The 56868-nt window shown below is 34.1% G+C and carries 63 protein-coding genes, 1 tRNA gene and 2 pseudogenes (2 of these 66 running past the window's edge); 28 read left to right on the forward strand and 38 right to left on the reverse strand.

All coding sequences use genetic code 11. The features are described from left to right. Both IPH52_04410 and IPH52_04415 read right to left on the reverse strand, forming a co-directional pair. Positions 1–934 carry the 5' portion of a glycoside hydrolase family 15 protein gene (locus tag IPH52_04410; protein MBK7054286.1) on the reverse strand. It extends 845 nt beyond the left edge of the window, so 934 of the gene's 1779 nt are visible here — the first part of the coding sequence; the start codon lies at positions 932–934; the stop codon falls past the left edge of the window. Between the two features lie 444 nt (positions 935–1378). Further along, positions 1379–3049 carry a cation:proton antiporter gene (locus IPH52_04415; GenBank protein ID MBK7054287.1) on the reverse strand — a complete coding sequence of 557 codons (1671 nt, stop codon included), beginning with the start codon at positions 3047–3049 and terminating at the stop codon, positions 1379–1381. A 224-nt stretch (positions 3050–3273) separates the two neighbouring features. Between IPH52_04415 and IPH52_04420 the strand changes: the two genes are divergently transcribed. Next, a complete protein-coding gene (locus IPH52_04420; protein MBK7054288.1) occupies positions 3274–3426 on the forward strand; it encodes a hypothetical protein in 153 nt (50 codons plus the stop codon). A gap of 21 nt (positions 3427–3447) precedes the next feature. Here the strand turns inward: IPH52_04420 and IPH52_04425 are convergent, their stop codons facing one another. The 4 genes from IPH52_04425 to IPH52_04440 all read right to left on the reverse strand — a co-directional run bounded on the left by IPH52_04425 (position 3448) and on the right by IPH52_04440 (position 5827). After that, positions 3448–3594 (reverse strand): hypothetical protein, encoded by a 147-nt coding sequence (locus tag IPH52_04425; protein ID MBK7054289.1) that lies wholly within the window; start codon positions 3592–3594, stop codon positions 3448–3450. Between the two features lie 213 nt (positions 3595–3807). Further along, complete coding sequence (locus IPH52_04430) at positions 3808–3957, reverse strand: hypothetical protein (protein MBK7054290.1); 150 nt, start codon at positions 3955–3957, stop codon at positions 3808–3810. Continuing rightward, positions 3957–5093, reverse strand: coding sequence for a Na+/H+ antiporter NhaA (gene nhaA, locus IPH52_04435; protein MBK7054291.1), 1137 nt, complete (start codon positions 5091–5093; stop codon positions 3957–3959). Before nhaA ends, IPH52_04430 begins: the two co-directional genes overlap by 1 nt. A gap of 113 nt (positions 5094–5206) precedes the next feature. Continuing rightward, positions 5207–5827: a Crp/Fnr family transcriptional regulator gene (locus tag IPH52_04440; GenBank protein MBK7054292.1), complete on the reverse strand. Its 621-nt coding sequence runs from the start codon at positions 5825–5827 to the stop codon at positions 5207–5209. Positions 5828–6057: 230 nt separating this feature from the next. Between IPH52_04440 and IPH52_04445 the strand changes: the two genes are divergently transcribed. Beyond that, positions 6058–6714, forward strand: a complete 657-nt coding sequence (locus tag IPH52_04445) for an outer membrane beta-barrel protein (GenBank protein ID MBK7054293.1) — start codon at positions 6058–6060, stop codon at positions 6712–6714. Beyond that, positions 6683–7147 (forward strand): annotated as a pseudogene (locus tag IPH52_04450) (outer membrane beta-barrel protein). Before IPH52_04445 ends, IPH52_04450 begins: the two are co-directional and overlap by 32 nt. 22 nt (positions 7148–7169) lie before the next feature. Here IPH52_04450 and IPH52_04455 read toward each other — a convergent pair. Further along, positions 7170–8567: a DUF389 domain-containing protein gene (locus tag IPH52_04455; GenBank protein ID MBK7054294.1), complete on the reverse strand. Its 1398-nt coding sequence runs from the start codon at positions 8565–8567 to the stop codon at positions 7170–7172. A gap of 254 nt (positions 8568–8821) precedes the next feature. Between IPH52_04455 and IPH52_04460 the strand changes: the two genes are divergently transcribed. From IPH52_04460 to IPH52_04475, 4 genes are all read left to right on the forward strand, one after another. Beyond that, entirely contained in the window at positions 8822–9586 is a 765-nt protein-coding gene (locus IPH52_04460) for a prohibitin family protein (GenBank protein ID MBK7054295.1), read from the forward strand. A 379-nt stretch (positions 9587–9965) separates the two neighbouring features. Next, complete coding sequence (locus tag IPH52_04465; protein MBK7054296.1) at positions 9966–10265, forward strand: Cys-rich protein; 300 nt, start codon at positions 9966–9968, stop codon at positions 10263–10265. Positions 10266–10278: 13 nt separating this feature from the next. After that, on the forward strand, positions 10279–11973 hold the full coding sequence (locus tag IPH52_04470; GenBank protein ID MBK7054297.1) for a glycosyltransferase family 39 protein: 1695 nt from the start codon (positions 10279–10281) through the stop codon (positions 11971–11973). Next, on the forward strand, positions 11940–12707 hold the full coding sequence (locus tag IPH52_04475; protein MBK7054298.1) for a nitroreductase family protein: 768 nt from the start codon (positions 11940–11942) through the stop codon (positions 12705–12707). The genes IPH52_04470 and IPH52_04475 overlap by 34 nt, the downstream gene beginning before the upstream one ends. A 3-nt stretch (positions 12708–12710) precedes the next feature. On the opposite strand, the gene IPH52_04480 is transcribed toward IPH52_04475, so the two are convergent. Together IPH52_04480 and IPH52_04485 are read right to left on the reverse strand one after the other, a co-directional pair. Then, positions 12711–14309 carry a DUF1957 domain-containing protein gene (locus IPH52_04480; GenBank protein ID MBK7054299.1) on the reverse strand — a complete coding sequence of 533 codons (1599 nt, stop codon included), beginning with the start codon at positions 14307–14309 and terminating at the stop codon, positions 12711–12713. A 1-nt stretch (position 14310) separates the two neighbouring features. Continuing rightward, positions 14311–14961, reverse strand: coding sequence for a DUF4912 domain-containing protein (locus IPH52_04485; protein ID MBK7054300.1), 651 nt, complete (start codon positions 14959–14961; stop codon positions 14311–14313). A 543-nt stretch (positions 14962–15504) separates the two neighbouring features. Between IPH52_04485 and raiA the strand changes: the two genes are divergently transcribed. Both raiA and IPH52_04495 read left to right on the forward strand, forming a co-directional pair. Next, positions 15505–15807, forward strand: coding sequence for a ribosome-associated translation inhibitor RaiA (raiA, locus tag IPH52_04490; protein MBK7054301.1), 303 nt, complete (start codon positions 15505–15507; stop codon positions 15805–15807). After that, positions 15808–16752, forward strand: coding sequence for a hypothetical protein (locus IPH52_04495; GenBank protein ID MBK7054302.1), 945 nt, complete (start codon positions 15808–15810; stop codon positions 16750–16752). It begins immediately after the preceding gene. Positions 16753–16793: 41 nt separating this feature from the next. On the opposite strand, the gene IPH52_04500 is transcribed toward IPH52_04495, so the two are convergent. Continuing rightward, positions 16794–18347 carry an AAA family ATPase gene (locus IPH52_04500; GenBank protein ID MBK7054303.1) on the reverse strand — a complete coding sequence of 518 codons (1554 nt, stop codon included), beginning with the start codon at positions 18345–18347 and terminating at the stop codon, positions 16794–16796. 610 nt (positions 18348–18957) lie between these two features. Between IPH52_04500 and IPH52_04505 the strand changes: the two genes are divergently transcribed. Next, the gene (locus IPH52_04505; protein ID MBK7054304.1) at positions 18958–19473 is read left to right on the forward strand and encodes a hypothetical protein; all 516 of its coding nucleotides are present in this window, start codon (positions 18958–18960) and stop codon (positions 19471–19473) included. Here IPH52_04505 and IPH52_04510 read toward each other — a convergent pair. Continuing rightward, positions 19470–20360 (reverse strand): DUF2779 domain-containing protein, encoded by an 891-nt coding sequence (locus tag IPH52_04510; protein ID MBK7054305.1) that lies wholly within the window; start codon positions 20358–20360, stop codon positions 19470–19472. The genes IPH52_04505 and IPH52_04510 overlap by 4 nt on opposite strands. Next, a complete protein-coding gene (locus tag IPH52_04515; GenBank protein MBK7054306.1) occupies positions 20357–21022 on the reverse strand; it encodes a hypothetical protein in 666 nt (221 codons plus the stop codon). Before IPH52_04515 ends, IPH52_04510 begins: the two co-directional genes overlap by 4 nt. Before the next feature lie 72 nt (positions 21023–21094). Between IPH52_04515 and IPH52_04520 the strand changes: the two genes are divergently transcribed. Together IPH52_04520 and IPH52_04525 are read left to right on the forward strand one after the other, a co-directional pair. Beyond that, positions 21095–23329 carry a hypothetical protein gene (locus IPH52_04520; protein MBK7054307.1) on the forward strand — a complete coding sequence of 745 codons (2235 nt, stop codon included), beginning with the start codon at positions 21095–21097 and terminating at the stop codon, positions 23327–23329. A 39-nt stretch (positions 23330–23368) separates the two neighbouring features. After that, entirely contained in the window at positions 23369–24586 is a 1218-nt protein-coding gene (locus IPH52_04525; protein ID MBK7054308.1) for a hypothetical protein, read from the forward strand. A 9-nt stretch (positions 24587–24595) separates the two neighbouring features. Here IPH52_04525 and IPH52_04530 read toward each other — a convergent pair whose 3' ends face one another. Continuing rightward, the gene (locus IPH52_04530; GenBank protein MBK7054309.1) at positions 24596–25036 is read right to left on the reverse strand and encodes a hypothetical protein; all 441 of its coding nucleotides are present in this window, start codon (positions 25034–25036) and stop codon (positions 24596–24598) included. A 169-nt stretch (positions 25037–25205) separates the two neighbouring features. Between IPH52_04530 and IPH52_04535 the strand changes: the two genes are divergently transcribed. Both IPH52_04535 and IPH52_04540 read left to right on the forward strand, forming a co-directional pair. Then, the gene (locus IPH52_04535; protein MBK7054310.1) at positions 25206–27335 is read left to right on the forward strand and encodes an ABC transporter substrate-binding protein; all 2130 of its coding nucleotides are present in this window, start codon (positions 25206–25208) and stop codon (positions 27333–27335) included. Positions 27336–27347: 12 nt separating this feature from the next. Next, on the forward strand, positions 27348–27755 hold the full coding sequence (locus tag IPH52_04540) for a response regulator (protein ID MBK7054311.1): 408 nt from the start codon (positions 27348–27350) through the stop codon (positions 27753–27755). Positions 27756–27885: 130 nt separating this feature from the next. Here the strand turns inward: IPH52_04540 and IPH52_04545 are convergent, their stop codons facing one another. The 8 genes and pseudogenes from IPH52_04545 to IPH52_04580 all read right to left on the reverse strand — a co-directional run bounded on the left by IPH52_04545 (position 27886) and on the right by IPH52_04580 (position 31328). After that, the gene (locus IPH52_04545; protein MBK7054312.1) at positions 27886–28308 is read right to left on the reverse strand and encodes a DUF4281 domain-containing protein; all 423 of its coding nucleotides are present in this window, start codon (positions 28306–28308) and stop codon (positions 27886–27888) included. A gap of 358 nt (positions 28309–28666) precedes the next feature. Beyond that, complete coding sequence (locus IPH52_04550) at positions 28667–28948, reverse strand: toxin-antitoxin system HicB family antitoxin (GenBank protein ID MBK7054313.1); 282 nt, start codon at positions 28946–28948, stop codon at positions 28667–28669. Further along, positions 28941–29378, reverse strand: coding sequence for a putative toxin-antitoxin system toxin component, PIN family (locus tag IPH52_04555; protein ID MBK7054314.1), 438 nt, complete (start codon positions 29376–29378; stop codon positions 28941–28943). Before IPH52_04555 ends, IPH52_04550 begins: the two co-directional genes overlap by 8 nt. Before the next feature lie 106 nt (positions 29379–29484). Continuing rightward, entirely contained in the window at positions 29485–29784 is a 300-nt protein-coding gene (locus tag IPH52_04560; GenBank protein MBK7054315.1) for a HigA family addiction module antidote protein, read from the reverse strand. Positions 29785–29801: 17 nt separating this feature from the next. Beyond that, on the reverse strand, positions 29802–30092 hold the full coding sequence (locus tag IPH52_04565) for a type II toxin-antitoxin system RelE/ParE family toxin (protein ID MBK7054316.1): 291 nt from the start codon (positions 30090–30092) through the stop codon (positions 29802–29804). Positions 30093–30164: 72 nt separating this feature from the next. Then, positions 30165–30461, reverse strand: a complete 297-nt coding sequence (locus tag IPH52_04570; protein ID MBK7054317.1) for a hypothetical protein — start codon at positions 30459–30461, stop codon at positions 30165–30167. 42 nt (positions 30462–30503) lie between these two features. After that, a pseudogene (locus IPH52_04575) lies at positions 30504–30623 on the reverse strand (WG repeat-containing protein). Positions 30624–31112: 489 nt separating this feature from the next. Continuing rightward, the gene (locus IPH52_04580; GenBank protein MBK7054318.1) at positions 31113–31328 is read right to left on the reverse strand and encodes a hypothetical protein; all 216 of its coding nucleotides are present in this window, start codon (positions 31326–31328) and stop codon (positions 31113–31115) included. 469 nt (positions 31329–31797) lie between these two features. On the opposite strand from IPH52_04580, the gene IPH52_04585 reads away from it, so the two are divergent. After that, positions 31798–32841, forward strand: a complete 1044-nt coding sequence (locus IPH52_04585; protein ID MBK7054319.1) for an IPT/TIG domain-containing protein — start codon at positions 31798–31800, stop codon at positions 32839–32841. Positions 32842–32877: 36 nt separating this feature from the next. Here IPH52_04585 and IPH52_04590 read toward each other — a convergent pair whose 3' ends face one another. Next, a complete protein-coding gene (locus IPH52_04590) occupies positions 32878–33204 on the reverse strand; it encodes a transposase zinc-binding domain-containing protein (protein ID MBK7054320.1) in 327 nt (108 codons plus the stop codon). Positions 33205–33612: 408 nt separating this feature from the next. Between IPH52_04590 and IPH52_04595 the strand changes: the two genes are divergently transcribed. Next, complete coding sequence (locus tag IPH52_04595) at positions 33613–34866, forward strand: amidohydrolase family protein (GenBank protein MBK7054321.1); 1254 nt, start codon at positions 33613–33615, stop codon at positions 34864–34866. Positions 34867–35017: 151 nt separating this feature from the next. Here IPH52_04595 and IPH52_04600 read toward each other — a convergent pair whose 3' ends face one another. The 4 genes from IPH52_04600 to mazG are packed head-to-tail and all read right to left on the reverse strand — an operon-like array spanning position 35018 to position 36645. Next, on the reverse strand, positions 35018–35320 hold the full coding sequence (locus tag IPH52_04600; protein MBK7054322.1) for a DUF971 domain-containing protein: 303 nt from the start codon (positions 35318–35320) through the stop codon (positions 35018–35020). Between the two features lie 5 nt (positions 35321–35325). Then, a complete protein-coding gene (locus tag IPH52_04605) occupies positions 35326–35475 on the reverse strand; it encodes a hypothetical protein (protein MBK7054323.1) in 150 nt (49 codons plus the stop codon). Between the two features lie 43 nt (positions 35476–35518). Continuing rightward, positions 35519–35923, reverse strand: a complete 405-nt coding sequence (locus IPH52_04610; GenBank protein ID MBK7054324.1) for a hypothetical protein — start codon at positions 35921–35923, stop codon at positions 35519–35521. Further along, positions 35890–36645, reverse strand: a complete 756-nt coding sequence (mazG, locus tag IPH52_04615; protein MBK7054325.1) for a nucleoside triphosphate pyrophosphohydrolase — start codon at positions 36643–36645, stop codon at positions 35890–35892. The genes IPH52_04610 and mazG overlap by 34 nt, the downstream gene beginning before the upstream one ends. Positions 36646–36814: 169 nt before the next feature. Here mazG and IPH52_04620 point away from each other — a divergent pair, with 169 nt between their 5' ends. From IPH52_04620 to IPH52_04630, 3 genes are all read left to right on the forward strand, one after another. After that, on the forward strand, positions 36815–37345 hold the full coding sequence (locus tag IPH52_04620; GenBank protein MBK7054326.1) for a hypothetical protein: 531 nt from the start codon (positions 36815–36817) through the stop codon (positions 37343–37345). Positions 37346–37397: 52 nt separating this feature from the next. Beyond that, positions 37398–38159, forward strand: a complete 762-nt coding sequence (locus IPH52_04625) for a DJ-1/PfpI family protein (protein ID MBK7054327.1) — start codon at positions 37398–37400, stop codon at positions 38157–38159. Positions 38160–38233: 74 nt separating this feature from the next. Beyond that, positions 38234–38596, forward strand: a complete 363-nt coding sequence (locus tag IPH52_04630; protein MBK7054328.1) for a hypothetical protein — start codon at positions 38234–38236, stop codon at positions 38594–38596. A gap of 60 nt (positions 38597–38656) precedes the next feature. Here IPH52_04630 and IPH52_04635 read toward each other — a convergent pair whose 3' ends face one another. Further along, the gene (locus IPH52_04635) at positions 38657–39970 is read right to left on the reverse strand and encodes an adenylate/guanylate cyclase domain-containing protein (protein MBK7054329.1); all 1314 of its coding nucleotides are present in this window, start codon (positions 39968–39970) and stop codon (positions 38657–38659) included. A 141-nt stretch (positions 39971–40111) separates the two neighbouring features. Between IPH52_04635 and pyrB the strand changes: the two genes are divergently transcribed. From pyrB to IPH52_04650, 3 genes are read left to right on the forward strand one after another with little or no spacing between them, the layout of a single operon-like run. Then, positions 40112–41050, forward strand: a complete 939-nt coding sequence (gene pyrB / locus IPH52_04640) for an aspartate carbamoyltransferase (protein ID MBK7054330.1) — start codon at positions 40112–40114, stop codon at positions 41048–41050. A gap of 2 nt (positions 41051–41052) precedes the next feature. Next, on the forward strand, positions 41053–41421 hold the full coding sequence (locus tag IPH52_04645; protein MBK7054331.1) for a DUF2203 family protein: 369 nt from the start codon (positions 41053–41055) through the stop codon (positions 41419–41421). Next, positions 41408–42634 (forward strand): LL-diaminopimelate aminotransferase, encoded by a 1227-nt coding sequence (locus IPH52_04650; GenBank protein ID MBK7054332.1) that lies wholly within the window; start codon positions 41408–41410, stop codon positions 42632–42634. The genes IPH52_04645 and IPH52_04650 overlap by 14 nt, the downstream gene beginning before the upstream one ends. Here the strand turns inward: IPH52_04650 and IPH52_04655 are convergent. The 5 genes from IPH52_04655 to IPH52_04675 all read right to left on the reverse strand — a co-directional run bounded on the left by IPH52_04655 (position 42631) and on the right by IPH52_04675 (position 46687). Next, a complete protein-coding gene (locus IPH52_04655; protein ID MBK7054333.1) occupies positions 42631–43185 on the reverse strand; it encodes a Uma2 family endonuclease in 555 nt (184 codons plus the stop codon). The genes IPH52_04650 and IPH52_04655 overlap by 4 nt on opposite strands. 48 nt (positions 43186–43233) lie before the next feature. Next, on the reverse strand, positions 43234–44325 hold the full coding sequence (locus IPH52_04660) for a glycosyltransferase family 4 protein (protein ID MBK7054334.1): 1092 nt from the start codon (positions 44323–44325) through the stop codon (positions 43234–43236). After that, a complete protein-coding gene (sthA, locus tag IPH52_04665; GenBank protein MBK7054335.1) occupies positions 44322–45713 on the reverse strand; it encodes a Si-specific NAD(P)(+) transhydrogenase in 1392 nt (463 codons plus the stop codon). Before sthA ends, IPH52_04660 begins: the two co-directional genes overlap by 4 nt. A gap of 136 nt (positions 45714–45849) precedes the next feature. Continuing rightward, entirely contained in the window at positions 45850–46191 is a 342-nt protein-coding gene (locus IPH52_04670; GenBank protein ID MBK7054336.1) for a hypothetical protein, read from the reverse strand. Between the two features lie 73 nt (positions 46192–46264). Next, positions 46265–46687 carry an FHA domain-containing protein gene (locus IPH52_04675; protein ID MBK7054337.1) on the reverse strand — a complete coding sequence of 141 codons (423 nt, stop codon included), beginning with the start codon at positions 46685–46687 and terminating at the stop codon, positions 46265–46267. A 136-nt stretch (positions 46688–46823) separates the two neighbouring features. Between IPH52_04675 and IPH52_04680 the strand changes: the two genes are divergently transcribed. From IPH52_04680 to IPH52_04690, 3 genes are all read left to right on the forward strand, one after another. Next, a tRNA-Leu gene (locus IPH52_04680) sits at positions 46824–46905 on the forward strand. Positions 46906–47047: 142 nt separating this feature from the next. Then, on the forward strand, positions 47048–48205 hold the full coding sequence (locus IPH52_04685) for a hypothetical protein (protein MBK7054338.1): 1158 nt from the start codon (positions 47048–47050) through the stop codon (positions 48203–48205). Between the two features lie 107 nt (positions 48206–48312). Further along, positions 48313–49062, forward strand: coding sequence for a hypothetical protein (locus tag IPH52_04690; GenBank protein ID MBK7054339.1), 750 nt, complete (start codon positions 48313–48315; stop codon positions 49060–49062). Here IPH52_04690 and IPH52_04695 read toward each other — a convergent pair. The 3 genes from IPH52_04695 to IPH52_04705 form a co-directional block, all read right to left on the reverse strand. Beyond that, positions 49059–50618 carry a Ppx/GppA family phosphatase gene (locus IPH52_04695; GenBank protein ID MBK7054340.1) on the reverse strand — a complete coding sequence of 520 codons (1560 nt, stop codon included), beginning with the start codon at positions 50616–50618 and terminating at the stop codon, positions 49059–49061. The genes IPH52_04690 and IPH52_04695 overlap by 4 nt on opposite strands. 3 nt (positions 50619–50621) lie before the next feature. Further along, the gene (locus tag IPH52_04700; protein MBK7054341.1) at positions 50622–51845 is read right to left on the reverse strand and encodes a Crp/Fnr family transcriptional regulator; all 1224 of its coding nucleotides are present in this window, start codon (positions 51843–51845) and stop codon (positions 50622–50624) included. Positions 51846–51966: 121 nt separating this feature from the next. After that, positions 51967–52377: a hypothetical protein gene (locus IPH52_04705; GenBank protein MBK7054342.1), complete on the reverse strand. Its 411-nt coding sequence runs from the start codon at positions 52375–52377 to the stop codon at positions 51967–51969. 191 nt (positions 52378–52568) lie between these two features. Between IPH52_04705 and IPH52_04710 the strand changes: the two genes are divergently transcribed. Then, complete coding sequence (locus IPH52_04710; protein MBK7054343.1) at positions 52569–52880, forward strand: hypothetical protein; 312 nt, start codon at positions 52569–52571, stop codon at positions 52878–52880. Positions 52881–53072: 192 nt separating this feature from the next. Here the strand turns inward: IPH52_04710 and IPH52_04715 are convergent, their stop codons facing one another. Next, positions 53073–53684 carry a hypothetical protein gene (locus IPH52_04715; GenBank protein MBK7054344.1) on the reverse strand — a complete coding sequence of 204 codons (612 nt, stop codon included), beginning with the start codon at positions 53682–53684 and terminating at the stop codon, positions 53073–53075. Next, positions 53681–54529, reverse strand: a complete 849-nt coding sequence (locus IPH52_04720; GenBank protein ID MBK7054345.1) for a hypothetical protein — start codon at positions 54527–54529, stop codon at positions 53681–53683. The genes IPH52_04715 and IPH52_04720 overlap by 4 nt, the downstream gene beginning before the upstream one ends. A 200-nt stretch (positions 54530–54729) precedes the next feature. Between IPH52_04720 and IPH52_04725 the strand changes: the two genes are divergently transcribed. After that, positions 54730–56271 carry a hypothetical protein gene (locus tag IPH52_04725; protein ID MBK7054346.1) on the forward strand — a complete coding sequence of 514 codons (1542 nt, stop codon included), beginning with the start codon at positions 54730–54732 and terminating at the stop codon, positions 56269–56271. Here IPH52_04725 and IPH52_04730 read toward each other — a convergent pair. Further along, positions 56239–56469 carry a hypothetical protein gene (locus IPH52_04730; protein ID MBK7054347.1) on the reverse strand — a complete coding sequence of 77 codons (231 nt, stop codon included), beginning with the start codon at positions 56467–56469 and terminating at the stop codon, positions 56239–56241. The genes IPH52_04725 and IPH52_04730 overlap by 33 nt on opposite strands. A gap of 158 nt (positions 56470–56627) precedes the next feature. Between IPH52_04730 and IPH52_04735 the strand changes: the two genes are divergently transcribed. Next, positions 56628–56868, forward strand: partial view of an HDOD domain-containing protein gene (locus IPH52_04735; protein ID MBK7054348.1) — the 5' portion only. It continues 1229 nt past the right edge of the window; 241 of the gene's 1470 nt are visible here — the first part of the coding sequence; its start codon is at positions 56628–56630; its stop codon lies beyond the right edge, outside the window.

Raw genomic sequence — 56868 nt, forward strand, 5'->3', positions numbered from 1 at the left:
TTTTCTTTTCTCCTATTATAGAGTAGAGTGGTTGTACACGGTCTGTTTCTTTGTAGAGGATATTCTCTATATACCGAAAGTATTTTTCTAGCTCCTCAAAATGTCCCATGCTATTAAAAGCTCTTAACGTATAATAGGAGTCTCTCATCCAACAATATCTATAATCCCAATTTCGAGAACTTTCATTGTATTCGGGTAAACTCGTTGTTCCTGAAGCTATAATTCCTCCTGTATCTTCGAATTGATGTAATTTTAACGTAAGGGCTGAACGAATAATAACATCTTGATAAAGACTAGGAACGTAAGTTGTTTTTACCCATTTTGTCCAATAAATACGGGTCTTTTCTAAAAATTCTTCGCAGGTTCTTTCAATTGCAGCCTCGAGAGGAACGCCATAGGAGAATATTAAATACTTCGGTTCCGTTAGTATAAAAGAGCTTTCCGATAAAATATATCCTAATGGGATATTTGTTGTTAGCCTCATTGGACTTCCCAGGTTATTGTATTGGATATGGTTACTGCCCTGTAATAAAGTAGGTTTCGCATTTCCATACTCGTAAACTGGATTGCAGATAACTTTGATCTCTGGATTTCCGTCCAGAACTTCAATTTTTCGAATCAGCATTTGAGGTCTAAAATATCTATCATATTGACTAAAGCGCGGAGCAAAATCGGTGACTTTGAATTTACTTTTTGTTGAATGAACTTCTGTTGTTAAAATATTTGTATTTTCTATATAAGATTGTTGGTAAGTAATATCGACATTATCCGCAGGCAAAACTTTAAAACTACCTCCTTTCTTTGAATCGAGTAAGCTTCCGAAAACAAAACTACTGTCGAATCTAGGCATACACATCCATTGAACATTGGTTTCTATGTCAATGTAGGCAAGAAAAGAACAGTTACCGACTATCCCAAGATTGTATTTATGCATTTTTACTCCTGTGTATATCTCTTTAATTTTTCTTAAAATTGAATTGTATTTCTATTTCTCCAAATTATATTACTGTAATTGAATAATATTGATTATCCGCAATAATTGTCAATTCCTCGTTTATATTCTAATTTTTTCTACAACTTAATAATGAGTCAAGCTGAATATTATCAATTTATTTTTATTGAAACTGGCAATACAGTTGTAGTATTAACGGAAAACATTTGTTATCCACTAGATAACATTCAAAGATTACCACCGGTTACAGCGAAAAAATTATCCCTTTTTATGATCAAAGAGTCATCAATTTTTTTTTAAACTTTCAATTTGTGAGATTAGAATGGGGTTGATTTATGAGAAGAGTTTGAAATTCAATCAAAGTAATTGAGTGTATCTCTTGTTGGCAAAACAAATCTACAAAAACACCTGCAACTAAGAATGTCTTCATGCTTGGTGCTTGCTTCTTTCTGCATCAAAATAATTTCGAATTGTATTTGCTGAGAAACCTAAATGCAAAGAAGATAGTCTCAGTATTTCGAGACTTGCCTCAAATTCTGGTTGAACCACATCAAATACTTCTAATTTATTAATTTCCTCGACTTCCTCCAAAGTATTACTTCTAGCTATAATTTTTAATTTAAGAGATATGTTTTTTATACTTTGTATCATTTCTTTCGTTACAGAAAGTGATGGAACTGTTATAATTAAAAGCTTTGCCATTGTAATGTTAGCCGCATGCATAGCCGACTCTTGGCTTGAATCTCCAAATATGGCCGGAAATCCTTTTGTTTTTAATTTTTCAAATCGCTTATAATTATTTTCTATAAATACAAATTTATATTCAAGTTGTTGCAGAAAGTATCCAATATTTATTCCGATTCGACCTCCTCCTGCAATTATAATATGATCGGTTAGTCTTTCCTCCTGAATATTTACAAGTTGAATGCTCTTAGATTTTACGAATTTTAGTTTAATTTTGTAGAATGGTGTAGTCAAAATTAAGAGAAAGGGAGAAACAAACATAGTTAAAACAGAGGTAGAAAGAATTACTGAAAAAATTTCCTTTGAAAGTATACCTTCATTTAAACCGAGCTTTGCTAATACAAATGAAAATTCTCCTATTTGCGCAAGACCCAGACCAACGGCAAGTGGAACTATATTAAAGTATCCAAAGGCTCTTGATATGACCGCAAAGATTAAGAACTTTCCTAAAAGAACAAGTGAAACTATTATAAAAATAATTTTCCAATTCGCTAATAAAAAGTTAGGATCAAAAAGCATTCCGATAGAGGTAAAAAAAATAAGCCCAAATATATCCCTAAGTGGAACAAGATCATTCATAGCCTTATGACTATATTCCGATTCGCTAAGCACAATCCCAGTAATGAATGCACCTAATGCAAAAGAGAGACCGAGTGCATACGTTAAAAAACCTATGCCTAATCCGAGTGCCATGACGGATAATATAAATAATTCTCTTGAATGAAGTCTTGCCACTTTTCCTAGAATTGCTGGTATGATTTTAATTCCAAATACAAGAATCCCCACGAGTAACAGAATCACTTTAACGATAATCATTCCCAAAAGAGAAAAGCTTTCCGTTAGATGTTCCAATTGCGGAACCATGATCATCATGGGCACGGCAGCTAAGTCTTGCACAATTAATATTCCAAGCATTACTCTTGCGGATAACGTCCCCATTAAATTCCTGCTCATAAGAGTTTTCATTACTACCATTGTACTTGATAAAGATATAATACCTCCTAATACAATTGAACTAGTCCAATTGTATCCTAATATCTTACCAATCCAATAACCGTAAAAAATGCAAAGGGCGATCTGTATAGGAGTTCCAACCAAGGCGATCATTCTAACTTCGACGATTTCTTGAAAGGAAATATCCAAACCAATCGAAAACAAAAGTAAAGCCACTCCGATTTCGGCAAGCAATTCGATTTCTACTAGATTAGAAACTGTAATGCCATTTGTATTTGGTCCAATTATAATTCCGGCTACAATATAACCTAAAATTAATGGAAGATTTAATTTATGCGCAATAAAGCCAGTTATAAGTCCGGCTAATATTATTATTACGATGTCTCCTGCTAATCCCATACTAAATACAAATATATTTCTCTTTTAAAACGCAAGCAGAAAGCTTTTTTAGAGAAAATTGATTCTCCATTTACTTTTATTTTCTAGATAAGCTTTAAATTATTCATTAAAATATTGAATAGAGAACAAATCTTTGCCTGTTTCCTTCTTGAAACTATTTGTTATGCATGTAATTGCATAAATTGAGGCTTCGGACGAAAAAATAATTTAAAGCAGCTAGAAAATTGGGTATAACGAAATCTTGGAAAAAAGATGGGGCTTATTACTGGACTAAAGAAGAGTTGCCTAATTCAAATATCTATGTCTTTGGGATTTTTACCGGTCGTGCTATTCCAGCGAGAGCGGATAAGGGCAAACATACGCGCTGTATTCGATAAATATTAATATTCATAATCATCCTATTTTGTATAGCTTAATAATAAATTCAAATCTAAAATGGCTATTTTTTCTCCGTCGATAGTTAATAGATTTTTTTCTTGGATTCGCTCTAAGACTAAAATAATTTTTTCTTCCGAAATGGAAAAATAACCAGAGAGAAAATCCAATAGCTCAACTAGACTTAATTCGATGTATTTTTCAATTGTAAAATTAATCTGAACAAAGTGAATAATAGAGAAATTCCTTTAGATTCTAATTCAGTCAAAGTTAAATTTTAGAAAAATGTTTGATAAATCCAAAATTATCAAAGCCATTGATTTGATAATACGGACAATGAAATCTTATAATTCAATCCTGACACAATTTGGATTTCAGTTTAATTAAAAGTAAATCTTCCAGAAATTTAATAAAGTGTTTTTATTAAATTCCGGCAAATTAGTAATAACCGCTACTATAATTCCACTGATGTTATAATATCGAAGCAATTTTAAAATAAGTGCGGATCGGATGATAAGTGCTTGGTAATTCATTATTCTCTCCGAAGTGAAAGCTTTAAAGATATAAAACCGATTGATCCAGCTAAGAGGGATGAAATCAAAATGATGAATTTAGCGTTGTTTATGATTTTTAAATCTTCAAAGGCTAGTAGGGTAATAAAAATAGACATGGTAAATCCAATTCCACCTAAAAATCCGACTCCAAGAATATATTTCCAGTTTAAATCTTCTGGAAGTTTACATAATCCAATGCTTACGGCTAAAAATGTAAAAAGAAAAATTCCAATTGGTTTCCCTAAAATTAAACCAAGAAATATTCCTAAACTATAATTTTGAGTGAATAATTGTCCGATATCAGAACTTAAAACAATTGCGGTATTCGCTAAAGCAAAGATTGGTAGAATAATAAAAGCAACTGGTTTATGTAAGAAATGTTGCAGATAATAGGAAGTAGACTCTTCATCTCCCTTACCAAATGGAATTGCAAATGCAAGTAATACGCCAGTGATTGTAGCATGAACTCCTGAATGCAGCATAAAATACCACATAGCCACTCCACCAATTAAATAAGGAATCAAACTTTTTACTTTGAGTCTATTTAATACAATTAGAATGATAAATATTCCAAGGGCTAAGAGTAAGTAAGTCCAATACAGTGTTTTAGTATAGAAAATTGCTATAATGATAATAGCACCCAGATCATCTATGACTGCGAGTGCTGTTAAAAATATTTTTAAAGAGACTGGAACACGGTTTCCCAAAAGAGAAAGAATTCCAAGTGCAAATGCTATATCAGTAGCCATTGGAATTCCGGCACCAGATTGCGTTGGAGTTTGGAAGTTAAAATATAAGTAAATACTTGCGGGCAGTATGATTCCTCCAATTGCTCCAAAAATCGGAAGAAGTGCATCCTTTATGTTTGACAGTTCTCCCTGGTAGACTTCTCTTTCTAACTCTAAGCCTATAAGTAAGAAGAATATAGCCATTAGCCCATCATTAATCCAATGTTCTAAACTTAATCCAATAACTTTAAAATGCCAGATATGGGTATAGATTTCTCCAAGTCCGGAATTTGCAAAAATTAGTGATAGAATTGTGCAGATAATTAGTATTAACCCTCCTGCTTTTTCGCTCTCAAAAAAATCATTAAATAATTTAGTTATTTTCATTTTTTACTCCATATTTACTTTCAATTTATTTAAGAAATAGTTCATTTTTATCACACCGGGTCCATAAGTTGATAAAGGGAATGTAATCTATCTTTCCGATCGTTTTTTCCAAATTAATTGGAATATCCCAGTAAAAGTTTTAAATCTAAAATAGTCACATTTTCATTATCAATACTGAGGAGATTTTTTTGGCTTAACCTATTTAGAAGAAGTGAGACCTTTTCTTCGGGAATAGAAAATTGCCCACTAAGAAATTCTATAAGTTCAATCATATTTATAACAATATATTTTTCTATTGTAAATTTAATTTGAACATATTGCACTATACGTGAAATAACTTTAAACTCTAAGTCGCCTAACTCCAAATTATCCATTAGAAAATCGGAAAGACTTACAAGTCTTTTTGCCAAGCCTTTAAATATGTTCATCATAAATTCAGAATTATGAGAACTAAGTTCTATTACAATTTTCGGGTCGAGCTTAATTATATCAGAATCTTCTAATGCTTTAGCAGTAGAAATGCGGATAGAATTATCTAAGAGTGCAAGTTCCCCGAAAATTTCTCCTGAATTTATAATTCCTACAATCCTTTCCGTACCGTTAATGCGTTTAAGTAATAATACTCTACCTGTCTTTACAAAATATATATGCGTGGCTAATTCGCCTTCTCTAAATATAATAGAGTCCTTTGAAAAAGTTGATACAAATTTATTTAATAGTTCATTTGCTTCCATTTTTAATTCCTTTTAAAAAAATTTCTGAGAGCTAAGTTCTTGTATTTAATACATTTTTTAAAACTGACATTGCGTAAAAAGGCAAAATTTTGGAAAATAAAACTTCAATAAGAATATTAGAAAAGGATAATGAGTTAATATTTTAGAATTCAAATATATTTCAATGTTTACCTAATACGAATAGTATTTGCAAATTTTATTATCATGTTTAAGTTAGACTAAATTTCATAATGAAAAAAATATTATTTCTGTTAATTTTATACTTTCTAAATTTTACAAGGTCAACATTTTCTCAGAGCATAGTAGAACAAATAAAATTTGGGAGTTTTATTGATACTTATTATGCCTACGATTTAGAAAAACCGCCATCTCAAGATAGAGCATACACTACATCAGCCGCACGAAACAATGCATTCAACATTAATCTTCTATATTTAGATGTTAATTTAAATTCAGAGAAAATTAGAGGAAGAGGTGCAGTTCACTATGGAACATCTGTTACGGCAAATTATCTGGGGGAATCCACTGAAAGTAAGATAGCCAACCAATTTTCAGTTCGTAATATGCAAGAAGGATTCATTGGTTTTAAATTAGCCCCTAAATTATGGTTGGATGCAGGAATATATTTTTCCCATATAGGTTTTGGTAATTTTATCTCCAGAGAAAATTGGAGTTACACCCGATCTATGGTAGCTGATTTTAGTCCATACCAACAAGCAGGAATAAAACTAAGCTACGAATTAAATGCGAAGATTAGTATTCATTTCCATATTATGAATGGATGGGGAAACCTAGTTGAGACTAATACTGATAAGGCGGTGGGAGGATTTCTAGAATATAGGATTTTAAAAAAACTTTCGACTTACGTATTCAAACTTCGCTGGTAATGAGCAACCAAATGACAATCCATATTTGATAAGATATTTTAATAATTTGATAGCATACTATGATTTGAATGAAAAAATACAATTTGCGCAATCGGTGGATGTTGGTCATCAGAAAAAACCAGAGTCAAAAAGAGCATTTCAGCAATGGTATGGCTATGCATTCTTATTTAGATGGAAAGTAGTAAACCAAATTTATGCGACCTTTCGAATAGAAAGATTTTTAGATTCGAAGCAAATTGCTGTTTCAACCTCAACACCAAATGGATTTCAAGTTTCCGGGGCTTCGGTGAATCTTGATTACCATTATGATCCAGTCCTAATGATTAGAAGTGAGATAAAATTATTGAAATCATTGGATCCAATCTTTGAAACGGTTGGTGGAAAAACAAGAATAGATAGACTAGTGGTAGTATCATTAAGTTTAAGAATCTAATTCTTTTGAATATATATCAGATTCACTCATGAATTACTTTTAACTCTCCATCTATGCTCAACCTGGAATTTAGAAAAGCAACTAGTTTTTTTTTCTTAATTGGATTGGGCTTTTGCTTCCATTTTATAATTAGAGATGGTTTTGGTTTTGTCTCACTTTCATCTATCTCGGTAATTGCCAAGTCACCAAAAGAAAATGATTTTACTTCTGGGAATAATATGGCTACTTCTTTCGATGCTTTAATCATCAATAAATCCCGATTTTTATAGTTCATTAATTCTTTTTCCAAAGAAAATATTTTCTCGTCTTTTACTTTACTAACTTCATTTTTTATACCTTGGGATCCAATCATTTCTAAGACATGATTTACATCTTGTGTTCCTGATTGATTTATTTTTAGAGTGACGTTGTCTAGTTCATATTTTTTTAGCTTTGATTCTAAATTTTTTATAGTAGAATTATTTAAAGTTTCTCCTACTAACGATATATCAATAAAAGCAGGCTCTGTTTTAGAAAAATCTACGCTCAATACTTTGCTATTCTTAAATATGAAATTTTCGGCCACGTATTTATTCACTTTACGTTTAAAAATTTCTTTCTGAATTACGTTATACGCCATATATATACTGGGAAGAATTAAAATAATAGAAAAGTAGATTATATAGGATTTTACTCTTCTATGTAATGCATCATCTACAGAATTTGCAGATTTGAAGTTTAAAAATCGAACAACGATTAATGTCGATAAGCCAATAAAAAAACTATTTATAAAAAATAAATAAAAAGCTCCAATTATAAATTTTAAATTACTCATTGCGATTCCATAACCAACTGTGCAAAGTGGAGGCATTAGAGCAGTAGCAATTGCTACTCCGGGAATTGCATTTGACTTTTCTTTTCTAGTTAAAGCGATGATTCCAATTCCTCCACCGAAAACTGCGATTAATACATCGTAAACCGTTGGATTTGTGCGAGCGAGTAATTCTGATTGTGCTTCACTCAGTGGAGTGATACTGAAATAAATCGCAGAGGTTAGAATACTAATAAAAGTAGCAACGGATAAATTGCGAAGAGATTTTTTCAATAAATCAAAATCATAAATCCCGAATGCAAGTCCTGCTCCGATAATCGGTCCCATCAAAGGTGAAATTAACATTGCTCCAATAATGACAGCGGTAGAATTTACATTTAGTCCTATCGAAGCGATAAAAATAGCAAATACCAATGCCCAAAGATTTCCTCCTTTGAATTCCACTGAGCGTTTAATACTTTCTAGACTTCCTGCTTCATCCGTATCTTCTTGAAGGTTGAATAGGTTTTTAAAATATTCTATCGTATTAAATTCAGTCTCTCGGATCACAGGTTTAGCTGCGACCGGTTCGATATCTGTCTGTTTTGGAAAATTATTTTTTTTAGGCATTGCATTCCACTCCATTTTTAAAGTTAGAATTCTGAACCTACTTCTTCACGCGTATTAAAAATAGTAAATGACTTTTTACTTTCTTAAGACACTCCGTATAATCAATTAATCAAAGATTGTTTTTATGCCTCTCCATAAAAAAACTATTTACATTCTATTTCCTAAATAAAGAATCTACTCATTGAAATTCATTGTAGGAGAATTGTATGGCAGTAGAAAAAGTAATTAACATTAACAATTTTGGAGGCACTAGCATGCTTACTAAAGTTGGATTAGGAGTTGCGGCACTTGTATTAATTTTTATCATTAATCCTTGCGTAATCGTTAGCCCCGGTCACAGAGGAGTCATTGTAAATCTAGGAGCTGTATCGGATAGAGTTTTAGATGCAGGGGTTCATTTCCGTATGCCGCTAGTGCAATCAGTCATTGAAATAGACACACGCGTATTAAAAGAAGAAACAAAAGCAGAGGCAGCGTCTAAAGACTTACAAAATATTTCTACTGTTATCGCTGTGAACTATCATTTAAAACCTGATATGGTAAATGATCTTTATAAAACAATCGGTCTCAATTATGAAAGCGTAATCATTGATCCGGCAATTCAAGAAGTATTAAAAGGGGTTACTGCTAAGTATACCGCTGCGGAACTAATTACTCTTAGAGAACAAGTCAGTCATAGTATCAAAGCAGCATTAGAAGCAAGATTAGAAAAATACCATATTGTAATTGATGATTTCTCTATCAAAGACTTTCAATTCTCTGCAACATTTGCGAAAGCAATTGAATCAAAGCAAGAAGCAGAACAGCTCGCATTAAAAGCAGAGAGAGATTTACAAAGAATTAAAATCGAAGCCGAGCAGCAAATAGCGACTGCCCGCGCCGAAGCAGAAACTCTTCGTTTAAAAAATGTATCTGTTTCTCCTCTCATGATTCAACTCAATGCAATCGACAAATGGGATGGCAAGTTGCCACAATATATGCTCGGCGGCAACAGTGTTCCATTTATAAATATAAAGTAGTTGGAATAATTTTTTTATTTAACATGCATGCTTTAATGGTTCAATGTCATTGAGATAAGAGTTATTTACCCCTGTCACCTCGAACATGCGAAGGCATTGGGTGCGGCCAAGCGCAGGGAGGAAAATCGTGAGAGGTCTATCTAGCTTAATAGTATCGTTTTAAGTAAGGTAGATTTCTCACCCCGCTCATTTGCTCAGTCGCAAATCGAACCACCAAGCGGTGTTCGAAATGACTGTTTAATTCATCGCTTAATAGCAGCCACTTTCACTTTGTTGCCGTGTCAATGTGATGACACCCAATCCTTAAACAAACAGATTTTGTATTGTTATTCTCATAGCATTTAAAATCATTGGTAGTAATATTCTTTAGGATTTTAGAATGCCAAGATTTATATATTACTTATTTCGCGTATTACCATTTGCTATCGTATTATTCTTTTCCCATAATTGCAAAGACCCCGTTGAAGAAAAATGCACACAGGCTTGTGGTTTTTTTGTTAGATGCACAGAAGAAGCACAGAAAATGAAAATAGAAGGCGAGCTTCTAAAGAGTGCCACAATTCAATGCATTGATGGATGCACAAGATTTCAATCTCAAATCTTAACCTGTTATGATGCAGAGCCAAATTCCTGCAATGGGATGGCGGAATGTATGAAGCAATCCGGCTTAGAGGAATAAAGGAGTTATCCGCATGAATTTCAAAAAGTATTTAGTATTACTCGCTCTAGCAACTATTCCTTATTTCTTAACTATTTTTCATGATGTGATTGACATTGATTCATCGCAGTATGCAGAAATTGTTCGTGAGATGATTGAGTCAAATACCTTTTTCCAGCTAAAGGATAATGGCAAAAATTATTTAGACAAACCGGTATTAACCTTTTGGACGATAGCAATTTCGTATAAGCTTTTTGGAATTTCAAACTTCGCCTATCGTCTTCCGGCAATTCTAATTACCCTCTTTTCTTTTTATTCTATCTTCCGAATAACTACGCTTATCTCCTCAAGCAAAGAGCGCGGTATTCTTGCCAGTATCGCCTATGCTGTTGCGCCGGGTGTATTTGCTATGGTGATTGATCCAAAGATTGATGTGTATCTTGTCGCCTACTTGACATTTGCCTTTCATGCATATTATCTAGGCATTAAGAAAAATCCTAATTGGTTTTATCTGATGTATTTGTTTGTCAGCATGGGATTTATCACGAAAGGTCCTATTTCTATGGTGATACCCGCTTTGGCTATTGGTGGAGATATTCTACTTAGAAGAGACTGGAAATTACTCGGTCGAATGAAAGTCATTCCGGGTATATTGATAGTAGCCTCACTTCCTGCCTTTTGGTCTTATTTATTGTATCAGGAATTTGCTTCACACGGTCCTGTGTTTTTCTTATGGATTCAGTCTTTTGGTAGATTCTATCGACAGATGTATAATCAGAAATTTGATCCTCTGTATTTTGTTACCAATTACTCATGGGCGTTTGCTGCATTCATACTTCCTATTTTTTATTCTTGCTATTTGTTTTTTAAGGATGTAAAGAAGAATCCTTCCAAGGAAAATTTCTTTCGTAGAATACAAAATAGCATCGATGAGAATAAATCTACAGAATCTTACTACGTGATTCCGATTTGGTTATTTGTATTTTTATTTCTAATTAGTTTTTCTCGTTACCAACTTCCTCAATACATCTACTGGGCATTACCCGCTGGTGCGATTTATATTTCCAAGTTCTTGGAAGATTATCTTGTATCGAATCAGGAATCCAACTATCTAAACAAGAAAGTGTTCAATATTTTACTTATCATCGTTCCTGTTGTTCTATTGATTGCGATTGGTTTAATTCCATTTCTGGTTGTGGATGTAAATTATATTTATTTATTGGTTACTCTTTGTTTTGCGCTTGCGGTATTTTTCTTTTATAAAGAAGTTCCTGTTTCATTTAGTTTAGCTTCTCTTGTTCCGATTTTTTTCTTTAGCATTATGGCGTTGTTTATTTATCCTGAACTAACTTCTTATCAACCTTCTCATAAATTTGGAACACTGATTCGCCAAATCGAGCCAGATAAAAAAGAAGTCTTTACCTATCGAATGTCTTTTTCGAAACGCTCATATGGGTTTTATGCTGCTAGATTTACTAAACCTATTTTTGACCGAGAGAAATTCATGAAAGTATTGGCGAGTGACGCAGAACGATTGGTTATCGTATCGAGAGAAGATTTACCTCAGTTCGAAAACTTTCTAAAGCAAGATTATTTGTTAGAAGAAATTGTTGAGTATCCTAGTTATAAAGTTGCTACACCTAAGAATGATTTCTTTCTTAAAAACAAAAGAGCAACTCTTACTAAAAATATTTTATTGCTAAAAGTAAAGTATATACGAGGAAGTTAAACTTGCCAGAAGAATTGCCTGAAATAAACGTAAACGAATTTAAGAAAGTAGTAGAGTCTAGAAGAAGTGTGAGAATTTACACAGAAGATTCTATTCCTGAGGACGTTATGCGACAATGCCTGGACCTTGCACTCCTTGCTCCTAGTTCGTTTAACTTACAGCCATGGGAATTTTATTGGGTGAGAAGTCCTGATAAGAAAAAGAAATTAATAGAAGCCTGCCTTTCTCAAATTACAGCTAGAACTGCCGCTGAGTTAGTCGTATGTGTTGCTAGACGCAGGACTTGGCGAAAGAATACGAAAGAAATTCTAGAAAAACTAGAAGCGGATAATACTGGTATTCCGAAAAACCATATTTTGAGTTATACGAATGTAGTTCCGTTTTTTTATACACAGGGTTTTTTAGATACGCTAGGATTTCTAAAAAGTATTCTGTATTATGTTAGGGGATTTTTTATGCCAACGCCAAGAGAACCTGTCAGTGTGAACGATATGAAAATATGGGCTGTAAAATCAAGTGCTCTTGCTTGTGAAAATTTAATGTTAGCGCTTAGAGCGTTTGGATATGATAGTTGTCCGATGGAGTTTCATGATTCCAGTCGCATCAAACGATTGTTAGAACTTCCGTCTGATGCGATGGTTACGATGGTAATTTCTGCCGGCAAACGTGCGCCTAATGGCGTGTATGGCGACAGAATTCGTCTTGATAAGATTAACTTTATTAAGGAAGTTTAATCTTTACTTTTTCCAAATGAAATCTTCAAATCTCATTTCAGGGAAAATTGGATGCTCTTCTTCAATCTCCTTTAAGCGATCCTCATTTAACCCATCTGGTTTAAGCATATCTGTAAGCTCAAAGAATAGATTAGTGTGAACGTTTACTCTCTTTCTTGCATAATCGACCATGGTTCCCATCTTAATGATGAAAGGCCAGTCAGAGCTTTGTAGTAAGAGCAACTCACGCGCCATTTGGTTGATAATCCTACGTCTTGTTGGATCTTCCGTGTGCTTGTGAAGATGCACTGTTTGATCCATGATGATGCAGCATTCCATGATATGACGGTAAATCCACTCATTACCAGGATTTAACCAAACGTCGGCATATCCATCTTCGCCCCAGCTTGACATATCCATCTTAACGCTCTGGATACGAGGAATTAGCCCCAATACCTGCATTGGATGAACGGCAAGAATTTTGTCTTGGTCGAAATGCATTTTCTTAAATAAGAATTCGATGAACTTCGGTCCTTCATACCACCAGTGTCCATAGAGCTCTGCATCGTATGGAGAAACGATGATAGCAGGCTGACCTTCTTCATGCAGTATCTTTTCGGATTGAGCGATACGGCTTCGCATAAAATCTTCAGCGTGATTTCCTGCTGCTTCAATTGCCCAATCTGGATGATAGTAATCTTTATAATCGGACTTACCAGTAATACGATGGTATTTGATTCCAGTATTTAATCGAATTCCTGTTGGGTGAACATAGTCTTTAATGTATTCATAGTCTAAGTCAAAGCCTATATCTCGGTAGTATTCTCTATAACGGAAATCTCCCGGATACCCATGAATGGAACTCCATACTTGTGCGGAGCTTTCTTTGTCACGAGCAAACGCAAACACTCCATTACCCACTTCAACAGGAGCATAGACTCCATAACGTGGTCTAGGTGTAGCATTTGCTATACCGTGAGTATCTACGAAGAAATATCGAATTCCTTCATCTGCTAAAAACTTTTCTACTCCAGGGTAATAGGCACATTCTGAGAGCCAGATACCGCGTGGTTCAAGTCCCCAGAATTTCTTATGAACTTTTCTTGCGATATGTATTTGAGCATGAACAGAAGAAGGCTCACTTTCTAGGAGTGGGAGAAAACCGTGAGTAGCCGGACAGGTAATGACTTCAAGCGATCCGTCTTTGACAAATTCTCTAAATCCTTCTACAACGTCTTTGTTTAATTCTAAAAATAATTTACGATTCTCGTGAAAGTTATCCAGATAGAATTTGGAAAGATAGTTTAGGTGTAAATCATACGTTGTGCGCTTGACTTCTTTTTCTGAGAGTTCAATCAAATTGTCTAGATAAGCCAGAAACTTATCTCTTAAATACTCATCTTCTAGCATCGAAAGAAGAGTAGGTGTAAATGTCATCGTGATCTTGAAATGAACATTTTCTTTTTTCAGATTTCGAAATGACTTAATAAGTGGAAGATACGTTTCTGAAATCGCTTCGTTTAACCAATTCTCTTCCAAAAATGCTGGAGAGTAACCCTTATGTCGAACATACGGTAGATGTGCGTGTAATACTAATATTTGATAACCGACTTTACTGTTCATTTTATTTCCTCATATGATTAGATGATGATGCGAAGATTCCCGAAGAGCCCATGAATCCAGAAGATCCATCTGACCAAGTAAAAAAGCCATCCTGCCACTCGATATCGTCACTAGTTGGTGTTAAATGCAATTTGTCTATCGCACTTCCTGTATCAACTTTTTTCTCGCCTTCTTGTATTTGTAGCTCACCGTTCACTTCTACTATATGGTGTTGCTCTATCCAAGTAGCCTTCAACCAATCTTTATGTAAAACTTTGCTTGGCCTGTAATTTGGTATAGAAAGCTCAGCGGAGTGCAAAAGACTATATGTGTTGCCGAATTGGCTATACGCGATAACTTCTACTTTTAAATTCTTAATTCTTTGCTCGAATTGTAGAAACCAGTTGTTTGTAAAGGGAGGAAGAAATATTTCTTTATGTCTGTGAACTTTATCCTCCTGAGCGTAATTGACCATCAATTTAAAATAGACTTCGTTTTTCTCGCAATTAAAAGCATTTAGAATTTTGCTAAAACTATTTGAGCTGATGCCCCAAAACACGTAGGCTTCCTTTAAATTTTTGGTAAGCACTTTTACAATATCCCGATCGTAATAATCTGGCAGGGTATTTAGCCTTGGATCTAAATAAATTCGTTCTTTCTTTCCTTCGTTCATGAAAATATTCCCTCTAGATTACATAGCAAGGGTTGTACCAAAATTGTAAATGATTTTATATATCTTCAAATTAAGAAAAACTATGAGATTTGTCATTGATAAAAGAACAAATTTGCTACAGTAAATTGGGATAATATTTATATTTTACAAGTCTAGATGCTAATTATAGACTTTGATTGTCCTTTTTACATTGAACTAAATCCAATGCAGCAATATATTTTTATTTTGAACCAAATCATCTCTCTTAAAAAATGCAGATAATAATGATTAAACTCAATTTAAGTATAAGACAAAAATGTTCAATCAAAAAATGAATCTATTTAGGCAAATTACTAAAACGCTTTAGACTATAATAGTCAATGCATAACAAAAAAAAATGTATTATTTTAAAAGCATTCGCTTGGAAAATTGCAAAAAATACTTTAACGTTTAATTTCCTTTCTTGTACTTTTTTTAATAAAATGGAGAAATTTTTCGATAGTACTTGACTATAAAATTATACAAGTGTGAAAATTGTCTTTATTAAATTAGGAGATTGGAACTATGAAAATCAAATACACTTGGAAGCATTTAGATCATTCAGCAGCAGCAGAAGAATACGCAACAAAAAAGCTTGAAAGAATTAATAAGTATTTACACAAAATCACCTCATGTGATGTGTCTTTTCAAATGGTGCATGGGGAGATTCATATCAACATGAACGTCCGTGGTGACCAATCAACTTTTAATGCCCATAGCATAAACAAAGATATATATGCTTGTATTGATGGGTTAGAGGATAAAATTGAACGTCAGTTGAATCGCTTTCACGATAAGAAAGCAGCGCATTCAAAGACAATGAGGTAGATGCTGGTTAAGTTTGAAGAAGGCAATTTTAAGTTAAGAGAAGGGGAATTCGAAAACGCGAAGCATATCTTCTTTGAACTATTAGACATTGATCCAAATAAGCAAGAGTTCGTAGCTGGATACTTTATATCCAGCTATTGGGACAACCGTATTGAAACAATCCTATCTACCCGCGAAGGCAAAGACCGCGGAAATCTACTGGTTGATATGTTCAACCAATTCGTCACCGAAATCACAAAACGCAGCTTTCCCAAAAATGAAACCTATGAATCACTCACATTCTGTATCTTGAGTGAAGCATCTACTCAGTTTAGAATTGCCTATCAAAAAGAAGGCATGAGTGGTCTAGACAAGAATGTCCTTTCCAATCTAGCGATGTGCCTCATTCGAATCGGGGATTATAAAAATGCGCGTGATATTTTGGACTATTCCAAGAAATTCCAAGACGTATCGATGCAAAATCTATTTTACGAAGCAGAATGTCTTTATCATTTAGGAGAGCATTCTAAAAGTCGCCTGTATTATAGAACGGCAATGTTAAACAATGCAGACCTTTTGAATTTAGAAATTGTAAAATCAGAACCACTAGCAACTGCCATTTTAGAATTAGGGGAGCAATTTGAATCGCAAGACGAAATCAGAGAAATTATTCCTGTCTACTGCTTAGAAAAACATTTGATACCAGAAATTCGAGATTACACTCGCGAAGACGTAAATCAACTTTTTCTAGAGATGATGCGCCTCGAATCCAACTTAAATACAGAAAAACCAGATTTAAAATTTAAACTCAATTGTCGTATTCTTCATATCGGTCTCACAATTCTAGATACACTGCCCGGTCAGATTAATTCAGAACTTTCTAAAAAAGTAAAAAACAAAATCAACATGATTGATCCTGAACTCCTAGATCGAAGAGCAGACAATAAACGCGATAGAGGATTGTAGTAACTAGGACTTTTTGTGCAGCTTCAACGAACGGTAATGTTTTAAACCAAAACCTCAAATATTTTCTTGCCATTCACTTCATTCCATTTGGAAGAAAACTCTTTGTTCTTATTAAAATTAAAAGCAACCAAGTAGCCTATCGCATGACCTTTGCTTTCCAAATATCCGGAAAGCTGTTCGAGTCCTTTTCTGTGATATTCTTCGCCATACCAAAGCTTGAGTTCCAAAATATATTCTTTTTCATTGAAAGTAATGATTATATCGGAACGTCTTTCGTAACTATGCTGGCTCTCTAGATAATAAAATCCTGTGCCATTTATGATTGGTTTGATGAAGGCAACTAAGAGTAGCCGTCCCTGTCTTTCGTAAAACTCAGTGTCTTTTTCGGAATAATTTTCTTTGATGAATTGCTGGAATTTTAGAAGAATTTTCTCCATTTCCAAATGACCATTCTTATCAATGTAATTATCCCGAAAATTATATTGGATTGATACATTAGAAGTTTCTAATTTAGATACGTAATAATCAAAAAGGAGAATTTCATAAATTTTATTATTGATTTCCAATTTACCATTCTTTCCTTTTTTTGTTATACCAAACATTTCTGAAAATTGAATTGTTGGATTTGAGATATTATATGTTATATCTTTTTCCTGAATAATCATAGAAAAAAGTAAATCGGAAAGTTCTTTATTGTTTTCTATATTCTTTATCAAATCATCAAATAGAGTATTTCTAAAACCTAAGATTTCATTTATCGCATCTTGAATTCCAAGCACTGTCCAGTTCCTGTACAACTTCTCATCGATGACTTTGCAAACTTTACTTACCAAGAAGGGATAACCATTTGTATACTTGTAAATATCATTCGATATTTCCGATATATTTAATCCCAAATGATTTTCCTTTTCATAGTCCGCTATCATTGTGCTGATTTCTTCGGGATTAAAACTCATATCTATATCGAAGTCTGCTGCAATATTCCAGGGACTATTGAATTGTTTTTCATCATCAGGGCGCATTTTGAGTTTTATGTTTTTAATGTCGTGGACTCCAGCAAGGATCACGCTATGAAAAGTGAAATCTTTTCCTGTATCTCTGCTTAAAAATTTATTTCTTAACATTCCAAGAAAATTCAAAAAAAGCCTGTGATTGCTTGCCTTATCTACTTCATCGATAAGAATTACAATTTTCTCTTTGGAATGTTTCACAAAATCTGTTATGAAATTGCTTAATTCCATAAGACTTTTAGGCGTAGGATAATTTTTTAAATAGGTAAGAATTTCTTCTTTTTCAGAATATTCTAGAGCTCTGATCAGCAAAGTCATAAACGCATGGGAAACCGTTTCTTCATTTTCAAAGGACTCATCTCCAACTCCTTCAAAGCTGGTGGATATGAGTAGATACTTATCCTGTAATTTTTTTTCTAAAAGATGTAATGTTGTAGTTTTTCCAAATTGGCGGGGACGGTTGATGATAAAATACTTTCCTTTTTCAATGAGCCTTGTAACTACTTTTTCTATTTTCTCGCTGGTATCCACCATGTAGTGTTTATGAGGAATGCAAGTGCCTGTGATATTAAATTCTTTCATTATAAGTCTCAATTTAAGTAAAATTATCTCTTTAATCAGAATGATGGAGTTAGGGAAGGATGTAAAGCAGGAAAAGAAGTCGAGACAAATCTCTAAAGGCTATGAATGACGATTGGTCAGTGCTTTACATTGCTTATCCCCTCATTGCAGTTCATCTTGCGGTTCATGTTGCAGTCCATCTATAGTCTGAGATTTTTTAGAGTATGGTTGAACTGCTAGGAGAACTGCAACATGAACTGATACTTGGTGTGATGGTTAATGCTGAGTGAGTAACGCGTAATGTTGAATTGGTCGCTTCGGAATCTAACTTCTAGAAATTCTTTTTGAATTTATAAATGCATGAATGTTTGCATGGGTTGAAAAGACGCCCATGCGGAGAGTATTGCGCCCCGTTGGGGCTGTAATAAATTTACAAAACTTTATTGTTACCGTTGAATGGTTTATGAATTTAGAAAAAACAGGCATTAACCCTTGACTATTAAATTTCAGTCTGTAAAAATTGCCCGGCGACCCTTATATATGGGAGAAAAAGTATAAATGATGCATAAAAAGAGGTTTACAAATTCCGAAATGCTTATAATCTGACTGCAATAGTTGCATCCTGAGTTAATTTATGTCGAATGCTCCCAATGTGAAATACAATTCTGATAATGATTTTTACTACTTTTTAGCTGTCTTAGACGACGAGTCGGTGAAGACAACTCTTCTTCATTTCAACCTAACTGAAATCATCAATATGAGCAACCAAATCAAAAAGATTAATTTTGATGAATTGGAAAAAGAAGAAATTGTAGAATTCTTACTTACAACCTTCAATGAAAAATGCTCTACAGATCCAGCTAAGATTCAAAAGATTGGTCAACGCTTTCAGATTACAGACAATGCAATTAACACAGAAAAGAAAAACTTCATCAATACCCTTTTAAAAAATCTAAAGAGTAGAACTCCGAATTTTTACAAAAGCAATATTCGAAACCTCAAAAAGAAAAGAGACTTAAACGAAGAAGATAGCCGCAAACTCGGCATGAATGAAAGCGCGAATAAATTAATTCACGACAATAAGAAAGAAGTTATTATTATTCTGAAAGCTCTCTATACCTTTAAAAGATTCGAAGCGATTGTGCTTTAAACCAAGCGTCTTAGGGCTTCTACAACTTTGACCATTGCGTAGGTGTCCATCTTGCAATATTCTGATAGTAGCGAATAAATAGCATTAACCTCTTCACTCGATAGTTTCATTATTTTAGATCTAAGAAATTCTAAGTTAGCCATATTTCCATCGTTAATTCCAAGCTCTTTATAATCGAGACCGGTTAATGCTGGTAAGACTGCTTTTAAAGAAGCGCTTCCTTTTTGGTCAGGATGATAGTAGTAAAAGAACTTAAAAGGATCGGACAAGTCTTTGAAGTTTTCTAGAATCGAGGAATACCAATCCGCATACTGTGGAAATAATTCTACAGACTCTCGCAAACATCTTTTCTCAAATGTATCATTATAACAAATAATAGTTCCTGTAGACGAAATGAGTTTTGAAAGCTCAGATAGAATATTGAGCCTTGGATCCTCTTTTCCATTGTCTATGAAGCTGTAATGCTCTAGCGGCAAATCTGGATTAATCTGAACATGCAAGGAATATAAGAAAGGAATATGTTGGTATGGTTTTGTTTTGGGGTATAGCGGTAAAGCGGGATTAATCGTTTCAAAGTCTAAGAAATAAAGCGGATATTGAAACGAATCTACAAAGTCTTTGAGTTTATCATTTTGAATATAAGGAATTTTAGTTTGCTCTGTTTCTATTTGAACTTTCTGAGAGAACGTCAAATCAGGATTATCCGGTATGTCTTTTAGATAACGAATTCCAGATTTATAAAATTTTAATACTAAATCTCCGCCTTCTCTTAAATTAAAAATATCTCCATCCCCAAGTTCATTCCAGCAAGTCTTAAGGCTACAATTCTTAGGGCTACTACAAGAATATTCCTGCGTAATAGAAGGAGTATCCGCTTTATGAATCAAACTTTTAAAGTAAGTGAGTTGCTTTGAAAATTCATCTCTGCATATTTCATTTTTTCTAAGAGACTTATCTTTACAAAAAATTGCTTTAAGTCTAATTCATTTTCAAATACATAGTGTGGATTCACATTTAGAATTGAGCAATCCTTTATGTTGAGCCCGCAGAGTTTGGCTACATGCAATTGAAATAATAAATCTTTTACATTGTCTCGTTTGATATTAATGGAAGATTTAATCTGTATGATCTCCCAGGAATCATCTTCCTCGGACGGAATTAAAATATCCGTTCTCGAAAAAAACTCAGAGCTTAAAAAACTTGCATTGTAAATTACCTTGCGCTCTTCCAAGTTTTTTTGTGTCAATTTATGAGCAGAAAACATACTCGTCTGTCTAGGAATTTCAACTCCATTTGGATATAGATTTCGAGCGTGGAAAAGGACTGACTCGTTTTGAATATTCATCCGATGTAAATTGCTTTCGTTCTTAGGAGAATAATGATGAGTAGTCGCTGTATGGTATTGATTCCAGAGGAGAGAGTCACATTTGAGTCCAAGCATAAAACGAGACTTAGTTAGAACGACTGATCTTGGTTCTTGGGGAATTTGTATCTCGGGTAAATCGAAATTTTTATTGAGAAAATCTTTAAATCTAAAAAGTTTTAGCATTGGCTCTGATTCTAATCTAATCCGCTTACCTATTTTGAATAGCAATAAAAAAGAAATGACGATACTTATTTTATGAATTCTAAGATTGCATTGTTAATTTTCCTATTTTCTCTGGTATTTGTTTTCCCCGAAGCAACAAAAAAACAAAACAAAAATAAGAATGTGAAGAAACAGGAAACTTCCATTAAGACTGGAATAGAAATTTTGGCTAATAAAAACTTTCAAATTATTCTACCGAGTGAATCAGGTTTCAGGAAAGATTTATATGATCTAAATGGGATTTTATTAGAATCTGAATACTTAAATGCAAAAGGAAATTTAGTAGAGTCCGAGCCGAATGTCGCAATTGAAAAAAGAAAATACAATGCTTCTGGTTTTTTAGAAGAAATCAAAACTTTTGATAAACTCAAAAATATTTCTTCGCGTATCACTTTCTCTTATGATAGTAAATGCGTAGAAATAAAAAAGAGTGAAGATTGCCTGAAAGAAGTTTCTTCTCTTAATGGAGAGGACAATCCAATCGAAGATGAAAATGGAATCCATAAATACAAAATGGAATTTGATCCAACTTGCATTGGAATTGAAAAACACAAAGTATCAGAATGTAGAACTCTCGAAGTGAATCTAAATAAAAAACTAAAACTTGTAGAGGATAACAATGGTAATGCGAAAGTCGTTAGAACCTTTGATACATTTGGCAATCTAAACCTACACGAAATCTACGATCGATCCAATAAAATTAAACATAAATTGATTTATGCATATGATTATAAATGCATTGAGATTACAGGCAAACCCCAAGCCTGCATCATCTTTCATGAATATTCAAATAGAATAGATAAGAAAGAAAACAAATCAAGCTTGGAAAATGTGAACTATGGAAAGAGAATTATTCAGTATGATTTGAATTGCGTCAAAGAAAAACAGAATGCAGAAAATTGCATTAGCTTAGAAGAAAATTATGATATAAACGGAAAATTACAAGACATTGCTCATCGCTTTACATTTGGATGTCTCGACTATTCTGTTGAGCTAGGAGCGTATGCAAAGAAAACGGCAAGCTTTGACAAAAAAGGAAACGAGATTCTGAGAGAATTTTACAACGCGAAGAATCAACTAATCGAAGATAGTTCCGGAGGGGCAAAATACATATTTGCCTATAGCCAAGCATGTCTGGATAACGGTCATAAACCGCATGATTGTAAAACTCTATCCGAAGTCTATGATAAGAACTTAAAACTAAAATACAAAGCTATCTTTGATGAGAACTGTGTCAAAACCGGAAAAGCAAATTTAGAATCACCCAATTACTGCACTGCCTGGAAAGAAACTTACGATTCAAAAGAAGTAGCAGAAAACAAAAAAGACAGCATTAAAATCGTGAAAGCAAACTTTGATCAAAATGGCTTTAAAATTGATTTAGAAAAATACAATATCTATCAAAAGCTAAGCGTTAAAACAATTTATCTTTTTGATAAAGAGAAATTAATTAAAAAAGAAAATCAAGATGTAAATGGAAAACCAATCGAAGACTCGGATGGAATAGCGACTTATCTTTACAAATATGAGAATTCGAAATTTACCACAAGAGAAGAGACCCTTGGAAAAAATGGAAGACTAAAAGCAAATCCAGATGGTATAGCTAGAATGATTTTTGCCTACAATGAAAATTGTCTGAAAAAAAAATCAAATCGTTATGAATGCACAACCTTAGAGGAATTTCACGACCAGAATGAAAATCTGATCGAATTAAAATCTACTGGAGAGGATATTCATAGTTATGCAAAGATGGTTAGAGAGTTTGATTCCAATGGAAATCTAATTCTAGAAGCCTACTACGACAAAGATCATAAGCTTAAAAAAAATCAAAAAGGAATAGCAAAGTATAAATTCAATTACGACACAAACGGAGACTTGCTAAGTGAAGACCATTTTGGAAAGAAAAATAATTTGAAACGAAAAATTCAATACTCATATGATCCAAAGTGCAAGGCTCTTTCCAGTGATTTTAGTTGCAATACTTCCATTGCTTATTTTAGCAAAAAGAATGTTCCAGTAGACAAGCTTCGCCTCGATGGAATTCTCTATGCAGAAGAAATTACTTCTTACAATTATGATTGCATCAAGACCACCTCGGAGCCAGAAGAATGTCTGGAAAAAAAAGAATTCTTAAATTCAAAAAAAGAAATCGTCTTTGCTGAATACTTTCAGTATCGCAAACCACCCACTCCGAAAAGCGAAATCAAACTCATTAAACTAAAACTCACCCAAGATAAAATTCCCTACAGCGCGGAATTTATTAAATAAATGGTTTAAAAAAATCAGGGCTACACTAATATAAATCTTATGTTTAACTTTCTAAAAAAACTCTTTGGCTCAAATACAAGGTATGAATCGCATCCAGAAGCAGTTGTGATTTCTTGTTTCTTTAACCCTCAAAATTCTCCGTATAGACTAAAAGCATTTAACCAGTTCTATGAGTTGATTCAGGATACGAATCATTTTATATTAGAATGTGTGATTGGGAGCGCAAAGCCACAATTACCCGAAAGTAAAAATATCAAACGTGTATATACAGAAAATCTACTCTGGCACAAAGAGGCTCTTTTAAATAGAATCATTGCGGAGCATTTGCCGGCAAAGTATAAATATATTTTTTGGGTAGATGCAGATGTGATCTTTCAAAATACAAACTGGATTGTAGAGGGTGTGGAAGAGTTACAAACGCATAATATCATTCAACCGTTCGAATATTGTATTCATCTAGAACGAAATGAGACAGAGCCTTCTTTTGATGTAAGTGAGCATAAAAAAAGAATTTTCAAAGAAAGTTATTCCAATCGTAGACTCTGGCGAAGCTTCTGTGCAAATTTTAAAACTGCAAACTTAAATGCAATGCAACAAGAAAATTACAATATTCACGGACATGTGGGTTTTGCGTGGGGAGCAAGAAGAGAAATTTTAACAAAAATACCGTTATACGATAGAGCCCTAATCGGAGGAGCAGATCATATCATCGCACATGCGGCGGCGGGGCAAATACCGCATAGCTGCATTACAAAGTCTTTTACGGATAATTTGGATGAAGTATTAAACTGGTCTAAACGATTTTTTAAATTAGTCCAAGGAAGAATTGGTTATGTGGAAGGCGATTTATACCATATCTGGCATGGAGATATTGATAAACGACAATACTTAAAGCGCATCCAAGATTTCACTACTAAGACAAAACAAATTATTCACAAAGATGAAAATGGACTCTATGTAACTCACGAAGGTGATGATGAGTATATGAAAAAATATTTCAAGCACAGAGAAGTTACATCGGAAAATGAATATTTAAGTTCTATGGATACAAGTTATTCAGAGAGTTCTGGAAACTCTTCTCGCTCTGATTCTTTAGATCAAGCAATTCTTGCGAATGAAGTTTTAAATGATAGAAATGAAACAAGTTATACTCCATCAGAATTTGGAGAAGGACAAAGCGGCGGTGGTGGAGCAGGTGGCTCTTGGGATGAAAGTAGCTCTTCATCCCAAGTAGCTCAGTCAGATAATTTTTCTTAGAGGAAAATACTAATTAGCCCTATTTACAGTTACAGAGCTTTTATTGCAAATTTCATTTGGTTTTAAGGAAGTCTCGTTCCATATTGCAACCTTGCCTTCTTTTGCAATGAGCTTTGTGCTTATGATAGCTGTAATTACAAAGCTACTGTTTTTTCCGAGTGTGTCATTTCCTAGCCATACATTGTTGGATATATTTAGATTATCCACTGCACCGGAATTTTGCAGATAGTTTGTTTTCTTTTTATCGTTTGTATTTGTTTGGATCAAATGATAATAAAGCCCTTCCTTGACGTTAGTTGTCAGAGTAACCTTTTGCTTGGCACCGTTCACTGATTCATTCTGTTTTGGGGAAGTGAAACTGATTGTAAGATTCTTAGGACAATCGAGAGAGAATACCTCTGTAGTGACACTAAATATAAATAATAGGACTATAATGAAAAATTGTTTCATGTCGTCGTCTCCTTTTTTACAAATTTATTTACCTTTAAATTTCATTACAAGAGAAAAAAAATTCAGATTTAAGAACATGCCTTACACAAAGTAATAAAACTATGGAATTTTAAAAAGAATCAATAAAATTTACATTGACCAAACTCTTATCATCTTCTATTTTAAATTCATGAGGTTAGTGAATAATGAATATAAAAATGATGCGGACAAGCAAAAACTTTTTAGCTATTGTAACCTAATTTTTCTAAAACGAATCATTGTGTGTTTGTTATTGATGAGTAGTGGAAAATCAATTTTCGCTCTTGATAAAATTAATCTACAACTGAAATATTTGCACCAATTCCAATTTGCGGGATACTATGCAGCGTTGGAAAAAGGATATTATGCGAATGCAGGACTTGATGTGAATATAACTGAATCCTTTAATGGAAATCCTGTTGTAGAAAATGTGCTGTCAGGAAAAGTTCAGTTCGGTGTAGGTAGTAGTAGCTTACTCTTAGAGCGCAATGCCGGCAAACCGTTAGTTGTCGTAGCAGTTATTTTTCAACACTCACCTTATGTATTATTAACTCCGAGTAGGGGTGCCACCCAGACGATTCATGATATTGCCGGTAGAACAATAATGTTAGCCGCTCAATCGGAAGAATTAATTGCCTACTTAAAAAAAGAAGGTATAAACATAGACAGTTTAACAAAAGAGAAGCACAGTTTTAATCCCGATGATCTAATCAACGGAAAAGTATATGGTTTTTCTGCCTATGTAACAAATGAACCTGATTATCTTGATAAAGCGCATTTCGCATACAATGCATATTCCCCTCGTTCAGCGGGGATTGATTTTTACGGTGATAATCTTTTTACAAGTGAAGGAGAAATAAAAGAACATCCTGCTAGAGTGAGAGCATTTCGGGAAGCAAGTATTCTCGGCTGGCAATATGCTATGACGCACCAAGAAGAAATCATAGATATTATTTTATCAAAGTATTCTAAACGTAATCATAAAGAACATTTGCAATATGAGGCTAAGCAGATGATGGCGCTATTACAACCAGTTCTAGTTGAGATGGGATATATGAATCCGGGTCGTTGGAAACATATTGGAGAAGTATACTCTGAGCTAGGAATGTTGCCAAAAAACTTTACACTCGAAGGATTTTTGTATGAACCAAATCCGCCGCCGGACTTAAGATGGTTCTATGGCAGTATTGGTATATTTATATTTGTCACTATTTTTGTATGGCATATGCAAACAAAAAGACTTAACAAAGAGCGTCTAATCACGCAAGCCGAGTCTGCGGAAAATCGGCGTTTGGCGACAGAAAACAGGTTGCTGCAATCGGAGAAGCTAGCCGCATTGGGACAGTTAGCAGCCGGAATGACACATGAATTGAATACTCCGCTTGGAGCCATTTTGTCTTCGAACCAAGCGATATTAGATATTCTTCACAACGAGTTGAACCACATTCCTTCTATACTTGCCAGTTTAGATGAAGAAGATATGAATCGTTTTAATATTATGTTGGAAGAAAGCTTGAAGCATTCACCCGTATCGGATGGTTTTCCTGACAGAGCGATAAAGAAAAATCTTGTTCAATCTTTTAGAGAAGCGGGTATAAAAAATTCTGAAAATATTGCTTCCATCGTTATAGATGCAGGCATATACCAATTAGGCGATCGTTTGGTATATTTGCTTAGTTCCAATAAGTGCACAGACATTCTTTCCGTTGTGTATTCTTTTTCTATGATCTTTCACCTAAGTAACATTATCTCCGTAGCTACTGGAAAAGCATCGCATGTAGTTGGTGCATTGAAATCATATTTGAATCCAAACGGAAAAGGAAATGAAGACAATAATTCTGAAATAGATATAAAATCAGAAATCGAAACCATCCTAACTCTATATCAAAATAAAATTAAATATGCGGTGGAAGTGATACAAACTTATCAAACAAATGAGAAATGCATAGGAAACAGAGATAAACTAAATCAAGTCTGGATCAATTTATTAAATAATGGTTTACAGGCTATGAGTTATAAAGGAAAGTTAGAAATTAGAACGGAACTAAATAAATCTTGGATTGTAGTTTCTTTTATTGATTCAGGAATTGGAATTCCAAAAGAAATTCAAGATAAAATCTTTGATCCTTTTTTCACAACAAAGAAGCATGGAGAAGGAATCGGGATAGGACTTGATATTTGTAAAAAGATTATTACCAATATTGGCGGTAAAATTGAATTCGAAAGTTACCCGGGCAGAACACAATTTAGTGTATGGTTGAAATCAGCAGGAACTATCTAAAAGAGAAATCCATTGGAAACAAATACTAAGCCAATCGTAATTTTATGTGTTGATGATGAGCCTATTATTTTACTTACCTTAAAGCAAGAGCTTCGCAATCGTTTTGGTTCTAACTTTCAATACGAAATAGCGATGAATGCAGAAGAAGCTCTTTCTATCCTGGCGGAATTATCTCACTCGGGTATCGATGTCAGACTTGTTATTTCAGATTGGATGATGCCCGGCATGAAAGGGGATGAGTTCTTAATTCATGCTCATAAATTATATCCAAATATTAAATCCATTATGGTAACAGGTCACGCTGATCACGAAGCAATTGAAAGAGTAAAAAAAGAAGCCGCCACCTATGCCGTATTTCCTAAACCCTGGGATAGAAATAAATTATCCGAAGCAGTCATGCAATGTTGTAATAAGAACTAAGGTAAGAATGCAGGCTGAATACGATCTATCGGTTGCAAGAAAAAAAGCAGCCTAATTTTCTTTCTAGTAAATTGCATTCAACTTCTTTCATAGTATATTTTGAAATGAACGGGGGAAAAATTCTTGTGTCTTAAAGCCAAAGTTTTTTCACAAAAAGAATGCGATAAACAATATAGAAGAAAAGACCGACGGGACCAAAGAAAAGAATCACTAAAAGAATCGGCAATCGAATAAACCAGGAAATATTATTTTGGAGCGAATCATGAGTAACCCACCTACCAATCCATAAATCACCCAAGATCATATGATTCCAAGTTCCAACAGTTCCCAGCTCGGAAGATAAAAATTGTTGAAGCAAATGCAATTTAGGAGATGCGATTATAGGCAAAAGTTCGGGAATAACAGGAATAGTCAGCATGGCAAAAACAGTAGAGAGTAAAATTAAATATATATCAAAAGCCCGCATCGCCAGTTTGTGATTTGGCACAAATGCTAAAATCAACCAGAACGGTCCCGGCGAAAAACTAAGAAGAGTAAAAAGTAGTTCGTTCATTTTTATTTTTATCCGATGTATTTTATTCCTGAATAGGTTTCTTTCTTTTTCTTTCTAGTAAATTGCATCCAACTTCTCCCATAATTCTCTCCCATTCTAATTCCACAAATTAAAAGCTTAAATACCATTTCTCGCAAATAGGTTCCACTATTTTTCTACAAAGGGGTATTCCCCATTCTCAAAAGCAGAGTATCCAATTTTAATCCAGAATTTACTTTTGAGAATGGGTATAGCAAAAGTGGATTGTGTTTCATTCATAATAAGATGTTATGAACTAAACGGGGTAAAATTTCTTTTCTCTCATATATTTTATCTCTCCTTGAAACTTATTATGATTCTATCAAAACATCGAACTTACTTACCTCTTTATTTCAATTGATTCTAATTTATCCCATTCTGGTTGAGTCTTTCTTGTTTTAACTTTCTTCATTACTTTATCAAAATTCTTTTCTAGCGACTCATTGGTCTTACCCGCTATTCTTTTTTTAAAGAACTGGGCAGTCTCAACATCATTAAGTCCTCTTGTGAATGCATACAAAGCAAATTGATTCAAGGAAACACCTTGAGCAGAGGCAGTTCTTTCTAATCTATCTTTCAAATCTTCTGGAATTCGAATGGTTAAAACATTTTTTTTAGACATAAAATTTCCTCCACATTCTGGCAAAGTCTGTTGGTGTGATTACTTTAAATGAATCAAATAATAAATTGTTACCAATCGTATAGTCTCGAATATTCGAAGTAATTAAAAAATTACTATTACTTGCAAATGCTAATTCTACAAACATATTATCTGCTTCGTCTCCTAAATTAGGACGCATACGAAAGCTAATAGAAAAAGGAGACGCTACGCTACAAATATAATCTAGAAAATCTTTAATTTCCATTTTGCTTAACTCTAAATCTTTTAAAGATTTTTCACGCAATAGCACATCAGAGTATTCCGAGAAAACAGGAATAGAAAGACACAATTCAAGCTTCCTCTCACGCACAAGCCTAACAATAAAATAAGAAGCCCCACCGCTATCTCGCAATGCTTGATATACCACATTTGTATCTAAAGTAATTCTCACAAGTTAGTGATAGCATATATACTGTCATACGTCAAGATTATTTTAGTGTGACTTTTTTAAATAATTTATGGCGGCAAAACATCTGACTCAGTTTTACATTTCGATATTATGCAGCAGAAAGTTTTAATGTTTGCAATGATTTCAATTTATCGACAGGCTTTCGGGCAGTTAAATCATAATTCATCTGTAGATTCATCCAAAACTCAGGAGTCGTTTCAAATGATTTAGCAAATAACCAAGCTGTTTCAGGGGTAACACTTCGTTTGCCTTTGATAATTTCATTTATCGTTTGAAGACTTAGTCCAACATGCTTCGCAAAAAGAGTCTGCGTAACATTGTATGGCTCTAAAAATTCTTTTAGTAAGATTGTTCCAGGATGATTTGCAATTCTATTCTTAGGTAACATAAATTCTCCTTTTAAAATTAATGATAGTCTTCTACTTTTACGTTTTGAAATTTATTTCCTGATACTTGAAATGTAATTCTAAATTGATCGTTAATTCGAATACTGTAAAAATCTTTCAAATCCCCTTTCAATTTCTTTAGTCGATTTCCGGGCGGAGATCTTAGATCCTCTACTTTTGCAGCAGCATTCAACATATCTAACTTTCTCAAAGCAATTTCAACAAGTTCTTTTGGAAACCTTTTAGCCTTTGATGAATCATTTCCATTGAATAAATCCTCTGTAAACTTATCTCCAAAATCAGAAATCATACAACAAGATTATATCTTCGTGTCTTCAAGTAAAGCATGAATAAATGAAGTTTCGAATTTTTATTAATAAAATCAAGGCGGTAAAACATCTGACTTCTTTTTACACTTTGCCATTTCAAATTGATAGACCAGACACCAAAGTAGTGTCGCATCAGTGCCATAAGTTGGCGGCTTTTCCGGTGTAACCACAGCTAACATAACAATACAAGTTTCAGGATTAAACCCATTCTGCGTTTCTCTAATAGTATTCTCGCATTTATTACGTTTGCTCAATATTAGAACACTATTTCCTTCTTCGTCATTTCCAAAACAGGAAACGAAAAGGAAAATCATTAAAACTAGTATAATCTTTTTCATACCATTAGCCATTATGCGCTTCCTTACCATTTATTTCAATCTAAAAAAATCCTTTCAATATTTAAAAAGTCCCCATTTATCATTCTGTTTAACAGCAGCGACTCCCTGTTTATTAAAACCAAAAGCATCTTGATACGTAAAGGCTAATACTGATTTTCCTTCCTTATTGCAATAACTCTATTTTGAATGATCTATGAGTTAAAGTAAGTAAGTTCATTTGAATCAATAACTACCTTCTTTTTTATTGTCAAATCAATAACTCACATTCATTCCCTGCTTTAGTTTACGGATTGAAATAAAAGGCTGAATTTTGTAGAAATCCAAATGAATGTAAACTAGATCGCTCTGGAATATGAAAAGTGTAATCTTGACTTAAAATTTCTCTTTTCTTCTTGGGACTGAGTAACCTTTTTTTCTTAAATGTAAAATCCAAATTAGAGAATTTGTTTGCCTTCTTGTTATCTTTCTAGTAAATTGCATCCAACTTCTCCCATAATTCACTCCCATTCTAATCGCACAAATTAAAGGCTTAAGGCAAAAGTGGACTTTCGTCTCTTTCATAATAAGGTGTTATGAACTAAACGGGGTAAAATTTTCATTTTTCATTCCTTAGTAGAATAGTTACTATCGCATAGATAACTTAAGACAGCCCCAGCTCTAGTATCAATTCTTATTAATATGGAAGATATCTTCTCTATCATCAATTTCTTGATATTTTTCACGGGCACGGTTAATACATAATAGATAACCTATAAATTGATTGTCAATGTTTTCTGAATTTAAACTCCTTGATAAAAGAATGCATAAATTTTCTTCTTCATCTACTTTACGAAATTCTTCCGTACGATTAATACAAGAGAGAAAAATCTGATTACGCATTTCTCCCTTTCATACTCATTAAGCAAGCCTAAAGCATTCTGTGAGGCTGTCTTTCTAGTAAATTGCCCCCCTCTCCCATTCTAATCAAATTAAAGCTTAAAACATTTCTGCAAATAGGTTCCAATTTTCTAAAGTTCCCCATTCTCAAAAGCAGAGTATCCAATTTTAATCCAGAATTTCTTGAGAATGGTACATGGACTTTCGTCTCTTTCATAATAAGGTGTTATAACTAAACGGGGTGAAATTTGCTAACTCCTGTTTGACAAGACGACTATAGGTAAAACTTAAAATACCTTGACTAAGTTTATCCAGTTTTTACGGTAGCCAGAAAATACTCATTGCGAGAAAAACTTAGATTATTGAAAATACAATCAATATCAAATTACAATTAATTTTATTTGTAATTAAAACCAAACCTATGCCAACGGAATTATAAATTTAATTCAAAAAATTATAAAAGGAAAATTCTATGAAAACAATATTTACAATATTTCTTACACTAACATTACTGAACTGCGCTAAAAAAGAAAAAGACAATACCTCTACAAATTTAGTTGCTTTGTTTGCTTTGAACAATTCTAGTAAGACAACGGAAGCCCCTTCAATTACTAGTTTTTCACCTTCTATTGACATTGTGGGTGCTACAGTTACTTTTACTGGGAAAAGTATTCCTACAGACTCATCAAAAATAAGCGTTAGATTTAATGGTACTGTTTCAACCAATGTTTCATCAAATGGAAATACTTCATTTAGTGCGACCGTTCCAACCGGTGCAACTTCCGGATCTGTTGTGATAACTATCGATGGAAAAACTTACACAATGAGTAATAATTTTACAATAGTAAATTCTTCGTCAATAACTCTGAACAGTACTTATCTTGTTGGTGATGTAACTTCTACAAATTCAAATGTTTACTTTACAGTGAATATCCCTTCATCAGGAAATTATTTAATTTCGCTCATCTCTAAAACAACTGGTTTTTCACCTGATACTACTATTGGAAATTTAAATAGTATTAATGGTGGTACAAATTTTTCTGCAACTGCGACTACTGGTATTGGTGCAGGGGCTTCCAATGTAAACAATTATACAGCTTCCGGGATATATGGATTTACAATAAAAGCTGAAACTACTCAGAATTCTCAAACAGGAAGTTTTGGAATTCAGGTATTAAACACAGTCGTTCCATTTGGTGCAAGTTGTAATAACTTTTCCAGTACAACGAGAGGATACTGTGAAGAATTTTCTTCCGGAAGTAAATATACTTCTTCTAATTGCTTTGGTAGTAATTACAGCACTACAACTACCTGTGCTCAGGCTAACTCTTCGGGAACAGTCGTAGGAAAATGTACTATATCGTATGTGGATACAGGAAGTAAGACAATTTATTATTATAGCAATGCTTCAAGGTTTGGTCATCTTCGACTGCAAGGACTGATTGTACCACTCTCAGCAGTAAAACTATTTTTGAATAATAATTATACTTCATGTAAGAGGGTGGTTAGAGTGTAAATATGTTATCATTATTAATATATTTACACTAATTAGTCATTGCTGAAAAAGTAAAGTTCTGATTGAGAATTTGAATTTTATCAAAATATTTTGATTCATCTGTTCTCCTATCTCATCCTTATTTACATCGCATTCTTCACAAGAATATCTCTGGAACCCATTCTGAAAATTCCCACAACCTAAAAGCTTTTCCACCTCTTCTATTTTCCCGTCCGAAAGTTCTCCATACTTCGACAAGAATCTTGTGTTATAAATTCTCCGAAACTCTTCCCAGTGATTCATCCAAATAGATTTGTATAGACTCCATCTTTCAAATGCTGGAAAGTAATTGGGTTTACTTTTATTGGTTGAACAAATATACAAAGTAGTCTGACTCCTACTTTGTATAGAACAGAAAACGAAAAAGATGTGCAAAAATACTAAAGCCCCAACGGGGCGCAATACTCTCCGCATGGGTGTCCCCTCAGCCCATGCAAAAATTCATAAATAAATTCAAAAATAAATTCATGCAAGAATTAATTTAAAAATCCAATTACTACCGGTATCACTTCCTATAAGTTGTCTTTTACTCACGTCCGGTTCAGCTCCGCTTACAGAGCCGCTCTAGCACCGGTCAAAGGGGTAGTTTAGAGCGGATGTATACCGGTTCTATAAGCGGAGCTAGAGCGTAGATGAGTAAAGGTTAGCATATAGGCTATTAAATCAAATTCTATCTTTAAAAATTACTTGATGTAAAACAAAAGCATAGAGAGCATTCCTTAAGGAAATACAATGACTGCAATTGCTGGAAGAATTATTACGCACGAAAAAGAATTTATTGGAACGATCGAATACGACTCATTAACCGGTCTCATTACAAATATAAAAGAAGGAATCGAAAAAGATGCAATACTTTATAATGTGCAGGATTGTTTGTTATTCCCGGGCTTCGGAGATATTCATATTCACGCAAGAGAAGATGTAAGTGGCAAGCATTGTTATAAGGAAGATTTTATTTCTGCATCGGCGGCAGCGGTTAATGGTGGTGTTACTCATGTAGCGGATATGCCGAATAATCCGGTTCCACCTATAGACGATAAAAGTTACGATGAGAAAAATGCTCTTACCAAAAAAGCTTCCATACAAATTACAATCTATGCAGGTATAGGTCCAAATACAAATCCGCTTAGCAAATCAGTTCCCTACAAAGTATTTATGGGACCTTCGATTGGAGAATTATTTTTTAAAACGAACGAGGAGTTGGAAGAAGTTATTCAGCGTTATGCGGGAGAGAATGTAAGCTTTCACTGTGAAGATCCTGTTATTTTAGAAGACTCTAAAGGTGCTGCCACACATGAAGACAGGAGACCACTGAAAGCAGAAATACTGGCAACTGATTTCGCCCTGTATTTAATTGAGAAATACAACCTAACAGGAAAGCTCTGTCATTATTCTAGTGGCGAAGGTTTACAAAAAATCATCGCTGCAAAAAAACGCGGGGTGAAAGTTACCTGCGAAGTTACTCCGACACATTTATTTTTTGATAGATCTGTTTTAACAGAAGAAAATCACAAGTGGTTTCAGATGAATCCTCCCCTTAGATATGAAACGGATAAAAATATTTTACTCCAGGCATTCAAAGATGGATGGATTGATTATCTTGCGACAGACCATGCTCCTCATTCGATAGAAGAAAAGTTAAAAGGAATTAGCGGAATATCGCAATTAGACACATATTCCCTATTTGTAACACATTTAATAAAAAACGAAAAAGTAAACTTACAACGAATAGTCGAAACATGCGCAAAGAAGCCGGGAGATTTTGTAAATCCATATTTGCCAGAAGAATTTGGAAAAGGGTTTGGTGAGATTAAAGAAGGATATTCTGCAAACTTCACAGTTTTGAATTTAGCAAAGCCTACAACTTTTACAAAGCAAATGGTTAAAAGTAAATCGGGTTGGTCACCCTTTGAAAATCATACTTTCCCGGGCTCTATTGAAGCTGTTTATTTTAAAGGGAGGCTTTTAAAGAATAGTAAAGAGTAAATTTGAATGTCATTCCCGAAATTCCACCCTTTCGCTTTGCTCACACAGCCGCCAAGCGATTTCGGGAATCTCAAGTTCTACATATCCCCAACAGAAAATATTGGGGATGACGGCTTGTTCGCCACTTAAATATTAATCAATTATTGTAAAATTACTCTGCTTTTCCATCTGAGTAAGCACGGAGATTATCGTAAGAGTAAATTCCTGTATCGTGGTTGTCGTTCCAAGTGAAGTTGAGCGCATAACGTCCTACTTTGCGCCAAGATACGAGTTGAATAGAAGTGATATGACCTGTAGCCGCACCTATCTTACCCCCATGACCACCACAACAGACGGCACAAGGACATTTCTTTCTAAGGTCTAAAAGATTGTAATGAGAAGTGAAGCCATCCTTCCAAGTGATTGTCAGGTTTTCGGAGTCTACCTGAATCTCTTGCGGAAAGGTGGCTAACATAGAGACTATTTCTTAACTAGGACAGAAACGATTTCTTGGCGTTTTTTGTCTTTTTCCATTTCGTTTAGAGAAAGCCATTCCCGTTTGATTTGTTTTTTATCAATGCCTTTGAGATCAGCGTATTTTTTTAATAGTTTAACAGTTTTCTGGTTCATAAGGTCAGAATTGTGTACCGAAGCTATAAGTCAAATATTTTGTTTACAAATCCTTGATAGATTTTTCATAAACTGCCATGCTAGCGTCCATCGCACTCACCAATTCCCGTCCTTCAGTATTTACTTCACTTGCATTGAAGTCTTCCCAAGCATAAACAGAGTTTTCGTATTTACCAATGCTGATGTAAAAAATAGGAGGTGGGTTTCTCCTATATCGGTCACTTTGTGCAAGCCTTAGAGTTACAGAGCCCATTTGGGAAAAGATTAACTCGTATTTAATATTGTTTTTTTCTACTGAATATCTATAAGGCCAGTTATCAATTTGGAGGGGCTCACATTCTAGTTCATTGAGGATAACGCCCATTATATCCTTTGTTCTATTCTCAAGTAAAGGAAAATCTTCCTCTGTTAATCTTAAATGTTCTCGTTTAATTTCGCTTTGTCCCATATTTGATCCATTTCCTCTAGAGTCATATCCTCTAAGTTTTTATTGGTTGCTTTTGCTTCTTTTTCTATAAACTGAAACCGCGAGGTAAATTTTAAATTGGCGCGATTCAGTGCTACTTCCGGTGAAATTTTCAAAAAGCGAGAAAGATTGATAACAGAGAATAATACGTCACCGAGTTCATCTTCTATTTTATCTTGATTGCTTTTACTTTCAATTTCTCTATACAACTCTTCAATTTCTTCGTGAAGTTTGTTTTTTACATCTTCTACATTTGCCCAATCAAATCCAACCTTTGCTGCTGACTTTTGTAATTTTTCCGCTCTTAGAATGGAAGGAAGTGATTTTGGAATTCCATCTAATATGGATTCAGGTTTAGGGTTATTGATTTTCTCTTGCTGTTTAATTTTATTCCAGTTGGCTAAGACTTCATCGGGAGTTAGATTTGCGGGAACGTTAAAAACATGCGGATGACGGCGAATTAGTTTTTCAGAAATATCCTTTGCTACATCTGCAATCGAAAATTTTTCATCTTCACTTGCGATCTGGGCATAGAAAACGATGTTAAAAAGCAAGTCGCCTAGTTCTTCTTTCATATGCTCAAAGTTTTTACTTTCTACAGCATCTACGACTTCGTATGCTTCTTCGATTATGAATTCTCGAAGGGTATCGTAGGTTTGCTTTTTATCCCAATTGCATCCATTTTCACTTCTGAGCCTAACCATAATATCTATTAATTCATCTATTTCTTTCAAGTTGCCCTCAATATCTACTTCTAGTGCAACCTTTGTAGTAATGGTTTTTTTTCCAAGCAGAAACAACTTCTTTCCTAAGAATGTAAATCCTACTTGACATACTTGTAATTTGAAAATTTCTTATTCATGAGGTACTGCTATGAATAAAATTCTATTTGTTTCTTTAATGATTTTTGTAGCCGCAATGAGTCGGCTAATTCCGCATCCAGGAAATTTTACACCTGTGATGGCAATTGCGCTTTTTTCCGGAGCAAGCATTCTATCAAAGAGAGACTCTCTCTTGATTCCTTTTTTTGCGATGCTTATCAGTGATGCTATCATTGGATTTCATTCCTTAATGCCAGTGGTTTATGGATGTATGGCGCTATTTACAGTTTTAGGTTGGTATTTACAAAAAGAGAAGGGCATTGTTAAAACAGTTGGATTTAGCGTTTTAGGCGCAGTATTCTTTTTTATAGTAACAAATTTTGCTGTTTGGTTAGGATCTTCTATGTATGAAAAATCAATTGCAGGATTAATTCAATGCTATGTGCTTGCAATTCCATTTTTTAACAACACAGTTGCATCGACTCTACTTTATGGTATTATTCTTTTTGGCTCAGTGAAAGCGTTTGAAAGAATGCAAGTAAGAGAGACTGTAACCATAACTGCAAATCGTAAGGGGAATTAATAAATATATTTTTAGATTGTAAATCTTAAAGCAAATCGGAACGATTGAAATCATGATACTAATACCAATTCCACGCAATGATTTCGATCCTTCCGAAACTTCTATTCCTTGGAAAATTCTCACCTCCAATGGATATCAAGTAGAGTTCACTACACCAGATGGTTCACCTGGCGAGGCAGATAATATCATGTTAACGGGACATGGACTTGGAGTTTGGAAGAAAGTGCTCATGGCTAGAAAAGACTCTTTGTTAGCTTATTCTGAAATGACTAAGAGTAATTCATTTCGTAATCCCAAACCTTATAATACTTTGAAGCCTTCTGACTACGAAGGTATTATACTACCGGGTGGACACGCAAAGCGAATGAAAGATTATCTAGAATCAAAAACTCTACAACAATTTGTAGGTGATTTTTTTCTAACAGGAAAACCGATAGGCGCAATATGTCATGGTGTTGTATTAGCAGCTAGAAGTAAAAATCCAGAGAATGGAAAATCTATTCTCTTTGAGAAGAAGACAACAGCCTTGCTTAAATCACAAGAGATGACTGCATTTAATTTAACAAGACTTTGGTTGGGAGATTATTATTTGACTTATCCTGAAATTACAGTTCAGGCAGAAGTAACTTCTGTTCTTGCTTATCCTGAAAATTTTATAGAAGGACCCGCGCCAGTTTTTCGGGATACCTTCGAGAACTTACAAAGGGGTTTTTCTCTTCAAGATGGAAATTATCTTTCGGCAAGATGGCCTGGTGATGCCTATAATTTTTCAATTCAATTTATGGAAATGCTTTCCAATAAAACAAATCCATAATTTTAAAAAAGATTGAATTGACAGCGGAGTATAAGAATCTGCCTCAAAGTTTAATTAAAATTTAGAGGTCATGTATGAAACAAATTCTTTTCTTTCTTACAATTATTTTTATTTCAGTTGTTGTGAATTGTTCAACGACTGAGCGTATCAAAAAATTCAACAACACAAGCACACCAATGGGTAAGCCGAAGTATTATCAAACAACGACAAATGTTGCTCTTCATTTTTTCTTTGGGATAGTCCCTATTCATGACAAACTAGGAAATTCTAGCTTTGATCAAACGCTTGATGATTTTACCGAAGACGCTACAAGAAATAAAGCAACCAAGGTTCATATCATTCAAAGAGAAACAACTCGCTACTGGTATATTCTATTGCCATTCTCCATTATCCTCACTCCCGTCAGCACAGAGTTAACTGGATTCGTGCAAGATTGATAATTGAGAATAAATAATATTACCCCTATCGTAGAGACAGGTTTGAAACCTGTCTTTATTTCATAAATTCCCATAGATTAAATTAAATTTGTCATTGGGAACGCGACCTTTACCATCTACAGATAATTCTGATTTGATTCCGTTTACGAAATACATTTTAACCTTACCTTTATTTTTTGCGTCAATTTCTCCGCGGTATTCACATTCGAAAATTTTTTTAATTAATTCATAGGTTTGCTCGGAGATATTAACACGCGAAACATCGCCGGAAGATTCCATTCGACTTGCAAGATTTACGGTATCTCCCCAGATATCGAAGGTAAACTTTGTTTTGCCGATAACACCGCCGACAACAGATCCGGAATGAATTCCCAATCTAAGCTCCCAAAATGGTAAATTCATTGAAGTTTTTATTTCTTTCATTTGATTCATTAATTCTAAAATTTCAAGAGAAGCGAGACATGCATCGATTGCGTGTGTAGAATTTTTAATTGGAATCCCTCCTACGCACATATATGCATCTCCAATCGTTTTTAGTTTTTCTAGGTTATATCTTTTCACAATTTCATCAAATTGAAAAAAATAACCATCTAATTCTTTTACTAATTCTTCTGGTTGCATTCTTTCGGCTATTCGAGTGAAACCTTTAAAATCAGTAAACACAATGGATACAGATTCGTATAAAACGGGACTTACCTCTCCTTTGTGTTTTAGTTCATCTGCAATTTTTTCTGGTAAAATATTTAATAGTAGTCGATTGGATTTTTCTTCTTGCTCAGCAATTCTTTTATTGGTTAGATAATCATTGCGATTAAAACGCTCTTTTAGATATGCGGCTAATTCTACGAAAACGGTAATATTTAAAAAAAGAAAAACTTCTGACGCATTATTGGGAGTATCCCAATAAGATTCGTTTGATAAAAGAGTGTAGATGACCAAAGTGAATGTATTGGCAAATATTGAGTATTTAAAATAGCTTCTAGGAAATATTGTATAGCAAATTATGATTTGTAATACTTCAAGAGGACTCCCATTTTTATAGACGACCTCAATCACTGTAAGATAGGCAAGAGTTAGATTAGAAAGAAATACAATTGGAATGTAAATCTTCTTAAATATTTTTAAGTAAGAAGATAAAATTAATACAATTGCAAAAATAAAAATTTCAAAACTGGAACTAAAAATAAACTCAAATTGAAAATCTTTAAACCTGGCAAAGTTAGCTAAAAAGTCTAATACAGCAACGATACCAACCACAAGGCGGGTATTCTTAATATAGTCTTGGTAAAATGAATCATTGTATTCCGCTTCTCTTTCTTTATCTCTAAACTCAAGTGTAAAAGGATTCATTATTTTGGAATCAGTCAGTCTCATAGAATTTAGTCGGTAATATTTATCAATATGCTAAAAAATAAATGAATTTCTTTTTTTATTTTCTTCTTATTTGATTTTCAAAAAGGATTTTCGAATCGCAATTTTGATTGCCAGTGAAGTTAGCTTTAATAGTTTGAATTTATGTATCAGTTCCCACACAAGAGCATTCTCGATACGGATCAATTTTCGAAAGAAGATTTAGATTTTATCATTCAAAAAACCAATATCATGAAACAACTCCTACATTCTGGAAAGTCTTTTGGAATGCTAAACGGGAAATTGTTAGCATCCCTTTTCTTTGAGGCATCTACGCGAACAAGGCTTTCCTTTGAGTCAGCAATGGAGAGATTAGGTGGTAGAGTAATCTCAACAGTAGGTTTCCAGTTTTCCTCTATTTCAAAAGGGGAGACTCTTTACGACACAATGAAGATGGTCGAAGCCTATGCGGATATCACCGTTATCCGCCATCCAGTAGAAGGATCTTCTCGAATTGCATCTGGTGCAGTAAAAATGCCAGTTATAAATGCAGGAGATGGAGCAGGTCAACATCCCACCCAAGCACTTCTCGATATGTATACAATCAAATCTGAGAAGGGAAAGTTAGATGGACTTACTGTGGGTTTTATCGGTGATTTGAAATATGGACGAACCATTCATTCCTTAATCAAGCTATTAAAATTTTATAATATTCATTTGTATTTAATTTCTCCGGAAGAATTAACTTTACCGGATAGTTATAAGAAGGAAATGGATGGTTATCCGCTTACTTTTGAAGAGACAAGAGATATTAAAAAAATTTGGGAGTGTGATGTAATCTATGTTACCCGCATTCAAGAAGAAAGATTTTTGGATCACAAAGAATACGATCGTCTCAAAGAAACATATAAAGTGAATAAGGAATTGATTTTAGCATCCAAGAAAAATACTACAGTCTTACATCCATTACCCCGTGTGAATGAGCTTTCGACTGACGTAGATGATTTACCCAATGCAGCTTATTTTAGACAGGCAGAATATGGGGTAATTGTAAGAATGACTTTACTTTGTCTATGTCTTGGTGTTGAAATTAATCCATTATAACAATGTTAGCCCCTAAAAAAATATGGACTCTGGAAGAAGCATTGGAAGTATTTCCAAGAATAAAAGAAATAACAGAGGACTTTTACAAAAGGTCAAACTCAATTTCCAAATTACTTGCTGAGAAGATTTACCCAGAAAATGAAATGGAAAGAATGGAAGATGAAATCCATGAGTTGGTTAGAGTATGGAATTTTACGATGTTAGAATTTGAAGTCGATGTAAAAGGAATATGGCTCGTTGACTTTGATAATGGAATAGGATACTACTGCTGGAAGATCGGGGAAGAGGATTTATTGTATGAACATTCCTATGATGAAGGTTTTGCAGGAAGAAAATTGATTAAAAGGAAAAAACAAAATGGCGATTATTAACGAAAATTACCTCAAACTAAAAGCTGGATATTTATTTCCAGAAATTGGGAAACGAGTAAAAAAATATTCGGAAGAAAATCCAACCAAAAAAATTATTAGACTGGGGATAGGTGATGTTACCCTCCCACTCCCGCCAAGCATTGTTAAGGCGATGAAAGATGCGTCAGACGAAATGGGATCTACCGGCGGGTTTAAAGGATACGGACCCGAACAGGGATACGGATTCTTAATTGATGCAATCATTCAAAATGACTTTGCACCAAGAGGAATTACAATAGGTCAAGACGAAGTATTTGTATCCGATGGCTCTAAATGTGATACCGGAAATATACAAGAAATTTTTTCTCTAGATAGTAAGATTGCAGTAACTGATCCAGTGTATCCTGTGTATGTAGATACTAACGTTATGGCGGGAAGAACTGGTGTAGCAGGGGCAGATGGTCGTTATGCGAATTTAATTTATCTTCCCTGCACAAAAGAAAATAACTTTGAGCCCGAGCTTCCAAAAGAAAGACCTGACTTGATTTATCTTTGTTATCCGAATAATCCAACTGGAACAACGATCACAAAAGAAAAACTAAAAGCCTGGGTTGATTATGCACGTCAGAATAAATGCATTATTCTATATGATGCGGCTTATGAAGCGTTTATTACAGAAAGCCATTTACCTAAATCTATTTTTGAAATAGAAGGCGCTAAAGAAGTTGCGATGGAATTCCGTTCCTTTTCTAAGACGGCTGGATTTACAGGAACACGTTGTGCTTATATCGTAATTCCAAAAGAACTAATGGGGTATACCTCTTCTGGAGAAAAAGTTAGCATTAATTCTCTTTGGTCAAGAAGACATACAACGAAGTTCAATGGAGTTTCTTATCCTATCCAGAAAGCGGCTGCTGCTTGTTATTCGCCGGAAGGAAAAAAAGAAGTGAAGGCAAATGTTGATTATTATATGAATAACGCGAATACAATCAAGACTTCTCTCAAGAGTTTCGGTTACGATATATTTGGCGGAACTAACGCTCCTTATATCTGGCTAAAGACTCCGCGTAATTTGAGTTCCTGGGATTTCTTTGATGAGCTTCTATCTAAAGTGCAAGTAGTTGGAACACCTGGTTCAGGATTCGGTCCATCTGGTGAAGGTTACTTTCGATTAAGCGCATTTGGCTCGAAGGAAAATGTTCTAGAGGCGATGGAGAGAATTAAGGGACTTTAAGCTAAAAACTCTTTCAACTCAATTATCGTCCCTTCTATTTCAATAGAGTCTGTGGGACGATAAATTTTCTTTTCTAGATATTTTCCTGCATCAGGATTTTTGTAAACTTCTACTTCCATGTCTTTTAAATTGATAAGCCAATATTCAGGAACATTTGCATCTGCATAAATAAATTGTTTTTGAAAATCGAGATCATAAGTTGTTATACTGACTTCAACTACAAGACGAGCAGTAGTCGGGTGAGATAATTTATATTCGCTTAGATCTCCGCAAATTATACTAACATCTGGCTCTGGTTCAGATTTTTTCGTAGATATAGGTTGCTCTATTTGAATAAAAAAACCGTTTTGTTCAAAAATTTTTCTTAGTATTTTTGAGATGGCGTTAATAATATAAGTATGTTTAGGAGACTCGGGAGTTTTATCGATTAGAATACCATCAATTAATTCAGTTTTTTTAGACAGAACTCCTTGCTCGACTAATTTATGATAATTGTTAACAGTCATTCTATAAACTTGTGCCTGAACATTTGGATGTTTTAATAAAGTCATTATACTTAGGATTTGAAAAAACTTTCTATTTTTGTCAAACTAAAAACTTTATAGTTCTTTGTAGACTTGCATTGTTTGCTCGGCTGCTTTTTTCCAGGTAAATCGTTTTGCATTTTCATAGCCTAGAGGGACTTTTGTTTTTAATAGAGATGGGTTTAGCATGAACAATCTAAATTCTTCTTGAAACTTTTTCTCATCTCTAGGGTTGAAGAAATAAGCAGAACCACGAAGCACTTCCGGCATTACAGAAGCATTAGAGGATAATACCGGACAGCCGACACCCTGCGCTTCTAGAAGTGGAAATCCGAAGCCTTCATAGAGAGAAGGAAAAATTAGCATCTTTGCATTTTGATAAAGTAAAGGCAATTCTTCATAAGAAATCTTTTGAAATGGAATGATGAATTTTTCTACAGGACGGATAATTTCGATTAGATGCTCCGGAATTTTTCCGCCGGCTCCTGCTAGAATAAGCGGCAAATCTAGATTTCCCTCTAACCAGAGTGGAGTGAGAGTTTTAATTACAAAGCCCAGGTTCTTATGGCCTTTTCCTATTCCTACAGTCAAAAGGTATTCATTTTCTAAGTTATACTTTAAGCGGAAGTCATTGCATTCTTTTTTGGAATGAGGTTTAAATAGTTCCTGGTTGAGTCCGTTATAAATTGTCTGAATCTTTTCAGTTGGAAAATGAAATACTTCGACTAAGTCTGATTTTGTGCATTCCGATACACTGATTACTTTTTTGCTAAATTTCTTAATCAAGTAAAAAATCAAATGCATATAGATTTGCTTTGCCTTACTCGGAAAAAATTCTTTCATCTTGTAAGGGATAATATCGTGTATTGTGACAATGCATTTTTTTAAATAGCGAATCGGAATATTAAAATGGGGAATATCCAAAATATCCATTTCTTTCATTTTGGAATGTCCCCAAAATTCTCGAATGCTATAGACTTTTACATTGTATTCGATAATTGGAAAGGATTTGTCTAGTTCATATTTGCTTAGAATTTCTTTGTTTCCAAAAAGGTAAATCTCAAGACCATCTCGCTTTTCTTTAGCTAAAGATTGAACTAAATTTAAAATGCGCACCCCGATTCCAGAGTGCTCTATCATGCGTGTATCAATTCCTATTTTTTTCATGCGATTCGATTGTATCCGTTCAATGCTGCTACTCGGTATGCTTCTGCCATAGTAGGGTAATTGAAAGTTGTGTTGATGAAGTATAACAGCGTATTAGCCTCATCTTTTTGTGTCATGATGGCTTGACCAATATGAACTATTTCAGAAGCTTCACTTCCAAAGCAATGAATTCCTAGTATCTGCAAAGTTTCTCTATGGAATAGTAGTTTAAGCATTCCAACTGTTCGTCCTGTGATTTGAGCACGGGCAAGATTTTTAAATAAAGCATGTCCTACTTCGTAGGGAATTTTTTCATCAGTTAATTCTTTTTCTGTTTTTCCTATGGAGCTAATTTCAGGACTAGTGTAGATTCCCGTTGGAATACTCTGGACTAATTTAAAATCGCATTTTCCTTCTACAATATGAGTAGAGGCAAATCGCCCTTGGTCGTAAGCGGCACTGGCGAGACTCGGATAACCGATAATATCCCCAACAGCATAAATATGAGGTAAGCTAGTCTGGTAGTTTTCATTTACTTCTAATTGCTCTCTTGCATTTACTTTGATTCCAATATTTTCTAAACCTAGCTCTTTTGAATTTCCAGTTCTTCCGTTTGCAAATAGAAATACTTCGGATTTAATTTGTTTTCCTGATTTCATATGAAGTATAACGGAATTATCCGTTAACTCGGCTTGATTGTATTCTTCATTGTGACGAATTAAAATTCCCTGCTCTCTCAAATGATAAGCCAATGCGTCAATAATTTCATCATCTAAAAAAGCGAGGAGCTTATCGCGAGTATTTACTAGATTTACTTTTGTTCCTATGCTTCTAAAAATAGATGCATATTCGCATCCAATGACACCTGCACCGTAAATAGTAATTGAGTGAGGAGTGTAATTTAATTTTAAAATAGTGTCGCTATCAAACACGCGCGGGTGAGTGAAATCAATATCCTTTGGATGATAGGGTCTCGAGCCTGTCGCGATTACAAAATAATCAGCGTCAAGGCGAGCTAAAGTATGATTTGAGTCTTTGACCTCGATAGAATTTTTATCAGCAAAAGTCGCACTCCCATAGTAGATATCAATATCATTTCGCTCATAAAAACTCTGGCGCATTTTTACTTGCTTAGAAATTACTGACTCAGCTGTTTTTACTAAATGCGGATATTCAACATTATTCGTATATTTTTCAAAGAGGGGATTCGTCTTAAAATCAACTAATTGCTGTGCCGCATGACGTAGGGACTTGCTGGGAATAGTTCCCCAGTGACTGCAACCTCCCCCAACGCGATCATATTTTTCGATGACAGCTACGCTCTTTCCTGATTTCACTGCTTTCATCGCGGCACCTTCCCCGCCCGGTCCGGTTCCAATTACGATAACATCATAGTTCTTTATTTGCATACTTGTTCTACATCGTATTAAATAAAATAGGTGTAAATCGTTTTATCTCTAATGATTTTTATAAATGACTCATTAAAAGAAATTGGAAGCAGCGTAGCTTCTGCCTGCCAGAATTTATTTATGAGAAGTGTTTAAGCTACTGAATAATCTCAACAGTATCGACTTGATCTGTGCTAATCTTTCGTATACCGGAGGAGGTTTCTACTCTAATATAGTCATTTCCTTGCTCTATAACTACTCCACGTAAAAAAGAGTCATTGGTTAAGCGAATTAACTCTAGTCGTCCATGCTTGTCTTTAATTTCTGATTCAGAAAGAGTAGTGGAATTTTCCTTAGCCTTTGGAATCATCTTCGAGTTTATTTTAAAGTGTGCAATTGCAGATGCCTTTGGAGTCAACGGAGAATACAGATTATTTTGTAAATATCCTACGAAAAGTAGAAATAATATGGCTAGAAGAATAATTTTTTTGTTTTTCATTTCTGGAGTAACCTCATTTTAAATAGTAGTTTATAATACTATAGATGCCTATGGCATTCTTCAAGGTTCATGATTAAATTCTATCTTTTTTAGGTTTAGTTTGATCATAAAACGTCAAAAGAACTCCACCTATTTTAATTTCATCTTGGTTTGTTAATGGGTATGGCTCGTTCGGATGAATCTTTTGGTCGTTTACGAAAGTGCCATTTGTAGAATTATTATCAGTAAGATAAAACTTTCCTATTTTTTTGTTGATGAATGCATGTTGTCGGCTGGCTTTCTTTGAGTTAATATGAATCATTTCTGATTTTTCTTCGCGACCAATTTCGTAGAAGTCTTTACTTAAATTCATTAATTGCTCGTCTAGCGTACCGGCTGCAATTGAAAGGTTTGCTACTGCTTGTCTATTTTTATAGTACCGATATATAAAAAAAATCATTCCAGAAATGGTCATTCCAATGGAAAGAATAACAATGTCGTCTTGAGGAAATTTCATGGGGCTAAACCTATAGTGGCTATTTTTTTTTTCAACACATTTTCGGAAATTTTTTGACTTAAGCTATTTCATCCGATTTCTTCATTAAAAAGGGAATGACTAAATGATGTAAAAAAAAACTATTGAAACCAACTTAGCCGAAGTGGCGGAATTGGTAGACGCACTGGTTTCAGGTACCAGCGGAGCAATCTGTGGGGGTTCGAGTCCCTTCTTCGGCAATATGCGTAAAATGCCATTTGTAACTTCTTTGTAATTAATTTGTAATAAATAATTGTAATGATGAGAGTAGTTATCGGATTGAGTGTTTAGCGAAAACAACTCTGCTCCGAGAAAGTGGTAAAAAAATTCCAAGGCAATTCTATGAAACATGCAAACCCAAAACCATCCTCAAAGGATCAGGTAAAATTTTTTTCGGCTACTGCTTTTGCAGCAATTATTATCACAGTTTCCTATATAATGGGTGTTCCACATTATTTCTTGGGTTGGATGGCATTTAGTGTAGCTGCATTTTCGGTTGCGGGCAATGATGCAATTCAAACTGTTGGAACTTTCATTGAGAGTAAAAGAAAGACTCATTGGGTTCCAAAAGTGGTAATGCTTTGTGGGCTCTTAATTGTTGTTCATGCGTATGGTTGGGTGCGTGACAATGGAGAAATTCATTTTGATCGCTTAAAGACATTTCCTGAGACCCCTGAATTTAATATTTTTCAGCTTTTGGCTCCTATAGTGCTCGTAATTATTACTCGATTGAAAGCACCTATTTCAACAACATTTCTTATCCTAGGACTATTTGGTGGGAGTAACATTGAAAAAATGTTAAACAAGTCATTCCTTGGTTATGGAATAGCCTTCTTATTTGCAATGGCATTCTGGGGAACTCATGCTTTCTTTGCAAAAAAGGAATACATGAAAGGCTTTGAGCCTAAACCCAAAAAAGAAAAGAAATGGGCAAAGCTTCAATGGCTGTCCACAGCTTTCCTTTGGATTGCATGGTTGTTACAGGATACTGCAAATATTGCCATTTTTCTTCCGAGAAAGCTTTCAATTTATGAATTTTTTGCTGCAATCTCAATCATTGCATTTGCGATAGGAATGATTATTCTATCGAACGGGGGAACAATTCAAGAAGTAGTCAGTGAAAAGTCAGATATTGCCTATTCTAAGGCTGCAACTTTGGTTGATATTGCGTATGCCTTAGTTCTCTTAGTATTTCAAAAACTAAGCAGTATTCCGATGTCAACTACATGGGTGTTTTTAGGACTCTTAGCTGGTCGTGAAATTGTATTGCACTTAATTACGAAGGAAGACAAACCTTACTTACAAACGTTCAGGCAAGTAGGCAAAGATGTATTACTTGCGACAATGGGTATAACAATCAGTCTTGCTATTTATTTTGCTTCTTCGTATATTTATCCAAATCAACCCTCCTCTAAAGGGAACTCAATTAAGTCTGGTAATCCCGCGGAAACAACGGCTCCTTCTCTTGAATCTAAGTCACCAGGAATTAAGGCACAGTGATTGGATTTTAGCATATTTTCTTCAATAAACCAAAAAACTACTTGCATAAAATCTCTTTTTACTATATAAAGTGCCAACTTTATGAAACTTAGGAAAAGGATGTGGACGTGATTATTGCAATAGATTCAGAATCAGAATATCTAGACAATACAGAAAGCTTATTGTCTAGCGCGAAATATAATTTCATAAAAGCTACCGAATACAAAAAGGGAATGGATTATGCAAAAACTGCAACTCCCGACTTGGTGATGATCGGAATTAATAGAATCGATAAAGAATTAATTGATGCTGTTCAATTTTTTAAAAAGAATGTGAATACTAAGAATATTCCCATTCTAGGTATTTTCAAGGAACAGAAGCGAACAGATATTGAAACTGGTTTTAAATTAGGAATTAGCGCGTATCTAGTTCAACCACTCGACAAGCATAGGCTTTTGGATAAGGTAAAAGAGCTAATGGAAATTTCGAAAGAAAACCAAAGTGATAAAATTTTATCTCGTAAAAGTCATATCATCATTGAAAGCCCTGCTCCGAACTTAACAAAGATTACCTTTAAATCAGGAATTTACAAGTATGTCTTGCCCCAAGTAAAAAAGACTTTCAATATGGAGTTTTTAAGATCGATTGAGACCAACCAGTGTTGTATTGATTTAAGAGATATTCAAGATATGACCCCAGAGGAGGTGATTATTCTGGAAAAAATAGTTGGTCTTTTCGGAAACAAAAAGTTATCTATTATTGCAGGTAAACATCTTGGGAAAATAATTGCTGGTTCTGAATTGAGTGATAAATCAAATCTATTTATGTCTTTAGAAGACTATGTAGTTTTTCTGAGAGCTGCCAAAATTCTGTTCTAGATTACAACAAAAGCACATTTTTTACCGTAGATCTCCTCGAATAGGTCTTTCTTTTGATGGGCTGACCATATATCGATGTGTGGATCTACGTCTTTTCTAGCTTTAACCTTAAAGACTACTACTTCATTTTGTAATTCACAGCTAACTTCTTCGGCAATACCTTGATGACTTCTATCTAGTCCATCTGCAATTCTAAGAATGGAGGCTAGCTTCTTGACGATTAACTGATTTGCTGGTGAAAGCTTAATAAACTCAGCATGTTTGGGCTTTGGTGGGCTTTTTCTATGATACCGAGTAATTAAGGCAATAATTTCGATTTCGTCAAAGTTAAAGCCAACCATTAACTCTGAATTGCGAATAATATAATAACTATGCTTGTGATGCGAACTATGAGAAATACCAAATCCAATTTCATGCAATAAAGCGGCTGCTTCCAAATATTCCCGTTCTTCGCTTGAGCATTTATGTAAATTTCGTAAGTCATCAAATATTTTCAACGATAGACTACTTACTTTCTTTACATGCTCCGCCTCATAAGGAAAGGAATTGAACAAAGTATTGATTGCCTTTAAACGAATATTGTCTAAGGAACTAACAGTATCTTGTTTATTGTCTCGACCTTCCCATTTTTTTATAGTATCGTATATAATTCCTTCTCTCAAGGCGTAATCGGAAACAGTCATCGATTTAATATTAAAGCTTTTAAAAATCTGCTCTAGAATAATGCTTCCAGCGACAATAATATCAGCTCTCTTAACATCTAGACCTGGAACTTTTGTGCGTTTTTTAAGGGTATTTGCAGCATTCAGAGTATTTCTTACTTTTGTCAAATTACCAAAAGTGAAAATAAAATTATTAAGGCTGCGAGGCATTTCTTCATTATTCTCAGCGAGAACCATTTGGGCTATAGCCTGAACAGTCCCTGATGAACCAATAATAATATCTGGAGCTAGTTTCTCGATCTCTCTTTTGTAGGGAGCTATCATTCCTTCTACATATAATTTGCATTGGTTTATATCGGATTCATTATCAGGATCCCCTGCAAAGAATTTATCAGTGAGTCGAATTGCTCCAATTTTTAAACTTTGTGCAAATTCAACATTGCCCCGTTGACCAATCAATATTTCAGTGCTACCTCCACCAATATCGATTAGCATGATTTTTTTATCGAAAACAGGTAGACCTTGTAAAATCCCAAAGTAAATGAGTCGCGCTTCTTCAAAACCACTCACAACTTCAATATTTATTCCTAATTCTTTTCTTGCCTTTTCTAGGAATACTTCGCGATTTTTGGCTTCCCTAAGAGCACTGGTTGCTACGGAACGAATTTCAGCATTCTGAATTTCAGCAAGTCCCTTAAATCTCTTTAAGCATTTGATTCCACGATCTATTGCATCTGGAGTTATCACTTCATCAGGACCGGATCCGCTGCCTAACCGAACTGATTCTTTTTCCTTTCCTAGAGACTCAAATGTTCCATTTGGATTGACTTTAACAATTATAATATGAAAGGAGTTAGTGCCGAGGTCAATCGCCGCTAAATTTCTTTCTTGCATGTATTACCTGATTTTTTCTTTTGCGATTTTAGAATCCATGATTGTTTTTTTGCGGTAATATTGAACTAACTTCTCCAACTCCGCCAAATCATAGCATTTTATTCTATCTTGATCAATCTTCAGAAATTTATTCGCATCAAATAGTGAATATAGAATTTTTTCGTCGCGATTATCAGATAGACCCACCATTTTAAGTAAATCTCTTACGGTAATATCAAAGTCATAAAAAGACTTTGGAATTATTTTCGCTCTGTTCTTTTCAGCTAAAGTTAAGAGTGTATCCGCAATTCTACCTTGCGGATCTTTTATCATTAAATTTGCTAACTGCTTGTAAGCGATCCAGATTCTTTCTGACAAAATTGTAATTAGGCGACTTGCTAGTTGAGGTTGTGCTTTAACCATACCTTCGAAGTTTGCCTTATTGATTGCAAGGACATCTGTATATCCGAATGCCACTGCTGAAGCGGAACGAGGCTTGTTATCTAAAATTGCCATCTCGCCAAAAATATCACCTGTCTGTAAGACTGCTAACATAACTTCATTGTTATTTACAATTTTTGAAATTTTAACTTTACCACTTTGAATAATGTATAGTTCACGACCCGGTTCATGCTCACAAAATATTACTTTGTTATCTGCGTAGGATCTATTAAACTTAGTTTCATCAATCGGTGGTAAGGCAATTGGCTGGTTTAAAGACATCAACTTTTTCTTTACTTGCGGCACATATTGACCAGTTGGTAGGTATTTTAAATAGCTTTGATAGGCATATGTGGCATGTTCAATGTTGCCTTGACTAAAATAATATTCACCCATATTGTATAATTGATTTAAGTCTTCGCTGACCGTATTCCTAAATGATAACCTAGTAATTGTTTGGTCAAATTGACGTAATTTCATTGAGAAATAACGAATAATTTTCATGGCAACAGGAGTATTTCGTTGAATTAATGTGCCAAATTGATCATAGCTTACCGAAATAAGAGACACATTCGTCAACGCTCTTGCCGACTCAATCTGCGGGTGTTGGCTCATTGCAGCTACAACGCCAAAAAAATCTCCAGGACCAACAACTTGATTTGGATCTTCCCCAACGACTGGATTTTCGCGGCCAACACTTACCTTGCCTTCACGGACAATATAAAAATTATACGCTTCCTTCTTACCTTCTACAATAATATAAGAATTTGCCGTATAGTTAACGATTTGGAAGCTTGGTGTAGACATTAATAAGTTACTCTTATTTTAAAATTAATCATTTGAATATTATTATAAATATGTTTCCTTTACAAATATTATTTCCCTTCTATAAGAATCAATGTTTTATTTGAATTTTAGCTTAATATTTTTATTCTTTGTTCATTTCTTCTTTTATTTGGAATCCATCTTCTTCCAAAATTTGATTTTGCTTCAATTCTATTTCTGCATCTTTAGCAATCTTGCTCGAATATAGTTGATTTCTTACATTTTCTAGAATTTTCTTGCCATCTTTTGATCTACCAACCATTAACATTTTCTTTCCTGCATCCAAATAAGAAGTAAGTCCATCTTCCGTTGTGGGATTTTCTCTATATATTAATAAGTCAACTTTAATAGAGTCATCTAGCATATCCTTCTTTTTATAGGCAATGCTTAATAGCTTTAGAGATTTCAGAGTTGCAGAATGTCCCGGAAATAAAAAGAGAAATTCGTTTATTTTATCAATGCAACTTTTATAATTCCCGTCTTTAAACTGCTCCGAAGCCTTCAAAAAATACATTTCACCTTGGCTTTGTCTTTGTGTTTTAAATATTTCAGTATAATTGTCTGAATTAAGTTGAGCAAAACTTGACTGACATATACCAAAAAAAGACAATAAAATGAATCCTAAATTAATTGCAAAGACTCTTGACACAATTTTATTATCGAACAAAAAATGTAAAAATCGTAGAATCTTAATTGGAGTTTGTTATGAAAATGAAAATATTTATTCTGATTTTAGTTGGATTGTTCCCATTATCGGCTGGTAATGTCGGCAGTGACTGCACATTTAAAGGGAAAAAGCTATTCGGTAAAATACAAATCGTGAGTTCTTTCCCTGATATAAAAGTGCAAGTAGTTGACTCCTTTCCGGACTTAAAGGTTCAAATGGTAAATTCTTTTCCAAGTTCGTGTGGTAAATGGCAATCAGTTACATCCTTTCCTGATTTAAAAATTCAGTTTGTAACCTCTTTTCCTGATATCAAAATTAAATACGAAAGTTCCTTTCCTGGAATTCCTTAACTCACCTTACAAAAGGTGACTGCCCGCCGTGCCCATCGCTGGATTTGGGGCTACACCCGAACTCAATGTTGCTCCCTAATAAGGGTCGCAACATAAGGCGGGCTATTGATTTTATTAATTTATTAGATTTATCGAATATTCTTAATTTCATTAGAACTTCCATAGTTTTATTACTTTGCGTAAGGTGAGTCCTTAATTTTTTTTCTTCCAAAGTAAACGATCTTCTCTTAGTTTTTTTTCATTCAGGCTTGGACTAAGCCTCATCATTAGAAGGGAACTAATTTGCATATCTGCTTGGGCAGAGGAGGAAACTTTCCATTCTTGAATGAAAGGAATCATTTGTTGAAAGATTTCCTTGTTTAAAAAATCTCCTGAGTTTGGGGTATTTGCGATTAGCCCCCAAACTTGAACTGCTTCTTTTTTTTCACGATTACTTCCTGTCTTCATTCCTCTATCCCATAAAATTCTTCCTTTTTCAAAAATGGCATCGGATCTTCGATAATTTTCAGGAGTATTGGCTAATAGGTAATCCATAATTTCGAGTTTCTTGCGATGATAGAGTTTAAGAGCATCTTCGTGTGATTTGATCTTCTTCTCTCTTAATATTGGCGCATAACGTTCGACTGTTTGGCGAAGAGTTTCAACTCGAATTTGTTTTTTCTGTTCTGATGGTAACTGTTTTAAGTTATTTTCATTTATGAAAAATTGTCCAATTGCATTCGATTGAATTTCGTAAATGTTTTCCAAAGTAAATAAGATTTCAGTTGCAGTTTTTGTTCCTTTTAACTCTGAGAGAAGATTCATAGAGTTCTTAAGATAATCTTCTTTAAGTTCTGATAGTATAAGTCTCTGAACATAAGAGGTAAATCACCTTTATCAGGATCATGTCCTAAAAACTTTTCAATAAAATCGGATAGCTGCTCTTCTTTTGGAAGAATTAGTGTATTATCAAAGTATTTCCTTTTATCAGCTTCTGAAATTTTTAACGGTGGTTTAAGTTTTAGAAGTTGATCGTCTTTTGTAATCTTTGCAGAAATGGCTTCGTTATCATCTTCAATCTCGTTTCGAAATTTTTTTATAATTTCATTTCTTTCTTCGTATTTAGCCAGCTCTTCAGGAGAGTTTTTAATATCTTCTTGAAATGGTTTTTCTATCGAATGAATGGTAGGAAAAACTTCTTTAACAATGATATCTTCATAAGATCGTTGTCTACGAATGTAACTCTCTGCAACAGTTCCATCTTTAATAATATTTTCAAAATCTTCTTTAAAATTTTTTCGGAGGCCTTTAGTGTCTTTTAGGCGCTTGACTAAATCCTTCCATCCATTTTTTTCCAAGGAATCTAAATCTAGTTTAGACGCAACATCTGCATTGTCCTCATTCGATTCACCCTTTGAGTTGCCCTTAAATCCAGATTTATCACCTGCTTCTAATGCATCAGATTCAGATTCTGTAGAAAACTCCATAGACAGAAGTTCTTCCCAATTCGAAATTTCTTCTTTTATTAGGACAGGTTCATCAATTCCGCAAATTAATTCCATTGCATGACTAAAAGGAAAAATGACCAGCAAAGAAATTGAGAGATGCATTAATAGAGAAATATAAAAGGAAATATAGAGACGGGGAGACATTGATTCAATATTTTTCATTTGCATTCGTATAGGTCAAGTAAATATTGAATCTGAGCGTCGGCTCATCGAATAGAATTCAATAATTCAAATAACCAATCATGAAAAAATTTATTACCGCATTTTTAGCGATCCTAGTTCTAATAATTTCAATTAGATCTTCTAGATTCTTATACCAAAGTTTGGATTGGTCTTTGGCATATTGCATTGATATGGTGTTGATGAAGTTTTTTGCATGGTCACTTGATCGTGGAATCTGGCCTTACACAGATATATATACTTATAACTTACCAATGACAATTTATATAAACTGGGTCGCTCTCAAAGTTTTTGGGGATAGCTCTTGGGGTTTTCGCCTACTAGATGTTAGCTGGTTAGTTTTTTTAACGGGAGTAACATTCATTTATCTCAAGAGAAAAGTTACTGCGGTTATTATTGCATTGGTCGGTGCAAGTCTTTGTCTTACTCTTAGTGAGAATGCTACAAACTTTGGAGCATTCCAAAGAGAAACTATGATGCTTCCATTTTGGATTCTATCTTTAATTTCTTACGATAAAATAATAGAGGGCAAATCTCAGAGATTACATGGATTTTTACTGGGAACATATATTTGTTTTTCTGCATTGGTAAAACCAACAGGCTTTCTTTTATTGATATTAATTTTAATTTCTCTTTTGTGGCGCTCACTCACTAATTCAAAGTTTTCATGGAAGGATACAGCATTCTTTTACTTGAGCATTTTTGTCGGTGGATTTTTAGTTTTGTTTTTTTCATTACTACCTTTTATTATTCATGGAAATTTAGTTGCCTCTTTTAAAGGTTGGCTTAGTTATTTCAAAGATCTTTCAATTTCTTTAGAAATTCTTTCGCCAACTGAATTGGTTGGAAATATATTTACTTTTGCACCGTCTCATTGGTTTATACCACTCAATGAACCAATCGCTGAATTCCAAAACAATGGACATCTTTCTTTGTTTCATTTCTGCCTAATCAGTATATACCTCTATCTGTTACTTTTAAATAAAATAGATGTAGGACCATTTATGATATTACTTAGCGGTCTTTTAAATTATTTAATTCAGGCAAAAGGATTTGCTTATCATTTATTTCCTGTATGGTTTGCTGTATTGTTAATGATAACACTTTTATTAGATTTTTTTTATAAAGCATCTACGGAGAAAAAGAAATGGATTTCATTCGGATCGGTTTCCATTATTATAATCATCGGGATAACGGTTGTAAATCAGCAATCAAGATCTTTGAGGCTTTATAGAGGAACTGAACTCTATACAGATTTTAATCAAACAAAGAAAGATACTCAAAAAATTGAAGTATTGGAAGTGTTAAAAAAAATAAATTCTGAAATAAAAATTAAACCGGCTAAAATTCAAGTTTTTGAAGCATATCATTCCGTGACACTTAATTCTATAATGGATGAGAATATGCATTTAGTTAGCAAATATCCAGAAGCATATATTTTTTATAATGATAGTCCGAACATGAACAAGTATAAGTTGGATATGCTTCATAGTCTCAATGCCGAAAAACCAGATATAATCGTTCTTAACAAAGAAGGAACGTTTCGACGAAGTAAAGACTTGTTTCAGACTTTTCCAGAACTCAACGATTTTCTGAAAGAGTATACCTTGGAAAAAAAAGTAAGAGAAATTAACAATGTTACTTACTTTATCTATACTTTAAACCCAGAGAAAAATATCCCAAGACTGGAACTAGAAAGTAAAAGGAAGATCTCGAATCCTTAGATCCTCTACGGCTTGTTTTTGCTTTGAGGTCTTTTTCCATTTCTTACGAGAACGAGATTTAGGTTTTGCCTTTTTATTTTGATTTAAGGACTCTAACAGATTTTCGACCATAGCATTAATTTGATTAAAATCTTCCTGATTAGATGTAAGGCTTTCTTCAGTTTGTTCAGGTTGATGCTTAAATAGTGAGTTATTCATAGTTTTTACCTCTTTTTCAATTGTATGTATGGATGGGACAAGTTGGAATCGATTAATGAATTAAACTAGTTTCACTTAAAAAATTAACCAGAGTGAAATTGACTCGATAAAATAAAAATCTTGCAATTAGTTACCATTGCCATTACAAAGGACATACGATGTTGGATATAGATGATTTAGTTACCAAGCTGATAAAGGGTCAGCCAATTTCCGTTCGTTTTAAGTATACGAACGATAAAGTTTTACAGGAATTCCATGTTTTATTTATTCATATTTTGGGATATTTCGACCAATTATTTTTATTAGAAGTCTCTTTTACAATTCTCAAAGAAATTTTATATAATGCAAGTAAGGCGAATGCAAAAAGGCTTTTTTTTATTAGAGAAGAACTGGATATTT

This window comes from Leptospiraceae bacterium (assembly GCA_016708435.1).
Classification (GTDB): Bacteria; Spirochaetota; Leptospiria; order Leptospirales; family Leptospiraceae; genus UBA2033.

Excerpts from the sequence above, each read along its gene's own strand:
- IPH52_04535 (MBK7054310.1), top strand. The coding sequence starts at position 25,206 with ATGAGGTTAGTGAATAATGAATATAAAAATGATGCGGACAAGCAAAAA.
- IPH52_04570 (MBK7054317.1), bottom strand. The coding sequence starts at position 30,461 with ATGGCTAATGGTATGAAAAAGATTATACTAGTTTTAATGATTTTCCTT.
- IPH52_04445 (MBK7054293.1), top strand. The coding sequence starts at position 6,058 with ATGAAAAAAATATTATTTCTGTTAATTTTATACTTTCTAAATTTTACA.
- IPH52_04515 (MBK7054306.1), bottom strand. The coding sequence starts at position 21,022 with ATGCTAAAACTTTTTAGATTTAAAGATTTTCTCAATAAAAATTTCGAT.
- IPH52_04545 (MBK7054312.1), bottom strand. The coding sequence starts at position 28,308 with ATGAACGAACTACTTTTTACTCTTCTTAGTTTTTCGCCGGGACCGTTC.
- IPH52_04670 (MBK7054336.1), bottom strand. The coding sequence starts at position 46,191 with ATGAAAAACAAAAAAATTATTCTTCTAGCCATATTATTTCTACTTTTC.
- IPH52_04660 (MBK7054334.1), bottom strand. The coding sequence starts at position 44,325 with ATGAAAAAAATAGGAATTGATACACGCATGATAGAGCACTCTGGAATC.
- IPH52_04550 (MBK7054313.1), bottom strand. The coding sequence starts at position 28,948 with ATGTCTAAAAAAAATGTTTTAACCATTCGAATTCCAGAAGATTTGAAA.
- IPH52_04585 (MBK7054319.1), top strand. The coding sequence starts at position 31,798 with ATGAAAACAATATTTACAATATTTCTTACACTAACATTACTGAACTGC.
- IPH52_04460 (MBK7054295.1), top strand. The coding sequence starts at position 8,822 with ATGCTTACTAAAGTTGGATTAGGAGTTGCGGCACTTGTATTAATTTTT.
- IPH52_04645 (MBK7054331.1), top strand. The coding sequence starts at position 41,053 with ATGTTAGCCCCTAAAAAAATATGGACTCTGGAAGAAGCATTGGAAGTA.
- IPH52_04580 (MBK7054318.1), bottom strand. The coding sequence starts at position 31,328 with ATGCGTAATCAGATTTTTCTCTCTTGTATTAATCGTACGGAAGAATTT.
- IPH52_04455 (MBK7054294.1), bottom strand. The coding sequence starts at position 8,567 with ATGCCTAAAAAAAATAATTTTCCAAAACAGACAGATATCGAACCGGTC.
- IPH52_04440 (MBK7054292.1), bottom strand. The coding sequence starts at position 5,827 with ATGGAAGCAAATGAACTATTAAATAAATTTGTATCAACTTTTTCAAAG.
- IPH52_04695 (MBK7054340.1), bottom strand. The coding sequence starts at position 50,618 with ATGCAAGAAAGAAATTTAGCGGCGATTGACCTCGGCACTAACTCCTTT.
- IPH52_04605 (MBK7054323.1), bottom strand. The coding sequence starts at position 35,475 with ATGAACCAGAAAACTGTTAAACTATTAAAAAAATACGCTGATCTCAAA.
- IPH52_04700 (MBK7054341.1), bottom strand. The coding sequence starts at position 51,845 with ATGTCTACACCAAGCTTCCAAATCGTTAACTATACGGCAAATTCTTAT.
- IPH52_04705 (MBK7054342.1), bottom strand. The coding sequence starts at position 52,377 with ATGTATTTTTTGAAGGCTTCGGAGCAGTTTAAAGACGGGAATTATAAA.
- IPH52_04720 (MBK7054345.1), bottom strand. The coding sequence starts at position 54,529 with ATGAAAAATATTGAATCAATGTCTCCCCGTCTCTATATTTCCTTTTAT.
- IPH52_04600 (MBK7054322.1), bottom strand. The coding sequence starts at position 35,320 with ATGTTAGCCACCTTTCCGCAAGAGATTCAGGTAGACTCCGAAAACCTG.
- IPH52_04505 (MBK7054304.1), top strand. The coding sequence starts at position 18,958 with ATGTCGAATGCTCCCAATGTGAAATACAATTCTGATAATGATTTTTAC.
- IPH52_04480 (MBK7054299.1), bottom strand. The coding sequence starts at position 14,309 with ATGAACAGTAAAGTCGGTTATCAAATATTAGTATTACACGCACATCTA.
- IPH52_04730 (MBK7054347.1), bottom strand. The coding sequence starts at position 56,469 with ATGAATAACTCACTATTTAAGCATCAACCTGAACAAACTGAAGAAAGC.
- IPH52_04595 (MBK7054321.1), top strand. The coding sequence starts at position 33,613 with ATGACTGCAATTGCTGGAAGAATTATTACGCACGAAAAAGAATTTATT.
- IPH52_04655 (MBK7054333.1), bottom strand. The coding sequence starts at position 43,185 with ATGACTTTATTAAAACATCCAAATGTTCAGGCACAAGTTTATAGAATG.
- IPH52_04565 (MBK7054316.1), bottom strand. The coding sequence starts at position 30,092 with ATGATTTCTGATTTTGGAGATAAGTTTACAGAGGATTTATTCAATGGA.
- IPH52_04610 (MBK7054324.1), bottom strand. The coding sequence starts at position 35,923 with ATGGGACAAAGCGAAATTAAACGAGAACATTTAAGATTAACAGAGGAA.
- IPH52_04625 (MBK7054327.1), top strand. The coding sequence starts at position 37,398 with ATGATACTAATACCAATTCCACGCAATGATTTCGATCCTTCCGAAACT.
- IPH52_04485 (MBK7054300.1), bottom strand. The coding sequence starts at position 14,961 with ATGAACGAAGGAAAGAAAGAACGAATTTATTTAGATCCAAGGCTAAAT.
- IPH52_04710 (MBK7054343.1), top strand. The coding sequence starts at position 52,569 with ATGAAAATGAAAATATTTATTCTGATTTTAGTTGGATTGTTCCCATTA.
- IPH52_04635 (MBK7054329.1), bottom strand. The coding sequence starts at position 39,970 with ATGAGACTGACTGATTCCAAAATAATGAATCCTTTTACACTTGAGTTT.
- mazG (MBK7054325.1), bottom strand. The coding sequence starts at position 36,645 with ATGGTTAGGCTCAGAAGTGAAAATGGATGCAATTGGGATAAAAAGCAA.
- IPH52_04725 (MBK7054346.1), top strand. The coding sequence starts at position 54,730 with ATGAAGTTTTTTGCATGGTCACTTGATCGTGGAATCTGGCCTTACACA.
- nhaA (MBK7054291.1), bottom strand. The coding sequence starts at position 5,093 with ATGAAAATAACTAAATTATTTAATGATTTTTTTGAGAGCGAAAAAGCA.
- IPH52_04530 (MBK7054309.1), bottom strand. The coding sequence starts at position 25,036 with ATGAAACAATTTTTCATTATAGTCCTATTATTTATATTTAGTGTCACT.
- pyrB (MBK7054330.1), top strand. The coding sequence starts at position 40,112 with ATGTATCAGTTCCCACACAAGAGCATTCTCGATACGGATCAATTTTCG.
- IPH52_04650 (MBK7054332.1), top strand. The coding sequence starts at position 41,408 with ATGGCGATTATTAACGAAAATTACCTCAAACTAAAAGCTGGATATTTA.
- IPH52_04675 (MBK7054337.1), bottom strand. The coding sequence starts at position 46,687 with ATGAAATTTCCTCAAGACGACATTGTTATTCTTTCCATTGGAATGACC.
- IPH52_04715 (MBK7054344.1), bottom strand. The coding sequence starts at position 53,684 with ATGAATCTTCTCTCAGAGTTAAAAGGAACAAAAACTGCAACTGAAATC.
- IPH52_04520 (MBK7054307.1), top strand. The coding sequence starts at position 21,095 with ATGAATTCTAAGATTGCATTGTTAATTTTCCTATTTTCTCTGGTATTT.
- IPH52_04430 (MBK7054290.1), bottom strand. The coding sequence starts at position 3,957 with ATGAATTACCAAGCACTTATCATCCGATCCGCACTTATTTTAAAATTG.
- IPH52_04685 (MBK7054338.1), top strand. The coding sequence starts at position 47,048 with ATGAAACATGCAAACCCAAAACCATCCTCAAAGGATCAGGTAAAATTT.
- IPH52_04620 (MBK7054326.1), top strand. The coding sequence starts at position 36,815 with ATGAATAAAATTCTATTTGTTTCTTTAATGATTTTTGTAGCCGCAATG.
- IPH52_04525 (MBK7054308.1), top strand. The coding sequence starts at position 23,369 with ATGTTTAACTTTCTAAAAAAACTCTTTGGCTCAAATACAAGGTATGAA.
- IPH52_04415 (MBK7054287.1), bottom strand. The coding sequence starts at position 3,049 with ATGGGATTAGCAGGAGACATCGTAATAATAATATTAGCCGGACTTATA.
- IPH52_04630 (MBK7054328.1), top strand. The coding sequence starts at position 38,234 with ATGAAACAAATTCTTTTCTTTCTTACAATTATTTTTATTTCAGTTGTT.
- sthA (MBK7054335.1), bottom strand. The coding sequence starts at position 45,713 with ATGCAAATAAAGAACTATGATGTTATCGTAATTGGAACCGGACCGGGC.
- IPH52_04470 (MBK7054297.1), top strand. The coding sequence starts at position 10,279 with ATGAATTTCAAAAAGTATTTAGTATTACTCGCTCTAGCAACTATTCCT.
- IPH52_04560 (MBK7054315.1), bottom strand. The coding sequence starts at position 29,784 with ATGTTACCTAAGAATAGAATTGCAAATCATCCTGGAACAATCTTACTA.
- IPH52_04495 (MBK7054302.1), top strand. The coding sequence starts at position 15,808 with ATGCTGGTTAAGTTTGAAGAAGGCAATTTTAAGTTAAGAGAAGGGGAA.
- raiA (MBK7054301.1), top strand. The coding sequence starts at position 15,505 with ATGAAAATCAAATACACTTGGAAGCATTTAGATCATTCAGCAGCAGCA.
- IPH52_04465 (MBK7054296.1), top strand. The coding sequence starts at position 9,966 with ATGCCAAGATTTATATATTACTTATTTCGCGTATTACCATTTGCTATC.